The 57046-nt window shown below is 63.5% G+C and carries 54 protein-coding genes, 2 tRNA genes and 4 pseudogenes (1 of these 60 cut by a window edge); 42 read left to right on the top strand and 18 right to left on the bottom strand.

The features are described from left to right. Together KYG_RS25065 and KYG_RS25060 are read right to left on the bottom strand one after the other, a co-directional pair. A protein-coding gene (locus KYG_RS25065) for a chromate transporter (protein WP_237707218.1) crosses the window boundary here: on the bottom strand, positions 1–377 show its 5' end (the start). It extends 439 nt beyond the left edge of the window; only the first 377 of its 816 coding nucleotides appear in the window; the start codon lies at positions 375–377; its stop codon lies off the left edge, out of view. Positions 378–502: 125 nt separating this feature from the next. Continuing rightward, positions 503–826 (bottom strand): annotated as a pseudogene (locus KYG_RS25060) (chromate transporter); the annotation flags it as partial. Here KYG_RS25060 and KYG_RS24290 point away from each other — a divergent pair. Further along, on the top strand, positions 825–1013 hold the full coding sequence (locus tag KYG_RS24290; protein ID WP_139019316.1) for a hypothetical protein: 189 nt from the start codon (positions 825–827) through the stop codon (positions 1011–1013). The pseudogene KYG_RS25060 and the gene KYG_RS24290 overlap by 2 nt on opposite strands. A gap of 39 nt (positions 1014–1052) precedes the next feature. Here KYG_RS24290 and egtB read toward each other — a convergent pair whose 3' ends face one another. Both egtB and egtD read right to left on the bottom strand, forming a co-directional pair. Then, entirely contained in the window at positions 1053–2258 is a 1206-nt protein-coding gene (gene egtB / locus KYG_RS06995) for an ergothioneine biosynthesis protein EgtB (RefSeq protein WP_008904154.1), read from the bottom strand. 22 nt (positions 2259–2280) lie between these two features. After that, positions 2281–3198 (bottom strand): L-histidine N(alpha)-methyltransferase, encoded by a 918-nt coding sequence (gene egtD / locus KYG_RS06990; RefSeq protein ID WP_008904153.1) that lies wholly within the window; start codon positions 3196–3198, stop codon positions 2281–2283. A 222-nt stretch (positions 3199–3420) separates the two neighbouring features. Between egtD and KYG_RS06985 the strand changes: the two genes are divergently transcribed. Together KYG_RS06985 and KYG_RS06980 are read left to right on the top strand one after the other, a co-directional pair. Continuing rightward, a complete protein-coding gene (locus KYG_RS06985) occupies positions 3421–4107 on the top strand; it encodes a protocatechuate 3,4-dioxygenase (RefSeq protein WP_085942520.1) in 687 nt (228 codons plus the stop codon). Positions 4108–4235: 128 nt separating this feature from the next. Next, positions 4236–5240 (top strand): metal-dependent hydrolase, encoded by a 1005-nt coding sequence (locus KYG_RS06980; RefSeq protein WP_008904151.1) that lies wholly within the window; start codon positions 4236–4238, stop codon positions 5238–5240. Between the two features lie 106 nt (positions 5241–5346). Here KYG_RS06980 and KYG_RS06975 read toward each other — a convergent pair whose 3' ends face one another. From KYG_RS06975 to purL, 3 genes are all read right to left on the bottom strand, one after another. Next, on the bottom strand, positions 5347–5937 hold the full coding sequence (locus KYG_RS06975; protein ID WP_008904150.1) for an OmpW family protein: 591 nt from the start codon (positions 5935–5937) through the stop codon (positions 5347–5349). Between the two features lie 128 nt (positions 5938–6065). Next, positions 6066–7055, bottom strand: coding sequence for a DUF808 domain-containing protein (locus tag KYG_RS06970; RefSeq protein ID WP_008904149.1), 990 nt, complete (start codon positions 7053–7055; stop codon positions 6066–6068). 132 nt (positions 7056–7187) lie between these two features. Then, positions 7188–11195 (bottom strand): phosphoribosylformylglycinamidine synthase, encoded by a 4008-nt coding sequence (purL, locus tag KYG_RS06965; RefSeq protein ID WP_008904148.1) that lies wholly within the window; start codon positions 11193–11195, stop codon positions 7188–7190. Positions 11196–11290: 95 nt separating this feature from the next. Between purL and map the strand changes: the two genes are divergently transcribed. Both map and KYG_RS06955 read left to right on the top strand, forming a co-directional pair. Further along, the gene (map, locus tag KYG_RS06960) at positions 11291–12106 is read left to right on the top strand and encodes a type I methionyl aminopeptidase (protein ID WP_008904147.1); all 816 of its coding nucleotides are present in this window, start codon (positions 11291–11293) and stop codon (positions 12104–12106) included. Between the two features lie 96 nt (positions 12107–12202). Then, the gene (locus tag KYG_RS06955; protein ID WP_139019315.1) at positions 12203–14794 is read left to right on the top strand and encodes a [protein-PII] uridylyltransferase; all 2592 of its coding nucleotides are present in this window, start codon (positions 12203–12205) and stop codon (positions 14792–14794) included. A 53-nt stretch (positions 14795–14847) separates the two neighbouring features. Here KYG_RS06955 and def read toward each other — a convergent pair whose 3' ends face one another. Continuing rightward, complete coding sequence (def, locus tag KYG_RS06950; protein WP_008904145.1) at positions 14848–15384, bottom strand: peptide deformylase; 537 nt, start codon at positions 15382–15384, stop codon at positions 14848–14850. A 92-nt stretch (positions 15385–15476) separates the two neighbouring features. Here def and KYG_RS06945 point away from each other — a divergent pair, with 92 nt between their 5' ends. The 6 genes from KYG_RS06945 (at position 15477) to KYG_RS06920 (ending at position 18239) form a co-directional block, all read left to right on the top strand. Beyond that, the gene (locus KYG_RS06945; RefSeq protein ID WP_008904144.1) at positions 15477–15896 is read left to right on the top strand and encodes a YbaN family protein; all 420 of its coding nucleotides are present in this window, start codon (positions 15477–15479) and stop codon (positions 15894–15896) included. Between the two features lie 67 nt (positions 15897–15963). Further along, positions 15964–16039 (top strand) — tRNA-Asn (locus tag KYG_RS06940). 49 nt (positions 16040–16088) lie between these two features. Then, positions 16089–16164: transfer RNA gene (locus KYG_RS06935), tRNA-Asn, on the top strand. Positions 16165–16486: 322 nt separating this feature from the next. Then, positions 16487–16651: an AlpA family transcriptional regulator gene (locus tag KYG_RS23640; protein ID WP_034693553.1), complete on the top strand. Its 165-nt coding sequence runs from the start codon at positions 16487–16489 to the stop codon at positions 16649–16651. A 159-nt stretch (positions 16652–16810) separates the two neighbouring features. After that, positions 16811–17056: a hypothetical protein gene (locus KYG_RS06925; RefSeq protein ID WP_008904141.1), complete on the top strand. Its 246-nt coding sequence runs from the start codon at positions 16811–16813 to the stop codon at positions 17054–17056. Between the two features lie 7 nt (positions 17057–17063). Further along, complete coding sequence (locus tag KYG_RS06920) at positions 17064–18239, top strand: competence protein CoiA family protein (protein ID WP_008904140.1); 1176 nt, start codon at positions 17064–17066, stop codon at positions 18237–18239. Between the two features lie 16 nt (positions 18240–18255). Here the strand turns inward: KYG_RS06920 and KYG_RS06915 are convergent, their stop codons facing one another. After that, the gene (locus tag KYG_RS06915; RefSeq protein ID WP_008904139.1) at positions 18256–18561 is read right to left on the bottom strand and encodes a hypothetical protein; all 306 of its coding nucleotides are present in this window, start codon (positions 18559–18561) and stop codon (positions 18256–18258) included. A 696-nt stretch (positions 18562–19257) separates the two neighbouring features. Between KYG_RS06915 and argP the strand changes: the two genes are divergently transcribed. Then, positions 19258–20316 (top strand): HTH-type transcriptional regulator ArgP, encoded by a 1059-nt coding sequence (argP, locus tag KYG_RS06910; protein WP_008904138.1) that lies wholly within the window; start codon positions 19258–19260, stop codon positions 20314–20316. On the opposite strand, the gene KYG_RS06905 is transcribed toward argP, so the two are convergent. Together KYG_RS06905 and KYG_RS06900 are read right to left on the bottom strand one after the other, a co-directional pair. Beyond that, positions 20218–21486: a hypothetical protein gene (locus KYG_RS06905; protein WP_008904137.1), complete on the bottom strand. Its 1269-nt coding sequence runs from the start codon at positions 21484–21486 to the stop codon at positions 20218–20220. The genes argP and KYG_RS06905 overlap by 99 nt on opposite strands. Beyond that, positions 21483–22430, bottom strand: a complete 948-nt coding sequence (locus tag KYG_RS06900) for a fatty acid desaturase family protein (RefSeq protein WP_008904136.1) — start codon at positions 22428–22430, stop codon at positions 21483–21485. Before KYG_RS06900 ends, KYG_RS06905 begins: the two co-directional genes overlap by 4 nt. 271 nt (positions 22431–22701) lie before the next feature. On the opposite strand from KYG_RS06900, the gene KYG_RS25055 reads away from it, so the two are divergent. The 5 genes and pseudogenes from KYG_RS25055 to KYG_RS23625 form a co-directional block, all read left to right on the top strand. Beyond that, positions 22702–23115, top strand: coding sequence for an ACT domain-containing protein (locus tag KYG_RS25055; RefSeq protein WP_034693545.1), 414 nt, complete (start codon positions 22702–22704; stop codon positions 23113–23115). A 200-nt stretch (positions 23116–23315) separates the two neighbouring features. Next, entirely contained in the window at positions 23316–23753 is a 438-nt protein-coding gene (locus tag KYG_RS06890) for a hypothetical protein (protein ID WP_008904133.1), read from the top strand. Then, positions 23689–24261: pseudogene (locus KYG_RS25460) on the top strand (autoinducer binding domain-containing protein); the annotation flags it as partial. The gene KYG_RS06890 and the pseudogene KYG_RS25460, both read left to right, overlap by 65 nt. 33 nt (positions 24262–24294) lie before the next feature. Next, entirely contained in the window at positions 24295–24510 is a 216-nt protein-coding gene (locus tag KYG_RS25050; RefSeq protein WP_034693539.1) for a LuxR C-terminal-related transcriptional regulator, read from the top strand. 82 nt (positions 24511–24592) lie between these two features. Continuing rightward, positions 24593–24853: pseudogene (locus KYG_RS23625) on the top strand (transposase); the annotation flags it as partial. 6 nt (positions 24854–24859) lie between these two features. Here the strand turns inward: KYG_RS23625 and KYG_RS06880 are convergent. Continuing rightward, the gene (locus KYG_RS06880) at positions 24860–25513 is read right to left on the bottom strand and encodes an SOS response-associated peptidase (RefSeq protein WP_008904130.1); all 654 of its coding nucleotides are present in this window, start codon (positions 25511–25513) and stop codon (positions 24860–24862) included. Positions 25514–25638: 125 nt separating this feature from the next. Here KYG_RS06880 and KYG_RS06875 point away from each other — a divergent pair, with 125 nt between their 5' ends. From KYG_RS06875 to KYG_RS06760, 24 genes and pseudogenes are all read left to right on the top strand, one after another. After that, the gene (locus tag KYG_RS06875; protein ID WP_034693535.1) at positions 25639–26607 is read left to right on the top strand and encodes an IS1595-like element ISAisp8 family transposase; all 969 of its coding nucleotides are present in this window, start codon (positions 25639–25641) and stop codon (positions 26605–26607) included. Positions 26608–26773: 166 nt separating this feature from the next. Further along, on the top strand, positions 26774–27178 hold the full coding sequence (locus KYG_RS06870) for a LexA family transcriptional regulator (RefSeq protein ID WP_008904128.1): 405 nt from the start codon (positions 26774–26776) through the stop codon (positions 27176–27178). A gap of 40 nt (positions 27179–27218) precedes the next feature. Beyond that, positions 27219–28516: pseudogene (locus tag KYG_RS06865) on the top strand (Y-family DNA polymerase). A 686-nt stretch (positions 28517–29202) separates the two neighbouring features. Further along, positions 29203–29412 carry a hypothetical protein gene (locus KYG_RS25045; RefSeq protein ID WP_237707216.1) on the top strand — a complete coding sequence of 70 codons (210 nt, stop codon included), beginning with the start codon at positions 29203–29205 and terminating at the stop codon, positions 29410–29412. A gap of 10 nt (positions 29413–29422) precedes the next feature. After that, positions 29423–29932 carry a lytic transglycosylase domain-containing protein gene (locus KYG_RS06855; protein ID WP_008904126.1) on the top strand — a complete coding sequence of 170 codons (510 nt, stop codon included), beginning with the start codon at positions 29423–29425 and terminating at the stop codon, positions 29930–29932. Then, positions 29929–30219, top strand: a complete 291-nt coding sequence (locus KYG_RS06850; protein ID WP_008904125.1) for a TrbC/VirB2 family protein — start codon at positions 29929–29931, stop codon at positions 30217–30219. Before KYG_RS06855 ends, KYG_RS06850 begins: the two co-directional genes overlap by 4 nt. A gap of 18 nt (positions 30220–30237) precedes the next feature. Next, the gene (locus KYG_RS06845) at positions 30238–30570 is read left to right on the top strand and encodes a type IV secretion system protein VirB3 (protein ID WP_034693592.1); all 333 of its coding nucleotides are present in this window, start codon (positions 30238–30240) and stop codon (positions 30568–30570) included. After that, complete coding sequence (locus KYG_RS06840; protein ID WP_305714364.1) at positions 30563–33064, top strand: VirB4 family type IV secretion/conjugal transfer ATPase; 2502 nt, start codon at positions 30563–30565, stop codon at positions 33062–33064. The genes KYG_RS06845 and KYG_RS06840 overlap by 8 nt, the downstream gene beginning before the upstream one ends. Continuing rightward, the gene (locus KYG_RS06835) at positions 33061–33468 is read left to right on the top strand and encodes a hypothetical protein (protein WP_008904122.1); all 408 of its coding nucleotides are present in this window, start codon (positions 33061–33063) and stop codon (positions 33466–33468) included. The genes KYG_RS06840 and KYG_RS06835 overlap by 4 nt, the downstream gene beginning before the upstream one ends. Positions 33469–33483: 15 nt before the next feature. Continuing rightward, complete coding sequence (locus KYG_RS06830; protein ID WP_008904121.1) at positions 33484–34521, top strand: type IV secretion system protein; 1038 nt, start codon at positions 33484–33486, stop codon at positions 34519–34521. 26 nt (positions 34522–34547) lie between these two features. Next, positions 34548–35243: a type IV secretion system protein gene (locus KYG_RS06825; RefSeq protein ID WP_008904120.1), complete on the top strand. Its 696-nt coding sequence runs from the start codon at positions 34548–34550 to the stop codon at positions 35241–35243. A 44-nt stretch (positions 35244–35287) separates the two neighbouring features. Beyond that, on the top strand, positions 35288–36058 hold the full coding sequence (locus KYG_RS06820; RefSeq protein WP_008904119.1) for a virB8 family protein: 771 nt from the start codon (positions 35288–35290) through the stop codon (positions 36056–36058). Continuing rightward, positions 36055–36969 (top strand): TrbG/VirB9 family P-type conjugative transfer protein, encoded by a 915-nt coding sequence (locus tag KYG_RS06815; protein WP_008904118.1) that lies wholly within the window; start codon positions 36055–36057, stop codon positions 36967–36969. The genes KYG_RS06820 and KYG_RS06815 overlap by 4 nt, the downstream gene beginning before the upstream one ends. After that, entirely contained in the window at positions 36966–38303 is a 1338-nt protein-coding gene (gene virB10, locus KYG_RS06810) for a type IV secretion system protein VirB10 (RefSeq protein WP_008904117.1), read from the top strand. Before KYG_RS06815 ends, virB10 begins: the two co-directional genes overlap by 4 nt. Before the next feature lie 5 nt (positions 38304–38308). Beyond that, on the top strand, positions 38309–39451 hold the full coding sequence (gene virB11, locus KYG_RS06805; RefSeq protein WP_008904116.1) for a P-type DNA transfer ATPase VirB11: 1143 nt from the start codon (positions 38309–38311) through the stop codon (positions 39449–39451). Next, positions 39448–41499, top strand: coding sequence for a type IV secretory system conjugative DNA transfer family protein (locus KYG_RS06800; RefSeq protein WP_008904115.1), 2052 nt, complete (start codon positions 39448–39450; stop codon positions 41497–41499). Before virB11 ends, KYG_RS06800 begins: the two co-directional genes overlap by 4 nt. After that, positions 41496–42143, top strand: coding sequence for an OmpA family protein (locus tag KYG_RS06795; protein ID WP_008904114.1), 648 nt, complete (start codon positions 41496–41498; stop codon positions 42141–42143). Before KYG_RS06800 ends, KYG_RS06795 begins: the two co-directional genes overlap by 4 nt. Before the next feature lie 39 nt (positions 42144–42182). Further along, entirely contained in the window at positions 42183–43352 is a 1170-nt protein-coding gene (locus KYG_RS06790; protein ID WP_008904113.1) for an LPD7 domain-containing protein, read from the top strand. Positions 43353–43361: 9 nt separating this feature from the next. Next, positions 43362–44672, top strand: a complete 1311-nt coding sequence (locus tag KYG_RS06785) for a DUF1173 domain-containing protein (RefSeq protein WP_008904112.1) — start codon at positions 43362–43364, stop codon at positions 44670–44672. Positions 44673–44744: 72 nt separating this feature from the next. Continuing rightward, positions 44745–45905 (top strand): Fic family protein, encoded by a 1161-nt coding sequence (locus KYG_RS06780; RefSeq protein ID WP_008904111.1) that lies wholly within the window; start codon positions 44745–44747, stop codon positions 45903–45905. Positions 45906–46110: 205 nt separating this feature from the next. After that, positions 46111–46974, top strand: a complete 864-nt coding sequence (locus tag KYG_RS06775; protein WP_008904110.1) for a DUF5131 family protein — start codon at positions 46111–46113, stop codon at positions 46972–46974. A 36-nt stretch (positions 46975–47010) separates the two neighbouring features. Then, the gene (locus tag KYG_RS06770; protein ID WP_034693527.1) at positions 47011–48291 is read left to right on the top strand and encodes a three-Cys-motif partner protein TcmP; all 1281 of its coding nucleotides are present in this window, start codon (positions 47011–47013) and stop codon (positions 48289–48291) included. Positions 48292–48386: 95 nt separating this feature from the next. Further along, the gene (locus tag KYG_RS06765; RefSeq protein WP_237707215.1) at positions 48387–49136 is read left to right on the top strand and encodes a three-Cys-motif partner protein TcmP; all 750 of its coding nucleotides are present in this window, start codon (positions 48387–48389) and stop codon (positions 49134–49136) included. Between the two features lie 309 nt (positions 49137–49445). Beyond that, positions 49446–49934 (top strand): toll/interleukin-1 receptor domain-containing protein, encoded by a 489-nt coding sequence (locus KYG_RS06760; protein ID WP_008904106.1) that lies wholly within the window; start codon positions 49446–49448, stop codon positions 49932–49934. Positions 49935–50205: 271 nt separating this feature from the next. On the opposite strand, the gene KYG_RS06755 is transcribed toward KYG_RS06760, so the two are convergent. Beyond that, the gene (locus KYG_RS06755) at positions 50206–51177 is read right to left on the bottom strand and encodes a relaxase/mobilization nuclease domain-containing protein (RefSeq protein WP_008904105.1); all 972 of its coding nucleotides are present in this window, start codon (positions 51175–51177) and stop codon (positions 50206–50208) included. A gap of 16 nt (positions 51178–51193) precedes the next feature. Next, a complete protein-coding gene (locus KYG_RS06750) occupies positions 51194–51769 on the bottom strand; it encodes a hypothetical protein (RefSeq protein ID WP_008904104.1) in 576 nt (191 codons plus the stop codon). Between the two features lie 246 nt (positions 51770–52015). Here KYG_RS06750 and KYG_RS06745 point away from each other — a divergent pair, with 246 nt between their 5' ends. Further along, complete coding sequence (locus tag KYG_RS06745) at positions 52016–52963, top strand: hypothetical protein (RefSeq protein WP_139019313.1); 948 nt, start codon at positions 52016–52018, stop codon at positions 52961–52963. Here KYG_RS06745 and KYG_RS06740 read toward each other — a convergent pair. From KYG_RS06740 to KYG_RS06725, 4 genes are all read right to left on the bottom strand, one after another. After that, positions 52923–53852 (bottom strand): ParB/RepB/Spo0J family partition protein, encoded by a 930-nt coding sequence (locus KYG_RS06740; protein ID WP_008904102.1) that lies wholly within the window; start codon positions 53850–53852, stop codon positions 52923–52925. The genes KYG_RS06745 and KYG_RS06740 overlap by 41 nt on opposite strands. Further along, on the bottom strand, positions 53833–54693 hold the full coding sequence (locus KYG_RS06735) for a ParA family protein (protein ID WP_008904101.1): 861 nt from the start codon (positions 54691–54693) through the stop codon (positions 53833–53835). The genes KYG_RS06740 and KYG_RS06735 overlap by 20 nt, the downstream gene beginning before the upstream one ends. A 224-nt stretch (positions 54694–54917) precedes the next feature. Continuing rightward, a complete protein-coding gene (locus tag KYG_RS06730) occupies positions 54918–55778 on the bottom strand; it encodes a DUF932 domain-containing protein (protein ID WP_008904100.1) in 861 nt (286 codons plus the stop codon). Positions 55779–55847: 69 nt separating this feature from the next. Beyond that, the gene (locus KYG_RS06725) at positions 55848–56300 is read right to left on the bottom strand and encodes a single-stranded DNA-binding protein (protein ID WP_008904099.1); all 453 of its coding nucleotides are present in this window, start codon (positions 56298–56300) and stop codon (positions 55848–55850) included. Positions 56301–57046: the final 746 nt, after the last annotated feature.

Here is a 57046-nt window from a genome sequence, read left to right as displayed (position 1 = left end):
CCCGCCTGCAGCAGGGGCAACACCACATGCCCGCCGCCAAACACCAAAGCCCCGGCCTGGTAGAACACGGCCATGGCCGATGCCACCATCGAGTCGGCCACCGAGGCCCACAGCAACAACGCCGCCAGCAGCAGCGCAAACAGCGCCAGCAGTACCGCCCCAGCGCGGCGGCTGACGCCGTAGCCCCGGTGCTGTGCAGGCGCCAGGGGGCCCACGTTCAACATGCGCCAGCCCACCACGCCCCCAGCGCGATGGCGGCCAGCTGCCCCCAGGTGCCGGGCACGCCCAGCACCAGCAGGGCAGCGGCCACGGCCCAGCCCGGCACGCAGCCTGTCGGGACACAGCGACCTGGCCATGCCCAGCACCGCCTGCGCCACCACCGCCACGGCCGCCACCTTGAGCCCGTGCAGCGCGCCTGAGGCGCCCTGCACCGCCCACTGCGTACCCCCAGCGCAAACAGCACCAGCAGCACCGCAGACGGCAGCGTGAAACCCGCCCACGCCGCCAGCGCCCCGCGCCACCCGGCCCGCAACAGGCCCAGCGCCGCGCCCACCTGGCTGCTGGCCGGGCCGGGCAGAAACTGGCACAGCGCCACGAGGTCGCTGTAGTCCGGGTCGCTCAGCCAGCGCCTGCGCTCTACAAACTCGGTGCGAAAGTACGCCAGGTGCGCCACCGGCCCGCCGAACGACGTCAGCCCGAGCTTGAAGAAGGCGAGCAACACCTCCAGGGCGGACCCTTGCGGCACGGGGGGCACGGCCGCGGTGGGGCCACCGGCAAGGTCCGGCGGCTCGGTGGATGATGGGGGAGGCACAAGGTGGCTGGGCATGGGTGCGGTGACGGCGTCGCTGAAAATGCAGGCCACGCAGGTGAAGCGCACAGGCCCGGCTGCGATGTTAAGCGCCCCGGATGACAGCCGCGAAATCGCCGCAGGCAGGGCGTCTGCCGGCTGCAAACTTCAGGTGTTTTTGGGCTCCAGCGCTTACCAGTCAAGCGCCAGCAGCTATGTTTTTTGATTCACTGCTGCTGATGGGGGCTGTCGTTCAGGCTCCCGCTCACACATCCCTTGCCAGCCGCAGCCCGGTGAACTGCCAGCGCGCCGTGGCCGGAAAGAAGTTGCGGTAGGTCAGGCGTTCATGCCCCGTCGGCGTGGCGCTGGAGCTGCCGCGCAGCACGTACTGGTTGACCATGAACTTGCCGTTGTATTCGCCCACTGCGCCATCGGCCACCCGAAAGCCGGGGTACGGCGCATAGCTCGACTGCGTCCATTGCCAGGCCGCGCCATAGAGCTGGTGCAGTTGCCGGGCGGTATCCTGCGCCGCGGCATGCTCCCATTCCGCTTCGGTGGGCAGTCGCGCACCGGCCCAGCGGGCAAAGGCATCGGCTTCGTAGTAAGACAGGTGCACGGCCGGCGCATGGCCATCCAGGGGCTGCAACCCGGCCAGCGTGAAGGTGCGCCACGCGCCGTCGCACTGCTGCCAGTACAGCGGGTGCGCCAGGGCGTTGGCGGTGCGCCAGTCCCACCCCTCGGCCAGCCACAGCGCCGGGTTGGCATAGCCGCCATCGGCAACAAAGGCGGCCACTTCAGCCTGGGTGACCAGGCGGGAGGCCAGTGTGTAGGGCTGCAGGTACACGCGGTGGCGGGGGCCTTCGTTGTCGAAGGCAAAGCCGCCGCCCGCGTGGCCGATCTCGACCACACCACCTTCATGCCGCAGCCACTCAAGCGCGGGCGCTGCGGCGTGCGCTGTGGCGGCCGTGGATGCAGGTGCCGCCGTGTACGCGGGCCACAGCGGGTTGCACGACAGCAGGTGCAGGATGTCGGTCAGCATGAGCTCCTGGTGCTGCTGCTCGTGCTGCAGGCCCAGCTCGATGAGCGTGCACACGGCGCCGCTGTGCAGCACCGTGGGCAGCAGCCGCGCCATGCGCGCATCCACATCGGCGCGGTAGGCCAGCACCTCATCCAGCGACGGGCGGGTGAGCAGGCCGCGCTGCGGGCGCGGGTGTTTGGCGCCCACGCCGTTGTAGTAGGAATTGAACAGCACACGGAATGCGGGGTGACACGGCGCAAAGCCCGGCTCGTGGGGCTCCAGCACAAAGGTTTCAAAAAACCAGGTGGTGTGGGCCAGGTGCCATTTGGTGGGGCTGGCGTCGGGCATGGACTGCGCGGCGCAGTCCTCGGCCGACAACGGGGCGGCAATAGCGCGCGAGCGGTTGCGCACGCCCGTGTAGCGGGCATGCAGATCGACAGGGTTGGTGGTCATGGCAGATGCTCTGGTCAATCCATCAGGGCCGCGCGTGCACCACGGCAAACCATCCACGCTCGTCGGTCCACGCCTGGGCTTCTTTGAAACCGGCGCGTTCCAGCATGTCTGTGAACACGGGCAGCGGGTATTTGTAGCTGTTTTCGGTGTGGATGCGCTCACCCTGCACAAACGTGCGCCCGCCCCCCGGCCAGCGCACATCGGCATCGGCGATGGCCTCCAGGTGCATCTCGATGCGCGACGCTTCGTGGTTGAAAAACGCACGGTGCTGCCACTGGGCCAGGTCGAAGTCGCTCCCGATGAGCCGGTTCACATGGCGCAGCACGTTGCGGTTGAATTCTGCCGTCACGCCCGCGGCGTCGTCGTAGGCGGCCTCCAGCACGGCCACCTCCTTGGGCAGATCAATGCCGATCAGCAGGCCCCCGTCGTCGTCCACCATGTCGCGCATGTGGGCCAGCAGCTCCAGCGCGTGGGGCGGGTCAAAGTTGCCAATGGACGAACCCGGGTAGAACACCAGCCGTCCGGTTCGCGGAATGTCTGGTGGCAGCTCCACGCCCTGCGTCATGTCGCCGCCCAGTGCGCGCGCGTCCAGCCCCGGAAAATCGTTCTGCAGCCCGGCCACGGCCTCGCTGAGATAGTCCGCCGAAATGTCCACACCCACAAAGCACGCTGGCTGCACCAGCCTGCAAAGCGCCCGGGCCTTCTGGCAGTTGCCGGCGCCCAGCTCGATCAGCGTGCGCCCCGTGCCCACCGCGCGCGCGATGTCGGCTGCGTGCCGTTGCATGAGGGCGTTCTCGGTGCGGGTGGGGTAGTACTCGGGCAGCTCGGTGATGGCCTCGAACAGGCGCGAACCGTGCTGGTCGTAAAAATATTTGGGGGAGATGCGGGCGGGGCGCTGGCGCAGCCCTTGCGTGATGTCGTCGGTAGCTGTCCGTGGCATGGGTGGGTCTCGTCGGCGCGGCGGAGCGCGGGTCCGGCAGGGGCGTTGGCAGCCCTGCCGCCTGTAAACCGTCCATTTTGGGCGCAACGGTGGCCGCTGTATGTAGGCCAAACCTTACTGCGCCGCACCCCTTCAACCCGACCCCGGGCTGACAAAAGACAAGCGCGATGCGGCACTATCGGTGGGCATCACGCTTCCAACACCGCTTTCGAGGAGTGAAGAATGTCCGATTCCGTTCCACCCCTTGGTCCCAGGCCGCATTCATCCGGGCATCAAGCACCCGCTGGGAGCACGCGGCGCGCCCTGCTGCAGCGCAGCGTGTGGGGCGCTGCCTGGGTGGGCGCGCCCGCGCTGGTGCAGACTGCGTGGGCGCAGGCGCCGCTTGCGCCCACGCCCCGCCAGACGGAGGGCCCCTTCTACCCAATCGCGCTGCCGGCCGACAGCGACGCCGACCTGCTGCGCAACGGCCCGCTGCAGTACGCCCAGGGCCAGGCCTTGTGGGTGGAAGGCCGGGTAACCGATACCGCCGGCGTACCGCTGGCCGGCGGCGTGGTGGAGATCTGGCAATGCGACGCTGCCGGGCACTACCACCATCCGGGCGACGGCGGCCGGGCGGCCCCGGACTTCCAGGGTTTTGGTCGCGTCACCCTCGGGCGCGACGGCCGCTACCGGTTCCGCACCATCCGCCCTGCGCCCTATACCGGGCGCACGCCGCACATCCATTTCAAGGTGCGCCTTGGCCAACGCGATCTGCTGACCACCCAGATGTACGTGGAGGGAGAGCCCGGCAACGCGCGGGATTTTCTGTGGAGCCGCCTGAGCCCCGCCGGGCGCGCGGCACTGACCGTGCCGTTCACCCCCTCCAGCGACGGGCCGCGCGCGGAATTTGCGCTGGTGGTACAGGCCTGAGCCCGCGCCCCGCCCTGGAGCGCAGAGCCTGAACCCGCGCTGGGGCGATTGGCCCCGTGCCGCGCGCCGCGCCGCGCCAGCCGGTACAGTGCCGCTCTCCCTCTTTGCACCCAACCTCCCACCCCTGCATGGACTCCGTCAGCCAACTTGTTCTGGGTGCCGCCGTCACCCTCTCCACCATCGGGCGGCGCACCGCCGCCTGGAAAGCCGCCCTGTGGGGTGGCATTGCAGGCACGCTGCCCGACCTGGATGCGTTCATCGACCACGGTGACGCCATCCTGAACATGGTGCTGCACCGCTCGGAAAGCCATTCGCTGTTCTATCTCACGGTGTTCTCGCTCCCCTTCGCATGGGCGGTGTCGCGCCTGAACGGCGAGCCCGCACTGTTCAGGCGCTGGTGGCTGGCGCTGTGGCTTGCGCTCATCACCCACCCTTTGCTGGACTGGTTCACGGTGTACGGCACGCAGCTGCTGCTGCCATTCACCAGCTTTCCCTACGCCGTGGGCAGCCTGTTCATCATCGACCCGCTCTATACCCTGCCGCTGCTGGTGGGTGTGGTGGCCGCGCTCGCCATGCGGCAAGACCGTGGGCTGGCATGGGCACGCGGCGGTCTGGCGCTCAGCACGGCCTACATCGCCTGGAGCGTGGTGGCGCAGCACCAGGCGGTGCAAAACATCATGGCGTCACCGCCCGAGCCGCACCTGGCGCCGGGCCAGGTCCTGGTCACTCCCGCGCCGTTCAACACGCTGCTGTGGCGCGCCGTAGTGGTTACGCCCACGCACTACTACGAAGGCTACAGCTCGCTGCTGGATGGCGGCCGCCCCGTGCGCTGGACGCAGCACCCGCGCGGGGCGCCTCTGTATGCCCAGCATCAGTCCAGCCCGCTGGTGAAGCGCGTGGCGAACTTCAGCCATGGGTTCTTCAAGATGACGGAAGCAGGCGGCAATGTGTACATCACCGACCTGCGCATGGGGAACGAACCCACCTACACCTTCCACTTCAACCTGGGACCGGCCGAGCACATCGCCCAGCGCGGGCATGTCACCACCCAGCAGTGGCAGAGGCCCGACCTGGCCACCGCCCTGCCCTGGCTGTGGCAACGCATGTGGGGCCGCGATGTGAGCCTGCATTGACCGGGCCGCAGCGCCTTTCAACACAGCCGCATACTGCAAAAAAAGGGCCGGTGCCCTCGCAGACACCGGCCCCCTCCCCTTGGAAAACACGCGTTGCTGCGTCGCCTCAGAAGCGCCAGCCCAGACCCACGCCCACCAGCACGGGATCGACCTTGAACGTGCCCAGCTTGGCGCCGCCGGCCTTGACGTCTGTCTTGATGAAAACCTTCTTGACGTCGAAGTTGAGGTACAGGTTCTTCTGCAGCGGGATGTCCACACCCACCTGCAGCGCAGCGCCAAAGCTGTTGCGATCAATGTTGACGCCAGCGGGCAGGTTCACGCTGGAAAAGCGCGTGTAGTTCAGGCCCGCGCCCACATAGGGCTTGAAACCGGGTGCATCGAAGTGGTACTGCAGCAGCAGCGTGGGCGGCAGGTGCTTGAGCGAGCCGATGGCCGTGCCACCGGCGCGCAGCGTGTGCTTTTGCGGTACGGTCAGGATCAGCTCGGCGGCGACGTTCTGGTTGAAGAAGTACGTGATGTCGACTTCGGGAATCGTCTTGTTGTTGACCGTGAGGCCCAGGGGCGTGCTGTCCTTGTTGGCGCTGTCCAGGTGCACCACGCGGGCACGGACCATAAAGGGGCCTTCGGCCTGTTGGGCAAGGGCGGCGCCAGAAGACAGGGCACACAGTACAGCGACAGCCAGCAGGTTCTTTTTCATGTTGATTCTTCGCATCGGTTGGACGGGGACGACCCCCGTGCATGCATTGAACCGCCAAGCCTGCCCGCACCCCTTGCCCTACCTCAAGGACTTGGTGTTAACCCTTAGATCCACATCAACAAAACCCACTATGCCGTTATGGACTTGCGGCGCAGGCGCTGTACCAGCGTGACGGCAGCCAGCACCAGGCCGCCCGCCACGACCCCGACGACTGCGTTGAGCAGATTGGGCACCAGCACCCCCCACAGCGGGCCCACCGGCCATGTGGCCGCGGCGGCGCCGGCCGCCTCGACCGCATGGTGCACCACCGGCACGCCGTGCACCAGGATGCCACCGCCCACCAGAAACATGGCCGCCGTACCCGCCACCGACAGCCCCTTCATCAGCCAGGGCGCCGCCCGCAGAATGCCCGAACCCATGGCGCGCGCCACGCTGCTGGTCTTGTTGTTGAGCCACACGCCCAGGTCATCCAGCTTGACGATGCCGGCCACCAGCCCGTACACCCCCACGGTCATGATGAGCGCAATGCCCGCCAGCACGGCCACCTGCTGCCCAAAGGGTGCCGTGGCCACGGTGCCCAGGGTGATGGCAATGATTTCGGCCGACAGGATGAAGTCGGTGCGCACGGCACCCTTGATCTTGTCCTTCTCGAACGTGACCAGGTCCACCGCCGGATTGGCGTTGGCCAGGGCGTGGCTTTCGTGCTGGGCCGCGTCTTCGTGCGGTGCATGCAGAAATTTGTGGGCCAGCTTTTCAAAGCCCTCAAAACACAGGAAGGCACCGCCCACCATCAACAGCGGCGTGACGGCCCATGGCGCAAAGTGGCCAATCAGCAGCGCCGCAGGCACCAGGATGAGCTTGTTGACAAAGGAGCCCTTGCACACCGCCCACACCACGGGGAGCTCACGCTCGGCCCGCACGCCCGAGACCTGCTGCGCGTTGAGCGCCAGATCGTCGCCCAACACTCCCGCCGTCTTCTGCGCGGCCACCTTGGTCATCACCGACACATCGTCGGCCATGGCCGCGCTCTTCTTGGCCGCGACCTTGGTCATCAGCGCAACGTCATCCAGAACTGCAGCAATATCGTCGAGCAGGGTCAACAGGCTGGCACCGGCCATAAGAGGCTCCGAAAAATGAAGAAGTGCGGATTATGAATAAAAAAAGCTTCCAGCGCTTGCCTATCAAGCGCCAGAAGCTATTATTGTTATAGCGTTTTCAGTGTGCGTGCCGCGCTGCGCCCCGCCAGCCGGTCACCCCACCCACTTGCGCGCGTTGCGCCAGATGCGCATCCAGCCGCTGTACTGGGCCTTGTCCTCGCTGGTCCAGCTCATCTGCACGTTGCGGAACACGCGCTCGGGGTGCGGCATCATGGCAGTGAAGCGGCCGTCTACCGTGGTCACGGCCGTGAGGCCACCCGCGCTGCCGTTGGGGTTGAACGGGTACTGCTCGGTGGGGCGGCCATGGTTGTCCACATAGCGCATCGCAGCAATGGCCTTGTCGGCATTGCCCCGGTACTTGAAGTTGGCATAGCCCTCGCCGTGCGCCACGGCAATCGCCAGGCGGCTGCCCGCCATGCCTTGCAGGAACAGGCTGGGGGATTCGAGCACTTCCACCAGCGACAGGCGGGCCTCGAAGCGCTCGCTCTGGTTGGTGGTGAAGCGCGGCCAGTCTTGTGCGCCGGGGATGATGTCGGCCAGCTCGGCAAACATCTGGCAGCCGTTGCACACGCCCAGGCCAAACGTGTCGGTGCGGCCAAAGAAGCCCTGGAACTGCGCCGCCAGCACGGGGTTGAAGGTGATGCTGCGCGCCCACCCAATGCCCGCGCCCAGCGTGTCGCCATAGCTGAAGCCGCCACAGGCGACCACGCCCTTGAAGTCTTCGAGCTTGACGCGGCCGGTCTGCAGGTCGGTCATGTGCACGTCGTAGGCCTCGAAGCCCGCCTCGGTGAAGGCGTAGGCCATTTCGATGTGCGAGTTCACGCCCTGCTCGCGCAAGATGGCGACCTTGGGTTTGGAAAGCTGAAGGAACGGTGCAGCCACGTTGTCAGCGGCGTCGAACGTGAGGTGCACGTGCAGGCCGGGGTCGGTGGGCTCGCCCGCTGCAGCGTGCTCGGCATCGGCGTTGGCGGGGTTATCGCGCTGCTGGCAGATCTTCCAGCTCACCGCGTCCCACACCTGGTGCAGGTCGGCCAGCGAGGCACTGAACACGGCCTTGGCATCGCGCCAGACCTGCAGCTCGCCCTTGCCCGCATCAATGGACGACGACGCGGGGCGCGTCTTGCCGATGAAGTGGCTGAACCTGGACAGGCCGTGCTCACGCAGGGTCTGCATCACCTCATTGCGCTCGCTGGTCTTGACCTGCAGCACCACGCCCAGTTCTTCGTTGAACAGGGCTTTGAGCGTGAGCTCTTCGCGGCGCGCGCTGACCTGGCCCGACCAGTTCTTGGCATCGCCCACTTCGGCGCGGCTGTCGGTGATGCCGTCGCCCTCGGTCACCAGCAGATCCACATTGAGCGACACACCCACGTGGCCCGCAAAGGCCATTTCAGCCACTGCGGCCAGCAGGCCGCCGTCGCTGCGGTCGTGGTAGGCCAGGATCTGGCCCTTGGCGCGCAGTGCGTTCACGGCGTTGACGAGGTTGACCAGGTCTTGCGGGTCGTCCACATCGGGCACGACGTCGCCGCTTTGCTCCAGCGTCTGGCCGAGGATGCTGCCGCCCATGCGGCTCTGGCCTTTGCCCAGATCGATCAGCACCAGCGTGGTGTCGGCCTCGGTGGCGTCGAGCTGGGGCGTGAACGTGCCGCGCACGTCCGCCAGCGATGCAAACGCGCTCACGATCAGGCTGACGGGCGAGGTGACCTTTTTCTTGTCAGCGCCTTCAGACCACTGCGTGCGCATGGACAGGCTGTCCTTGCCCACAGGGATGCTGATGCCCAACGCGGGGCACAGCTCCATGCCCACGGCTTTCACGGTTTCGTACAGCGCGGCGTCTTCGCCCGGTTCGCCACACGCGGCCATCCAGTTGGCCGACAGCTTCACGCGCGGCAGCTCAATGGGCGCTGCGAGCAGATTGGTCAGCGCTTCGGCCACCGCCATGCGGCCCGAGGCGGGGGCGTTGATGGCGGCGAGCGGCGTACGCTCACCCATGCTCATCGCCTCGCCCGCAAAGCCTTTGTAGTCGGCCAGCGTCACGGCGCAATCGGCCACAGGCACTTGCCAGGGGCCAACCATCTGGTCGCGGTGGCTGAGGCCGCCCACCGTGCGGTCGCCAATGGTGATGAGGAAGCGCTTGGACGCCACCGTGGGGTGGGCCAGCACGTCGATCACGGCCTTTTGCAGCGGTACGCCGGTCAAGTCCATGGGCTTGAATTCACGCGCCACGGTGGTCACGTCGCGGTGCATCTTGGGCGGCTTGCCCAGCAGCACGTTCATGGGCATGTCCACGGGCAGCTTCTGGTCGTCGGCCGTGGCGGCGGGGTCGTGCAGCACCAGCTGGCGCTCTTCGGTGGCCGTGCCGATCACGGCAAACGGGCAGCGCTCGCGCTCGCAGAAGGCCTTGAACTGTTCCAGCGATTCGGGCGCAATCGCCAGCACGTAGCGTTCTTGCGACTCGTTGCTCCAGATTTCCTTCGGGCTCATGCCAGACTCTTCGAGCTGCACGGCGCGCAGGTCAAAGCGTGCGCCCCGGCCTGCGTCGTTGGACAGCTCGGGGAAGGCGTTGGACAAACCGCCCGCGCCCACGTCGTGGATGGCGAGGATGGGGTTGGCCGTGCCCTGTGCCCAGCAGTGGTTGATGACCTCTTGCGCACGGCGCTCGATCTCGGGGTTGCCGCGCTGCACCGAGTCAAAGTCCAGCTCGGCCGCATTGGTGCCGGTGGCCATGGAGCTGGCGGCGCTGCCGCCCATGCCGATGCGCATGCCGGGGCCGCCCAGCTGGATCAGCAGCGAGCCTGCAGGGAATTCGATCTTTTTGGTCAGCTCTGCATCGATCACGCCCACGCCGCCCGCGATCATGATGGGCTTGTGGTAGCCACGCTGCACGCCGCCGACTTCTTGCTCGTACTCACGGAAGTAGCCGTTCAGGTTGGGGCGGCCGAATTCGTTGTTGAACGCCGCGCCGCCCAAGGGGCCTTCGACCATGATCTGCAGCGGGCTGGCAATGTGCTCGGGCTTGCCGACGGTGGAGCCCCATAGCTTGGACACGGTGAAACCCGTGAGGCCCGCCTTGGGCTTGGAGCCCCGGCCCGTGGCGCCTTCGTCGCGGATCTCGCCGCCTGCGCCGGTCGATGCGCCGGGGAAGGGCGAGATGGCCGTGGGGTGGTTGTGGGTTTCCACCTTCATCAGCACATGTTGGGTAACGCTACTCTTTTGATAGCTATTAGCGCTTGATGGATAAGCGACAGAGCCCATTTTGGCTACAAAACGCTCAACCTGATGGCCTTCCATGACGGAGGCGTTGTCCGAGTACGCGATCACCGTGTGCTGGGGCGCCAGCTGGTGGGTGTTGCGGATCATGCCGAACAGCGATTTGTCCTGCGCCACGCCGTCGATGGTGAACTGGGCGTTGAAAATCTTGTGGCGGCAGTGCTCGCTGTTGGCCTGCGCGAACATCATCAGTTCCACATCGGTGGGGTTGCGCGCGAGGCCTGTGAACGCAGTCACAAGGTAGTCGATTTCATCGTCGGCCAGTGCCAGGCCAAAGCGGGTGTTGGCGGCTTCCAGTGCAGCGCGGCCACCGGCCAGCACATCCACATGCTCCATGGGCGCGGGCTGCAGTTCGGTGAACAAGGCAGCAGCGGCGCTGCGGTCGGCCACCACCGATTCGGTCATGCGGTCGTGCAGCAGTGCGGCGATCTGGCCCAGTTGCTCGGCCGTCAGCTCGGGCGTCTTGCCCAGCAGGCCGGATTTGAGGCTGATGCGGTACTCGGTGATGCGCTCCACACGGCGGATGGCGATGCCGCAGTTGCGCGCAATGTCGGTGGCCTTGGAAGCCCAGGGCGACAGCGTGCCCAGCCGCGGCGTGACGATGAGCATGGCGCCGTCTTCGGGGCCGGCGTACGGGTCGCCATAGGTCAGCAGCGCAGCCAGGCGTTCTTGCTCGGTGGGTGTGGGGGCCGCGTCGGTGGCGACCAGGTGCACGAAACGCGCTGCAATACCGCTGATCTTGGGGTGGATCGCCTCCAGGGCGGGTTGAAGTTGCTGGGCGCGGAAGGAGCTGAGGGCGTTGCCGCCCGCCAGCGTGGTCATGTGCAAGGTCACGGTAGCGGCCTGTTGGGGGTGTGAGGGGAACCCGGCATTTTACTGGGCGGCTTGCGCGCCCAGCGGCAACACGGGGCCAATGGGATAATTGCGGCATGAGCATCACCATCAAAAGCGCTGAAGACATTGAGGGCATGCGCCTGGCCTGCCGCCTGGCCTCTGAAGTGCTGGACTACATCACTCCCCACATCAAACCTGGCATCACCACCAAGGAAATCGACCGCCTGGGCGCCGAATGCATGGCGCAGCAGGGCACCGTGTCTGCCACCGTGGGCTACCAGCCACCCGGCTACCCGCCCTACCCCGCGTCACTGTGCACCTCGGTCAACCACGTGGTGTGCCACGGCATCCCCAACGACAAGCCGCTGAAAAAGGGTGACATCGTCAATGTGGACGTCACGGTGATCACGCCAGACGGCTGGTACGGCGACAACAGCCGCATGTTCCTGATCGGCGAATGTTCGATCGCCGCCAAGCGCCTGTCGGCGCTGACCTTTGAAGCCATGTGGCATGGCATCGTGCAGGTCAGGCCCGGCGCGCGGCTGGGGGATATCGGCCACGCGATCCAGAAGTTTGCAGAAGGCAACGGTTTCTCGGTGGTGCGCGAGTTCTGCGGCCATGGCATTGGCAAGAAGTTTCACGAAGAACCCCAGGTGCTGCACTACGGCAAGCCCGGCACGCTCGAAGAACTGGTGCCGGGCATGGTGTTCACCATCGAGCCCATGATCAACGCAGGCCGCCGCGAGGTAAAAGATTTTGGCAACGACGGCTGGACCATCGTGACCAAGGACCACAGCCTGTCGGCCCAGTGGGAGCACACCGTGCTGGTCACGCCCACGGGGTATGAAGTGATGACGCTGTCGGCAGGCTCGCCACCGCCGCCGCCCTTTGTCACCGCCACAGCCACCTGAACCAGCCCGGCGACGGCGCGCGGGGCACCTATCGCACTGGCTCGCACAACTCTTGCATGGCATTTTCATGGCCCATCCACCGCGCACCCAATGACCATGACTGAACTCCATGCCCTGAGAGACGCCTACCGCAGCGACAAGGCGGCCCTGCTGGCCGCGATGCAATCGACTGGCGCCTCCACACGCGGCATCCGCGTGCTGCTGCGCAAGCTCTCCTCGCTCGCAGGCACCTTGCTGCAAACGCTGTGGCAGCGGGCAGGGCTGCCCGCCGACCTGGCCCTGGTTGCAGTGGGCGGCTTTGGGCGGGACCAACTCTTTCCCTACTCGGATGTCGATGTGCTGCTGCTGCTGCCCGATGGCGCTGCCCCCGAGGCAGGCAGCGCGCTGCGCACCCAGCTGGAAGGCTTCATCGGCAGCTGCTGGGACGCGGGCCTGGAGATCGGATCGAGCGTGCGCACCGTGGCCGAATGCCTGGCCGAGAGCGCGGGCGATGTCACCGTGCAGACGTCGCTGCTGGAATCGCGGCTGGTGTGCGGCAACGCTGCGCTGTTTGCCGAATTCCAGCGCCAGTACCGGGCGCAGATGAATCCCCAGGCCTTTCTGGTGGCCAAGACGCTGGAAATGCGCCAGCGCCATACCAAGTACGAGAACACGCCCTACTCGCTGGAGCCCAACTGCAAGGAGTCGCCGGGAGGGCTGCGCGACCTGCAGATGATCCTGTGGGTCTCCCAGGCCGCCGGGTTGGGAAACAACTGGAAGGAGCTGGCCGCAAGCGGCTTGGCCACAGCCTTCGAGGTGCGCCAGATCGAGCGCAACGAGGCGCTGCTGTGTCTCATCCGCGCGCGTTTGCATGCGGCTGCGGGGCGGCATGAAGACCGCCTGGTGTTCGACCTGCAGACCGCCGTGGCGGAGTCGTTCGGCTACCGCTCGCAAGCGCCCGATGGCTCGCGCCTGCCCATGCGCGCCAGTGAGAGCCTGATGCGGCGCTACTACTGGGCGGCCAAGGCCGTGTCGCAGCTCAGCCAGATCCTGCTGCTCAACATCGAAGAGCGCCTGAGCCCCTCGACGCACGAGCCGCGCCCGATCAACGAGCGTTTCTTCGAAAAGGCGGGCCTCATCGAGGTCGCCAGCGACGACCTGTACACCCGCGACCCGCACGCGATTCTGGAGACCTTTTTGCTCTACCAGACCACCGTGGGGCTCAAGGACCTGTCGGCCCGTACCCTGCGCGCGCTGTACAACGCGCGCGGCGTGATGGACAGCGCTTTCCGGCGCGACCCGGTCAACCGCGGTGCCTTCATGCGGATTCTGCAGCAGCCCTCAGGCATCACGCATGCCATGCGGCTGATGAACCAGACCTCGGTGCTGGGGCGCTACCTGTGGCCGTTTCGCCGCATCGTGGGGCAGATGCAGCACGACCTGTTTCACGTGTACACGGTGGACCAGCACATCCTGATGGTGCTGCGCAACATGCGCCGGTTCTTCATGGCCGAGCATGCGCACGAGTACCCGTTCTGCTCGCAGCTGGCGGGCGGCTGGGACAAGCCCTGGATCCTGTACCTGGCCGCGCTGTTTCACGACATTGGAAAGGGGCGCGGAGGCGACCATTCGCAGATCGGCGCCGAAGAAGTGCGACGCTTTTGCCGCCAGCACGGCGTGGACCGCGAAGACGCCCGGCTCATCGAGTTTCTGGTGCGTGAGCACCTGACCATGAGCACGGTGGCGCAAAAGCAGGACCTGAGCGACCCCGACGTGATCGCCGCCTTTGCACGCCGCGTTGGCAACGAGCGCAACCTCACCGCCATGTACCTGCTCACGGTGGCGGACATCCGGGGCACCAGCCCCAAGGTCTGGAACGCCTGGAAGGGCAAGTTGCTGGAAGACCTGTACCGCGCCACGCTGCGCACACTGGGCGGTCGGGCACCGGATGCTGCCGCAGAAATCGAGGCCCGCAAGCGCGAGGCGTTGGTGCTGCTGGCCCTGAGCGCCCTGCCCTTCGAGGCCCACAAGGCCTTGTGGGGGACGCTCGATGTGAGCTACTTCATGCGCCACGAAGCCGCCGATATTGCCTGGCACACCCGCCACCTTTCGCGCCATGTGGGCACTGCCAGGCCGGTGGTGCGCGCGCGCCAGTCCCTGGCGGGCGATGGGTTGCAGGTGATGGTCTACGCCGCGGACCAGCCGGATCTTTTCGCGCGCATCTGCAGCTATTTTGACCGGGCGGGCTTCAGCATCCTGGATGCCCGGGTCCACACTGCGAACAACGGCTACGCGCTGGACACTTTCCAGGTGGTCGCTTCCTCGCAACCAGGGCACTACCGGGAGCTCACGCACATGGTCGAAAGCGATCTGGTGCGCGTGATTGAAGCCGGCGGCCCGTTGCCCGAACCTGCGCGCAAGCGGGTGTCGCGCAGGGTGAAGAGTTTTCCCGTGGCCCCGCGCGTCACGCTGCGACCCGACGAAAAGGCGCAGCGCTGGCTGCTGGCCATCTCAGCCAGCGACCGCGCGGGCCTGCTCTATGTGGTGGCGCGCATCCTGGCGCAGCACCAACTGAGCGTGCAGCTTGCCAAGGTCAGCACGCTGGGCGAACGCGTGGAAGACACGTTCCTGATACAGGGCCCGGAACTGCAGAACAACGCCCGCCAGATCGAGATCGAGACGGAACTGCTGCGCGAGTTGTCTGCGTAACAAGCGCGGCGCTCCAAGGGCGTTGGGTTGACAATTTTCTGGCCGGTACCGGCCTACTCCTCAGCGTCACTGATGTCCGGAAACAGTACCTCTGTGAACCCAAACTGCGTGAAGTCGCGCACGCGCATGGGATAGAGCTTGCCGACGAGGTGGTCGCATTCGTGTTGCACCACCCGCGCATGAAAGCCGTCCACCGTGCGATCAATCGGGTCACCGTGCAGGTCCACCCCGGTGTAGCGAATGCGCGACCAACGCGGTACCTTGCCCCGCAATCCTGGCACGGAAAGGCAGCCCTCCCAGTCTTCTTCCTCCTCGATGCCCAGCGGGGAGATGACCGGGTTGAGCAGGACGGTGGGAGGAACAAGGGGCCGGTCCGGGTAGCGCGGGTTGCGCTCAGCGGAGCCAAAGATCACGAGTTGCAGGTCCTCACCAATTTGCGGCGCAGCCAGCCCCGCGCCGTTGACAGAGCGCATGGTGTCAAACATGTCGCGGACCAGAAAGTGAAGCGCTTCGGTATCGAACGCGGTGACCGGCTGGGCGATGCGCAGCAGGCGCGGATCGCCCATCTTCAAAATGGTGCGGATGGTCATGGGAGGTATGTCCTGGTCAAGAAGAAAAACCGTTGCTCGGCTTGCGGCAGCATAGCGTGAACACGGCGGCTGCCGCATTCACAATACGGGGCATGCCTGCGCATCCGCCCGAGCCCCCCGAAGACGACGCACCGCCCTTGCGCCCGCTGCCGTGGCCCCTGCGCTGGCTGCTCCATGCATTTGCGGTGTGCTGCCTCGCACTGGGCATCATCGGTGTGATTGTCCCGGGGCTGCCCACTACCGTCTTTATCCTGATGGCGGCCTGGGCGGCTGCGCGCAGCTCGCCGCGGCTGTACCGCTGGCTGTGGAACCATCGCCTTTTCGGGCCCTTGCTGCGCAACTGGGCGCAAGGCGGCAGGGTCAGCCGCCGCGCAAAGTGGAGCGCCACACTGCTCATGGCGCTCAGCGGCATCGCGCTGGTAGCCACCGGTGCCCGGCCATGGGTCATCGGTGTCGCCACCACCAGCATGGTGTGCGTGGCGGCATGGCTGTGGCGCAGACCGGAACCCTAGAGCCGGTTCACAAAGCGCCCGTGATTCGTTTTTGGCACCGTTTTTGTGTATATAATCTAAGTCTTGTTCCTCGATAGCTCAGTCGGTAGAGCGCCGGACTGTTAATCCGTAGGTCCCTGGTTCGAGCCCAGGTCGAGGAGCCAGAATTTCAGGCCCTGCATGTGTACGCGGGGCCTTTTACATACCGATCATTCCTCGATAGCTCAGTCGGTAGAGCGCCGGACTGTTAATCCGCAGGTCCCTGGTTCGAGTCCAGGTCGGGGAGCCAAGTAAATCAAGAGTCAGCAGGTTAGCGCCTGCTGACTCTTTTGCTTTCTGGATACGCCGTGTCCGACACGTGTCCGAAATTCTCCGCGGAAACATGCATGTGTCCGGATCGCAACAGACCGGTCTTGCCAAGACGGCATCTAAGACGTCGAGAAGCTCGGTGATACAACTCTATGCGCTAGATTTGTCAGCGAATCCAGCATGACCGAGGCGCCCGCAGCGCCCTACAGTTGCCTACATGCCTCCACCGGGAGATTGCCGTGCAACAGACCTCTGCCCCACCCCCGGAAACACAGGATCAAGTTTCGACCGTGTTTCTGCGCATGCCATCCGTCATACAGATGACGGGCTTGGGTCGATCGACGATATACAGGCTCATCGCCCAACAACAGTTCCCCTGCCCCGTTCGTCTCGGTGTGCGCGCAGTGGCCTGGCGCCGCAGCGAACTGGATCTGTGGAGCCAGTCACGCCCAGCGACATCGCACTGAAACGGACAGGTTCTCCATCGGGACGACTCGGAGAGGATAGTCAGGCATTCGAGTCCTCAAGCTTTTGAAGCTGGATTGCCTGCTCAATGAGTCCGAGCCCCTTCGAGTCGCCGACTTCAGGGTCAAAATGCATTCTTCATAGCCTATCGAGGAGCGCAAGTGCGCCCTCAAGGCCCACAAGAGCGCAGCACCATCCCGGTCGATCGCCAGGACCTCGTGCTCGATATGGTCGATGTGGAGTGCATGAAACACCTTGAACCTACAGGCGTGGAAAACGGAGCCGTGTCCGAGCTGCTGGATCTAGTGGGGTTGTACCAGGGCTTGCCGCTGGACGAGGACTGCAAACGCATGCTTCCTCTGGCATCACTGGTGAAACCTTTGACTCGGTACGCGCGAGAGGACTGAGCAACCCATGTCCAGCATCCAGATCATGGCGATTGATGCCAGCGGAGCCATACGCTTCGTCGGCGAAGTCTTACGAGGGGCTACGTGCGGATGTTTCTGCCCCATGTGCAAGAGCCCGCTGGTGGCCAAACAGGGAGACACCAACGAGTGGCACTTCTCACACGAGGCCTCACAGGAGCGCCCCGAGTGCGAAGCCGGTGCGGAGAACCTCGCCAGAAGCCTGGGCATCGAATTTGCACGCGAGTTGGCCGAGCGTGGGGCGCTCGTGTTGCCCGAATACAGGACCTCGGCAGGCGTTATCTCGGCGTGGCTGGACCGCTCACAGGCCGTAGAGTGGAACGCTCAGATTTCAGGCCCTCTCGCATGGAGAGAGCATCCCCCGAAGTCCAAGGTGGTGGCCACCGGTGCGCTGGACACGGGTGCTGCCTTTGCGCTGTTCGTCCAGGTGGACGACGCGGGCGTCCCTCAGGTCGACGACCAGCCTGAGCACTGCGCGTACGGCTCACTGGTGGTCTCAGCCGCATGGCCATCAGGCACCCGCACGCGCGAGGACGCCATGGCCATTCTCAAGCAGACGGTGAGCTTTCGCTGGAGGTATCACCTCGACACGCTGGGTCTCCGGGCCGCCGCACAAGCCGCCATAGAGGCCGAAGTGAGTGCCGTGCGACAGCGCACCGAGGCATTGCAGCGCGAGCGCGCCAACGCAGCGGGGAGACGATGGGCTGAAATCGGCAAACGTCTGGAGCGACCTTACGATGTCCCCCCTGTACTGCGTGATGTAGGCCAACAGGCATCCCCAGAGCCGAAACCCACTGCAAGCACCCTGCCCAGTGGAACCCGTTTTCCCGCCTATCCAGGCCACGCGCTGGGATGCAACTTCCAGTTCTTCCGGCTGGGGGCAGATGAGGCGTGGGTGTTCTATCCGATGGATGTCGCCTTCATCAACGAGCACGTGAAGATGGCCAACGTCGCACAGCCGCTGCCAACCAAGCTCTGGGCGATTGCGCCAGTGGGCGGCCCACGCGAAGGGTGGGATGAGTGCTTTCCGCCCAGCGTGGGCTCTGCCGATGCCGAACTCGGCATCTACTGGGTGCGTGACCACATCACGGCGGTGACCTTCCTCAGCCCCCGCTCCAAAGGGACCCACACGGCCAACGATCCAGCGGAGTTTTCGAACAGATAGCACAGGAAACCTGGGGTCAAACCGAAACAGCAAGCTTCAGAACCACCCCGATCACGAACAGCGAGGCAGCGATACGACCCCAGCGCCAGGTGGTGAACCAGTAGCGGTGATTGACCCACACCGCGCGATGGATTCGCTCTGCTGAGGCCAGGAGCGCAATCGCAACGACCATGGGGCCGACGATCCCGACGGGTGCATCGATCTGGCCCAGCAGGAATACCCAGAACAGCGGCCAGACCACTGCATCGATGGCCGCGAGCCATCGTCGACCGGTCCAGTGCGGTGCATTTGCCCGGGGTTCACGCGCAACGAGCAGCCACATACCAACCTCCAGTCACTTCATGCTTCACAGATCCAATCCACTGTTCTTCTCGTCCTTTTGGACCACGGGACAGTCCTGAATTGAAAGGCAACCGACAAATGCTCAAAGATTGCCAGATCGCACCCGGTGATTGAATCCACACGGCAAACAACCGTAAAAGATGTTTCATCGATCGCGGCCTCAGGGCCTGCCCAGTGATCCAAAAAAGTCGTGTCGTCTGCGCCCCAAGGAACACTGCCCCAATTTCCGAGGGAGCTGGATTGGGAATCCGTCCCCCGGTCATCGAGTCTGCTCAGGTTTGCACCCTGCCCCGCATTCGTCGGTCGCCGTGCGAAACCCAAAGCGCTGCGTCTAGGCGCGAACGCCTGGGCACCGTGGAATAAATGGAAGGGGCCCACCAGAGTGAAACGGCGGTGGGAAGGCGGCCGTTTATGCCGCGAAAGGCCTTGGCGAATGCGCCAGCAGCGCTATGGTTCGCAAGTCGGCGAGCGGCGAATTTTGAGGAGCGGCACCTTGTGGAGACTATCCGAAGGACCATCCACAAATCGGAAACGCAACTCCATGAGTCTCGGTTCGTGAAACGCCGCGTGCCATAAATTCGTTCCAAGAAGCTCAGACGGACGGAAACGACTGGAAACCATTGAGACGCGCACGATACCCGCGCCATCTAGACAGGATTTCGCAGCTCCCAGCTAAATGGATGCAGACAGCGATCTGCCTTCGCTGGCACTGCCGGAGCCGCCCCATATGCTGGATCGTGATCAGTTGGAAACGTTTGCCACTGTGGTCGAGCAGCAAAGCTTTGATCGCGCGGCCAGCGTGCTCAGCATCACGAGGGGCGCTGTCTCCCAGCGAATCAAGGCGCTGGAAGAATCTTTGTCCACGGTGCTGGTCAAGCGCGAACGGCCGGTGGCGGCTACGCATGCCGGTGAAGTGCTGCTGCGCCATGTGAAGGCGCTGCGCATCCTTGAAGGATCGGCACTCCAAGAACTTGCGCCAACCGCTAAACCACACGCACCCGTCTCCCTGGCCATTGCGGTGAATGCCGATTCCCTGGCCACCTGGTTTCCTGAAGTGCTCAAGGATTTGCTGATGGGGCAGCTGGTGGCCCTGGAGGTGATCGCAGACGATCAGGACCACACCTCCGCCCTGCTGGCTCGTGGCGATGTGATCGGGTGCATATCGACATCTGCCAAACCCGCCGATGGGTTCTTGGCCGAATGCCTGGGCGCCATGGAATACCGCTGCTATGCGACGCCAGCCTTTGCCTCCACGCACTTTCCGAGCGGACTCACGGTCCAAGCAGTGCTCTCAACACCGGCTGTGTTGTTCAACCGCAAGGACTCGCTGCACGACGATTTCCTGAAAAGGCATTTCGGGTTTGCCGTTGAGCGGTACGCCAGACACTACCTCCCCTCGCCCGTCGCCTTGCTAGAAGGGGTTGCCATGGGCGCTGGCTATGGCCTGATTCCCAGCTGGCAGGCGGCTCCCTTGGTGGAAGCTGGACAGCTCGTGGACGTCTGCCCGACTGAACGAGAGATGGTGGACCTGTTTTGGCACCACTGGGACCTCGAACCACCAATGGCCAGCGACATCACTGCCCTGATCGTCAAAGTGGCCAGAAATAGCCTGGAGCCTTCGGTCGGATTCGAGCCATCAACGGCGCAGACTGGACCATCGCCGAGCCCACCTTCCGGCCACAAAGCGGAGCCACAGGGCGGTGCCAGCGGACAAGAAGCATCCGAGCAGCAGTGACACCACGTCGGTGTCTTCACCATACCGTCCCAACCAGCCCGCCAGATGCACGGCGACTGAACCTGCGAAGCCAACCGCCACGATCCACTTCGCGTGCTGCGGCGGCACGACGATGCCCGAGACCATGGTGGCAAAGCAAACGCCGATGCTGGCGATGTAGACCACGTTGACCGACACCATGGTGTCCACAATGCCCTGGTCAAGTGAGGCCAGCAACGCGCTCAAACCCAAGGCAATGAGCGCAAACATCGGGTGACCCGCCGAACGACTGCCAGAAGCGGCGCACGCCAACGCTTCCGTCATGGCGCGCAAGATCGCCGCGCCTGCACCCAACGCTGCCACGGACAGGGCGATGAGCATCAACTTGTCAGCGCCCTGCCCCACCGATCCAGCGACCTGACCCAGCACCCAGGGAACCACCTGCTTGGTGTCCGTCAAGTCGCCCAACATGCCACCGCTCTGCATGGCGACCACCACGGCCGACGGCAGAAAGGCGATCACAAAGAGCAGCAGCCCAGCCAGAACGCAGCCACCCACGGCGGCCAAAGGTGAGCGCGCGGCCAACACAAATTGCTGGTAATCGGCACCGGTACACACCAACAATCCGACGGCCAATGAAATGGCCACCAAGCGGGATGCACTGAACGTGGACAGGTCTTCGGTAAAAGCAGGGATCGCCTGCAGGTAGACGCCCATGCCTTTGGCAACGACCAGCGCGTAGACCAGAACAGCGGCGCTCGCAAGAAGACACATGGCGAACAAGGCCGATGCGAACCGCAGATCCAATCGCGATGCGCCGTAGATCAACAGCAAGATCACCAAGTAGCTGTTTGTCTGTTCAAGGCCCAACAACTCCAGCACCGCGACACCACCCTGAATCTGGGCGGCCAGCACTCCCGACATCCAGATCAATGACAGAAACGCCACAACGCCTTGAAGCTGCTTGCCATAGGCACGGCCAAACAGATCCCAGACCGGAAGTCCAGTTGCCCAGAGCTGCCGTGCGAACGCAGCCAACACCAGCATGCCAAAGCCGGTGGCTACCCCATAGATGCTGCCTGCCATGCCGTGGGAAAGTGCCAGTTCGCCCGAACCGAAAAGGAAACCAATCCCGTAGCTGGCCGAAACCAGAAGTGCAGCAACCTGCAAGCTACCCAGCGCCCTGTTCATGGAACCCGCCCTTGCGTCTGCCAGGCGCCAGTCACTGGATCGGCGCCGGTGAAGTAGGCACAGCAGACCTTGCCGCGATCCCGAAAGACATCTTGCCCTTTGAGTAACCGGTGCGCCTCGGGCAGTCGGTAGTAAGGCACTGCCGGCAGAAGGTGATGGGTGAGGTGGTAGCCGTTGTTGCGCGGGTGGATAAACCAGCGCCAGACACCGTGGCAAGCCATGTCACGCGTAAAGGTGAACACGCCGCCCGGCTGAAGGCCGAAGTGATCGCACATCTCGCGGAAGGTGGTGATCAGATGGAATGCCGTCGCCCTGGCCAGCAGCCATAGCACCAGAAAGGTGACCGTGAAGTCGGGGCCGGCCACAACCCACATCAACGCTACCGCCCCAAGCCACCACCCAACGATGTAGAGCTGACTGGCCGTGCGAACCTGGCGCGACAACAGGTGTCCACCCATCGACGACAGCCATGCATTTAGGGAAAAGACTTGGTCCAGGTAGTTCGAGAACCAGGTCGTCGGCCGACTGCGAGCGAAAAACAGGAGATCGGGGTCACCCCCATCGGTTCCCAGTTCCATGTGGTGTTTGAAGTGCTTTTCGCGGTAGCGGGTCAGGCTGGCGAACAGCAAAGGCGCGATGAACAGGCGCGCCACCAGGTCATTTCGCCGTCGGTCCCGCCACAGATTCCGATGACCCGCGTCGTGGAGGATGTTGCCGAGCGCGCGTTGGCGGTTGGCGATCAGCACAACAGCCAGTGGCGCGAACAGCTCGCTCCACCAAACGACCAGCGCCACCAAGCTGAGGACGATGAGCCAGTCGAAGGCAATGTCCAGCACGGCGCGCCAAGGCGCCACCCGAAACAGTTCACAGTGCGGGTCACCCTGTTGGCGCAGCTCTGATCGAAGCGCGGCCATGTCCGAAAGGACATTCGAAGTCGTTGTCATGGTGGACACTCCTTCTTCACGGCGTGCGGCTGCGGACGGCCTCGCAACGCACGGTAACGTATGTCGGAGCACAAGGCCCAGGCCGCGCCAAAAGGTATCAGGAGATCCCAACTGCGCGCGGTGGTTTAGGAACTTTGGCCGTGCGTCAATTCAGCTAAACCAGTCCCTTCTGCGGTGCACTTGCGCACTTGTCCACACGCCGGGTCAACGCCAGCCGCCCATAATCAACGCCGAAAGCCAACACCATTTCCCTGCGCAGGAGGACATCGGAGTGAGCGGAGAAAAAGACCACGTTCGGCTGCAGCAAATGATGGCCCCTGACCTTCGGCCAGAAACCTACGTCTACTGCACCTTCCAAGACCATCGCCTCCCTGCTGACCTCTCCCCCATCTGCACGTTCAGGGAGACCGAAGGATTGACGGCCATCGTTGAGCGCGCTCAAGCCATTCAGGCCAAGGTGCCCTACATCTTTGAGGCCAAACTCATCACGCTCACCGTGCACTCCTCACTGGAAGCCATCGGCTTTCTGGCCATGATCTCCTCGGCCCTGGCCAAAGCAGGCATCCCTTGCAATGCGGTCGCCGCCTTCCACCACGATCACCTGTTCATTCCGGTTGAGCGAGCCGACGACGCGTTCTCTTTGCTGAACGCTTTGAGCCACAGCAGCGCACCGGCAGCGATTTGACGCGCTTCGTACGCAGGGTCTTCTTCGTTTAGCGCGACTGAACCCGCTGCAGATTTGGGCGCCCTGCCCTGATTTCCTTTGACATCGCGCGACGCGCTTGTCTACCCTACCATCTATCCAGTCTCTTGAGACTTGGTGCTTGGGTCACGCGGTGTCAGCACTGCGTGGCCTGTCGGTCAACCAGACCTGCAGGAGTGGGGATGAACAACCTTCAACTTCCCGAGGTGACGCCGTCAGCATCTGCGGTCGTGACACGCCCATCGGTCAAACGCCGTATCGATCCTATCGACGCACCCGCCCGCCCACTGGGCTCCAAACGTTTGGCGCTGATCGCAAAGCGCACCAACGCTGCCGCATCAATGTCAGACCGCCATTTGGAACGCATCGCTGAGGGCGATACCTTGCTGGCAAACCACGACGGCACCGTGACCTTCCTCCTGCGCGCCACCCGCTACGGTCTGCTGATGGAGCGCACCCAACGCCAAGCTTCGGGCATGCGGCTGGTACAGACGATGGTCTTTCATGACGTGAAGAGCTTCGACCGCTGGTGTGCGGTCGAGCCGTTGCGTTTTGATGATGGCCTGCTGTTCAGCAAACTGGGACGACAGGGTCATGCTGCATTTGCAATCCACCCCTGACCGCATTGAGCCTGCTTCAGGCAGACCTGCGATAGGGGACAACGCGCGCGTTTTTCATATCCTCCCATTGATCACAGATGCGAGGTCCCCGGGCGAAGTGATCTCATTGTTTCGCGAGGCCGTTATGGGTCTGGGAGCTGATGCAGGCTACTTCCTGAGTTGCCTTCGAGACGATGCAACCCGAACCTCATTTCGATCGTTTTGGGCCTGCGATCCAGCATGGCCGGCTGAGTACGCTTCTCAACGATGGTTCGAACATGATCCCTGGTTGCGCTATGCATCGTGCGACGCGGAGCCCACCCGTGCCAGCTACCTCAACTGCTCATCCCCCGAAGAAAGCGCCTTCATCCGCGCAGCTGCCAAGCATGGCTTCGCATCTGCTCTGATCGCACCTGCACCCAGCTCAGTTGGCCTATCAAGGGTAGGGGTCCTGTGCCTGGGATCAGCTGACCCCGAAAGGTTCGAGGGCGAAAGCTACCCGAGGGCCAGGGTACTGGCGCGCGCGCTTGCCATGGAGCTGCATCACTCGATTGCAATATCCATGCGTGAGGAACTGCTCCGGGGCACGAGCCTCACAGAAGCCGACCTGCACCTCTTGCGCTGTGAGGCCGCAGGACACAGCAGCAAAGTGATCGGTGCAGCCATGAATCTTGAGGCCAAAACCATCGACAGCCGATTTCAGCGCGTCAACGCAAAGCTGAACGCGCCGGACAGACGCACAGCTGTGCGCATTGCCCGTCTTTACGGCCTGCTTTAGCAGGCCGTTGAAAAATTCTCCGCCGGTGCCCGAGTCGGCCGCTACGATCTGAAGCCATCCCAGAACGACCCAGCCGAGGAAGATGAGAGGCAACCAAGACTTCCAGAGTGCGATGTTCAGCTACATCAGCCTTGAAGAGAGAGTGCCGCAGGCCCACCCGCTGCGCAAGTTGCGCGCCGTGGTCGATGCGCTGCTGGCGACGATGAGCAACGACTTCGAGGCGGTGTATGCCCGCCGTGGGCGCCCCTCGGTACCGCCGGAGATGCTGCTCAAGGCACTGCTGCTGCAGATCCTGTTCTCCATCCGAAGCGAGCGGCAACTGGTCGAGGCCATCAACTACAGCCATCCTTCAATCTCGCCCACTCCCTACCCTCAACCCCTCCGCCGCAAATGGCACCAGGAACTGTTCACTATGCTCAGCCGTCGCCGTCAGCCACGCTTCATAGGCCGCCTCCGGCAGCACCACTACCATGCGTTTCTCATCGGTCGGCTTGTGGAACTGGTTCATCAGTTGGTGGGTATCTGCGTTGATCGTCCGCATTGTGTAGCTGTGCACCCATTCCCCCTGGGGAGACTTCCAGGCAGACCACAAACCCGCAATCCCCATGGGCCGACCGTCTTCTCGTTCGATGCGCGTGGGAATGGCCTTGCCGCTGCGCCAGTCCGGTTCGTAGATGGCTTGGGCCGGGATGATGCAGTGCTGCGCCCTCTTCCAAGCTTCCCGAAAACTCGGTTTGGTGGCCACCGTCTCGCTGCGGGCGTTGTAGGTACTGCGGCAGATCTTCAGGTCGGTCGCCCAGTGGGGTACCAGGCCAAACAGGCCGGGTAACGCTTCCCGATCTGGTGCTGCGTCATCGCCCGAGTCCTTCTCCCGGGGGCGGCGGATCAGCAGGCCGGGGTATCCCGGCCAGAGATCGGTTTTGCCCAAGTCGGCCGGTGGCTCCACCTGGAACACCTTTCGCAAGACCTGTGCGTCCCGCACGCCTTCGTAGTGACTGCACATGGTTCAATCCTATGCGCGGATTCGCGCCGGTTTTCTGTGAAGCATTCCCAAGGGATGGGCTTGGCTTCTATACTGTTGTTATGTAAGGGGTATCCACTTAGCTCCAGCAGATGCAGAATAACTGGATGGATATCCATACTTTAGCGCCAACGCCCGGAAAAGACTATCCGCAGACTTGGAACGAGTTTCTTGACTGGTTTGCCACCGAAGAGGCGTGCCTTGCCTATCTGGAGCGGCTGCGGTGGTCCCAAGGTTTTGTCTGCCCGCGCTGCGGCTGCGTAGGCGATGCCTATCGTGCGACGCGTACCCGGCTGATGTGCCCGAGTTGCCAACACCAGAGTTCGGTGACCGCCGGCACCATCTTCGAGAAGACCCGAACGCCACTGCGCGTTTGGCTGGCTGCGGCTTGGTACCTGACCAATCAGAAGCAAGGCGTGAGCGCGTTGGGTCTACAGCGCGTGCTGGGACTGGGCAGCTATCAGACCGCTTGGACCATGCTGCATCGGCTTCGTCGTGCCATGGTTCGACCGGGTCGCGAACAGCTCAAAGGGTTGGTCGAAGTTGACGAGACCTATCTGGCCATCACAGACAGGCGAAACCCCATCTCACCCAAAGGGCGCAAGAGCAGCACGAGCAAGGTGCTGGTGGTCATGGCCGTGGAGATGCTGGACCCCAAAGGATTCGGCCGCATCCGCCTGCGCCGCATTGCCAATGACTCCGCTGCTTGTGTGATTCCGTTCGTGGAGGAGGTTATCGAGCCTGGCGCACAGGTGCGTACCGACGGCTCGGCTGCCTACCTGACATTGAAAGACCTGGGCTTCGTCCATCAGCGCACGGTCATGTTGGGCTCCAACGTTCCGGCTCATGTCTCGATGGCTGGCGTGCATCGGGTGGCGGCTCTGGTGCAGCGCTGGATTCTGGGCACACACCATGGCTCGGTGCAGCCCGAACACCTGGATGCCTACCTGGATGAGTTCGTGTTCCGCTTCAATCGCCGCACATCCAACTCACGCGGCATGTTGTTCTATCGGTTGCTGCAACAAGCGGTCGTGACAGCACCGGTGACGTACCGGGACGTGGTGAAAAAGGCTTGACTGTTTGCCTGACTGGCATACCATTCAATACTGGTTATCCATCCAGCATTTACGATGACTGGAGCTAAGTGGATACCCCTTTGTTATGTCCAGTATTGTAGAAGATCACCTGTTATCAGCCCAGTTCCCTGGTGCAGCGTCAGGAAGCTGCAGCCCACCGAGGCCCTTGGTCGAATGCGCCCTTCCCGCCTTCCAACTTGAATCCCGGATTCGAGCGGGTTTTCCGTCGCCGGCGGAGGATTTCCAGGCCAAACGCATCGACGTGCTCGAACACCTGATCAAACATCCACAGGCCACCTACAGCATGACGGTGCGGGGTGAGTCCATGCGTGAGGCGGGCATCTTCGATGGGGATGTGCTGCTGGTGGACCGGGCAATCAAGCCCAGCCACGGCCAGATTGTGGTGGCGGTGGTCGATGGGGACTTCACCTGCAAGCAGCTCTGGCAACGCGGGGGGCGGCTCAAGCTAAAGGCTGCCAACCCAACCTTCGCCGACATCGTGCCCACCGAAGGCCAGACGGTCGAGGTCTGGGGCGTGGTGATCGCGGCGATCAAGCAGTTCAAGCGCTGACGCAGGCGAATCTGGTTGAGCGTGTTTCATGGCTTTTCCGCTGTATGCCCTGGTCGATGGCAACAATTTCTACGTCTCTTGCGAGCGTGTGTTCCGCCCCAGCCTGAACGCCAAACCGGTGGTGGTGCTTTCCAACGACGGTTGTGCGATTGCCCGTTCCAACGAGGCCAAGGCCTTGGGCATTGCCATGGGCGCACCCTGGTTCAAGATCCGGCACATGGCCGAATCCAACGGCTTGGTGGCCCTGTCGGCGAACTTCCCCCTGTATGGCGATCTGAGCGACCGGATGATGAGCCTGGTGGCCGGGCTCGGGCACCGGCAGGAGATCTATTCCATCGACGAGTCGTTTGTGGATCTCTCGGGCATCCGGGGTGACCTGGTCAAACGCAGTCGGGTGATCCGCGAAAGGGTGTTGCAGTGGGTGGGCATCCCCTGCTGTATCGGCATCGGGCAGACCAAGACCCTGGCCAAGCTGGCCAACCACATCGCCAAGACGGCCGAACGCAAACCCGGCAGCTACCCCGTCGAACTGGCTCAAATCTGCAACCTGGCTGCACTGGAACCAACAGCACGGGATGCGGTGCTGGCGGCCACGCCGGTCGAGGAAGTCTGGGGCGTGGGCCGTCGCATTGCGGCGCAGCTCAAAGAGGGTGGCATCCACACGGTGCTCGATCTCGCCCGCATGGACCTGGCCACGGTACGCCAGCGCTGGTCGGTGGTGCTGGAGCGCACGGTGCGTGAGTTGCAGGGGCAGTCCTGTGTGGTTCTGCAAGACACGGCACCAGACAAACAGGAAATCGCCTGCACCCGGTCGTTTGGTCGCCCGGTGACCGCACTGGAAGACCTCAGTGAAGCCGTCAGTGAGTTCGCCAGCCGGGCGGCCGAGAAGTTGCGGCGCCAAGAAGGGCTCGCCAACCAGGTGCTGACCTTTGTGCGGACCAGTCCGTTCCGGCCCGATCCTCAGTACAGCCGGTCCATCGTGGTGCCGACGTCCCCACCGCCGACAGTTCGCTGATCGCCGATGCGGCCCTGAACGGCCTGCGCTGCATTTACAAGCCTGACTTCCTGTACGCCAAGGCTGGGGTGATGCAGATGGAGCTTCAACCGGCTTCGGTGCACCAGGGTGAACTGCTGCTTGACGAGGAGCCTGGTGAGAGACGGGACAAAGGCCGGTTGATGGGCGCCCTGGATGGGCTCAACCGGCGCTATGGCCGGGGCACGGTGCTGCTGGGCAGTACCGGTCTGGAGGGAGATCGCAGGCGCTGGTCGATGAAACAGGAGCGGCGTACGCCGCAGTACACAACGCGATGGGAAGACATGCCCGTGGTGCGGACGTGAAGTACTCCCAATGAGGGGCACTGCTGTGCATCAGGCCGAATTTGTCGTAGGCGTTTCAAGCGACCTGAATCGATAATGGTTCCGAGTCGGCCTGAACAGTCGGCCCTCCTCCCTGAAAAGTCGTGTGACAGCGACTTTGCATTTGCCCGGCCTTCGCGCCGGGTTTCTTTTTTCGGCGTGCCCAGCAGACACCGACTGCGCATGGTGCGAATGTGCTGGAAAACAGCCCAAATCCAGCAGCAGCACAGGGGGTTTCAAGTCCTACATTGACCTCACGGTGTTCAGAGAAACGGCAAGCACTGCCACCTCACGAACAACGTCGAACCGAGGACTTGACCATGAACCATGCACCTCTCGCCAACACCCTGTGCTGGCATTCCACGAAAGCGGCAACCTTGCAGAGAAGCCTGGCGGCAACGCTGGCGAGCGCCGCCGCCAGCTTGTTGCTCACCTTGGGGCTCCTCGCACCATCGGCGGCGCGCGCCGTCGATGGCTGCCTGGTTTTACTGTGCTTTGCGGCACCGAGCTGGAAGTCGGTCCCTCAGTGTGTGCCACCGATCCGAAAGGTGCTTCGGGATCTGGCTCGGGGCAAGGCCTTTCCTACGTGCGGTATGTCTGGCGCAGGTAACTCGGCTCGGCATGTGTGGGCTCGGGCGCCGGGCAACTGCCCACCCCAGTACACCCGGGTGCATGAGTCCGAGAGCGGACCGATCTACACCTGCGACTACACCGGGGCGATCACGGTCACGATCGACGGCAAGCAGTTCACACGCACCTGGTGGGATATGGGTGGCGACACCGTGACGGACTTCAGCCCGGTCGCGAAGTCCCAGCTGGGCACTTGGGACACCCAGTACGACAACGACCACGCCACCTGGCTTCGCTCCCGTCCGTGAGGGCTGCGCCATGGAAGCATCCACCTTCGCGGCACTGGCCTTGGCCTGCGCGCCACAGGTCCACCTGACCACAGCACACGCGCTCGTCGCCGTCGAAAGCGCCTTCAACCCCTGGGCCATTGGCGTCGTAGGCGGTTCGCTGCAACGCCAACCCCGCCACCGCACCGAGGCATTGGCCACCGCGCTGGCTCTGCAGGCCGCTGGCCGCAACTTCAGCGTGGGCCTCGGCCAGATCAACATGGGCAACTTCCAGCGCCTGGGCCTGTCGCTGGAATCGGCCTTCGAACCTTGCTCCAACCTGGCCGCCATGCAGACGGTGTTGAGCGAGTGTTTCGAGCGGGCGCGACGCAAGTCACCCAGCAGATCGGGCGACCAGGTAGCCCTGCGCGCTGCGCTCTCCTGCTACTACAGCGGCAACTTCACCACCGGCTTTCGCCATGGCTACGTGGGCAAGGTGGTCGCCGCAGCCCGCAACCCTCTCCCCATCAGTCAACACACCCCCATTAAGGAGCCGTCATGACCCGCATTCGTCTCTTCGTACCACAGCGCCACCTCGCAACCGCCCTGCTGATGTTGGCTGCAGCCTCAAAGAGCTGGGCACAGGGCTTCGACAAGATCAACACCACGGTCACCAACGTCAACACCATCCTGGTGACGATATCGATTGCGGTGGTGACCATCGCGATCATCTGGGCGGGCTTCAAGATGATCTTCCAAGGCGCTCGCCTGGCCGATGTGGCCAATGTGCTGATTGGTGGCACGCTGGTGGGTGGAGCTGCGGCCTTCGCCAGCTACATCGTCAGCTGAAGGCTGAAGGTGCAGACCATGCAGGCCGAAGCCATCTACAAGGGCGCCACGCGCCCGGCCATGAAGCTGGGCATTCCGCTGGTGCCGCTGGTGATCCTGTTTGGCACCGGCATGTTGCTGATCATGTGGGGCGGCATCCTGGTGAGCTGGTGGCTTGCGCTGGGTGTGGTCCTTTCCATTGCACCGGTGTTGCTCTGGATGCGCTGGTTGACAGCCCGTGATGACCAGCGGTTCCGGCAGATCTTTGTGGTCCTCAAGCTGAAGCTGCACGACCGCAACCGGCGGTTCTGGCGCGCGCGCAGCTACTCGCCTACGCTCTACCGGGGAGGCTCCGATGTTTGGCATGTTTGACCGATCTGTCGGCGCGGGCCCTCGTCGCTCTGGGCGCCCTGCTACAGGTCAGCCACAACCGCGCCATTGGGCACAGGCGCTGAAGGAGAACCCGCTCACGCGGTTTGTGCCTTTCTCCTCACTGGTCAGCGAAAACGACGTCATCACGCGTGGGGGCGACTTCATGCGCGTGTGGCGCCTCGACGGCGTGGCCTTCGAATGCGCTGATGAACACCTGATCGCCGAACGGCATGAGGCCCTGTGCAGCCTGTTGCGCAACCTGGCCGGCGGCCAATGGGCCGTGTGGACTCATCGGCTCCACCGAAAGATCCACGACCAACTGGAAGACCCGCTGCAATCTGGCTTCGCACGGGACCTATCACAGGCCTACCAGGCCAGGCTGGGCAAGCACGCCATGATGAGCAACGAGCTGTACCTGACGCTCGTCTACCGGCCCAATGCCTCACGCCTCAGCCGGGCGCTGCAATCGACCCAGCGTTCAAAGACCGCCATTGCCGCAGCGCATGCCGAAGCCTTGCGCGTGATGGAAGAACGAACGGCTTTCGTGCGCCGGGTGCTGCGCGGCTTTGGCCCTCAACTGCTGGGGGCTCGCATGCAAGGTCCAAGGCGGTACTCCGAACTGGCCGAGTTTCTGGGCTACCTGGTCAACGGCAGCTGGAGGCCAGTGCCCCTTGCGGCAGGGCCGCTGTACCGCACCTTGCCCACCACCCGCCTGTCCTTCGGTGGTGACAAGCTGGAACTTCGACATGGCGAACAGCGCCGTTGCGCGGCCCTGGTGGACATCAAGGAATACGCCGACGCGGTGGAGCCGGGCATCCTGAACTCGCTGCTGTATGAAGACAGCGAATTCATCGAAACTCAGAGCTTCTCGATACTGCCCCGGCGCGAAGCCATGCGTGCGCTGGAGCTGCAACGCGACCAGCTGATCGCCAGCGACGATGTGGTGGCCAGCCAGATCGCCGACATGGACGAAGCGATGAACGAGCTGGGCGACGGTCAGTACTGCATGGGCGAGTACCACTACAGCCTGGTGGTGTTCGGTCAGCCAGGGGAAGACAGCCTGGCCGATGCCGGGCGACGGGCTGCACAGGCGATTGGCGCGGTGGGCGAAGCGTCCAGCCTGCAGATGTCGCCGGTGGATCTGGTGGCCGATGCCGCCTGGTTTGCCCAGATGCCCGGCAACTGGCAGTGGCGCCCGCGCGATGCCAAGCTGTCGTCCCGCGCTTTCGCGGCCCTGGCCAGCGGTCACAACTTTGCCCGGGGCAAGCGCGACGGCAATCCTTGGGGGGAGGCGTTGGCCTTGCTGCGCACCCCATCGGGCCAGCCCTTCTATTTGAACCTGCACAGCAGCCCGGAAGGCGAAGACTCTGCCGACAAGAAGCTGCCCGGCAACACCATCATCATCGGATCCACCGGCGTCGGTAAGACCACGCTGGAGATGTTCCTGCTCACGCTCACCCGCAAGTGGAACCCGGCTCCAAGGCTGGTGCTGTTTGACCTGGACCGGGGTTGCGAGATCGCGATACGGGCCTTGAACGGTCGGTACTTCACCCTTGAAGCGGGCAAGCCCACCCACCTGAACCCGCTGCAGCGCGACCCCACGCCAGCACGCATCCAGTTCTGGGAACAGCTGATCCGGATTTGCATCGCCACGCCCGCCCTGCCTTTGCTGCCGGCCGATGAGCGCGCGATTGCCGACGCCGTCAAGACGGTGGCCACGATGCCAACAGCTCTGCGCCGCTTCTCGACGGTTCGCCAAAACCTGCCGAAGTCGGGTGAAAACAGCCTATACGAGAGGCTCGGGCGCTGGTGTGAAAGTGGCGCCCTGGGCTGGGTGTTCGACCAAGCCAACGACCAGTTGGCGGACCTGGACGCGGCATCGGTGATTGCCTTCGACACCACCGAGTTCCTGGACCTGCCCGAGGTGCGCACGCCGGTCATGCTCTACCTGCTGCAGGTGATGGAAGAGCTGGTCAACGGCGAACGCCTGATCTATGTGATCTCGGAGTTCTGGAAAGCGCTGGGCCACGAGATCTTCAGCGACTTCGCCAAACAGAAGCAGAAGACCATCCGCAAGCAAAACGGCCTGGGCATTTTCGACACCCAGAGCCCGTCCGATGTGCTGCGCCACCCCATCGGGCGAACCATGGTCGAACAAAGCGTGACCAAGATATTCCTGGCCAACCCGGAGGCGATGCGCGAGGAGTATGTCGAAGGCTTTGGGCTCAGCGAGGCCGAATTCAGCATCGTGCGCAGCCTCGGCGCACAAGGCGGGCGCCGATTCCTCGTGAAACAAGGCCACAGCAGCGCCATCTGCGAGCTGGACCTTAGTGGCATGGACGATTTCATCACCGTGCTCTCGGCGACCACCGACAACGTGGCCCTGCTCGACACCGTTCGTGAACGGCACGGTAGCGATCCGTTTCTGTGGCTTCCCGAGCTGCTGCGCGAGGTTCAGGATCGCAAATCCCGTACTTCAAGGAGAACCCCATGAAACCCCACGCTCAATGGTTTGCGCTGATCGCCTTCGCGTTGGCCGCCAGCGCCGCCTCGGCCCAGTTCGTCAAAGGCAATGAGGCGGTCCGTGTCATGACCGATGGCACCCAAAAGGTGGAAGTGCCGCCGCTCCCGTCGGTGGCCTTAGGCTCGCCATGCCCAGCCGCCAAGCCTGGCTGCGCTGGCGGTGGCTGGAAGATGCTGGAGAGCAATTCGGGGCTGGTCGAGTGCACCGAAGTCTTTGCACGGCCCACGACCTGTCGACCCTCGACCTACGGGGTTGAAAAGCGATCACGCACGTGGATCGTGAAGATCAAAGGCCAATGGGTGCAGTGCGCGCAACCCGACATTTCGGGAAACTGCGTCAGCCTGAAAAGCCTCCCTGTCAGCGCTGTTCAATAGCCGAGGAGAAATCCCATGTTTGCCTGGGTCGGCTCACAGTTCGATGCGGTCCTGAGCACTTACGTGCTCGGCGTCGTGGGTTCGCTCATGACCGGGATCGCACCGATCGCACTGACGGCGATGACGATCTGGGTAGCGCTGTATGGATGGGCCGTTCTGCGCAACGAGGTTCCAGAGACGGTGCCCACCTTTCTCTGGAAGGTATTCAAGATCGGCCTGGTGCTGGCATTTGCTCTGCAATCGGCTTTTTACATCGCGAATGTGGCCGACACCGCCAATGCGCTGGCTACGGGGGTGGCCACCACGTTTCTACCGGCAGCCGCAGACCCCACCACGATCTCCTCTCCCTACGCGCTGTTGGACCGGTTCAATGACGGTGCCAGCCAATTGGTACTCGATCTGCTGAAGGACGCGGGAATCATGCGTCTGGACCTGCTCTTCGCTGCCGTGGTCTGCTCCATCGGCAACGTCGTCTTTCTTTGCATCGCCCTCTTCGTCGTCACGCTGGCCAAGCTCTTCCTCACGTTCGTGATCTCCGTAGGTCCACTGTTCGTCTTGTGCCTGGCCTGGCGCCCCACCGCACGCTTTTTCGACAGCTGGTTGTCGATGGTGTTGAACGCCGTCGTACTGACCTGGTTTGCATTTTTCGCCTTGGGTATCAGCGCGTTCATGGGCGATGCGATTGTGCAAACCGTTCAGGTCAACGGTGGATTTCAGGGCTCGACATTCAACGTCGTCGGGGAAAGCCTGAAGTACTGCGTCGTCATGGTCCTCATGGCGATCATCTGCTTTCAGGCGCCCAGTCTGGCCTCGGCCCTCACCGGAGGTGCCGCCATCCAACAGGGCATCCAGATGATCCAGAACGCCATGATGGTTTCGGGCCTGCGTTCTGCGTCATCCGCCCGAAGCGCCAGCGCCGCCGCCGCTAGCGCTGGCGGCGTCATCCGCGCAGGCGCCGGTCTTCCACACACCGCCGCATCCATGGCCCGCCGAGGCGTCGGCGCTGCCCGCTCCGCCGCTTACAAACTCGCCGCCCAACGCGGCCGGTCCTGACCACCCCACCCACCAAGGAGTTCACCATGCACACCCGCCTCAAAGTTGCCGCTGCCGTCCTCATTGCTCTGGGCGCAACCCAGGCCCGAGCCACCGGCATCCCCGTGATCGACGTGGCCAACCTGGTTCAGACCGTCCAGCAGGTCATCAACGACATCACCAAGATCAACAACCAGATTCAACAGATTCGACAACTGCAAACCCAAATCGAGAGCATCAACGGCATCCGGAACCTGGGCGATGTGTTCAACAACCCACTGCTGAAGAACTACATCCCGGCCGAGGCCTTCACCTACCTCAACGCGGTCAACACGTCGGGCTACAGCGGGCTCAACGCCACGGCCAAGGTGCTGCGCGACGTGAGCATGATCTACAACTGCATGGACCTCACCGGCGACGCACGCACCCAATGCCAGGCCGCTCTGGCTCAGCCCTATCAACAAAAAGGGCTGCTGCAAGACGCCATGCAGACCGCGGCGGGCCGACTCACGCAGATCCAGTCGCTGATGTCACAGATCAACGCCACCACCGATCAGAAGTCGGTGCTGGAAATCCAGGCCCGCATCGGCGCTGAAAACGCCCTGCTGGCACACGAGGTGTCGCAAGTACAGATGCTGCAGGGCATGGCCGACAGCGAAGAGCGCATTGCCCGATCTCGCGAGCGCGAACGGCAGCTTCAGATGCTGGGTCGCACCGGCAAGGTGGCTGACTTTCTGCCGTAAACCCGCCTGAGTCCCGCCGCCACCCAGACCCACCGGAGAACCCCATGAGTGCCATCCTGTTGTCAGGTAAAGCCGCCGCATGGCCAAAACGCCCCCCTGAACCTTCCACCGAGGCCGAATCGGCGCCATTCAACGCGAACCGCGACTGGGAAATCGACCGTGCGCTGATGCTCGAACGCTCGGAGCGCAGGGCCTGGCGGGTCGCGGTGGCCGGTTTGATTCTGGGCCTGATCGGCATCGCTGCCGTGTTCGTGCAGGGACCGCTGCGCCGCGTGGTGGAGATTCCCATCGTGGTGGACCGCGTCACCGGCGAAACCACCATCCAGCAGCGGCTGAGCGAAGAAACCATCCCCGCCATGGAGGCGCTGGACAAGCACAACCTGGCCGCCTTCGTGCGTGCACGCGAAAGCTACAGCTGGATGTTCCTGCAGCGCGACTTTGACCAGGTGGCGCGCATGGCCGTGCCGGGCGTGTTCGCCGAATACAACCGGCAGTTCGAGGGCGAAGGCGCGCTGCAGAAGAAGATCGGCGCGGCTGAAGAATGGCGCATCAACATCGTGGGGGTGCGCTTGCGGGCTTCCGGGCGCAGCGGCAACCTGAGCGACGCCACCGTCACCTACGACAAAGTGGTCCGTCTGACCGACCGCAACTTGCCGGACGTCACAACCCGCCACGTGGCCAGCATCGTCTTCCAGTACCAGCCCAAGGTGCTCGCCAAAGAAGCCGACCGGCTGGAGAACCCTTTCGGCTTCGTGGTCACCGCCTACCGGTCAGACCCCGAAATCAACACCCAGGCAGCGGGAGCACGGCCATGAAGCGCACTGTCTTGACGCTGCTGGCAGCCTGCGCCGCGTCTTTGAGCCTGTTCGCTCAAGCGAATCCGAAATCCGCCGACCCGCGCCTGCGCGACGTGGTCTACGACCCAACGGCAGTGGTGACCGTCCCCGTCAAACGGGGCATGGTGACCCTGGTGGTGCTCGCCCAAGACGAAGTGATCACCGAAGTGGCCGCAGGCCAAGGCGGCGATTGCAGTAAGGCCGATGCCGTCTGGTGCGTGGCCGCTCAGCCAGGGGGCCGTAACCTCTTCGTCAAAGCCAAATCCGGTGCGGATGCGCCCAACAACCTGGCCGTGGTCACGGACCGTCGCACGCATGCGCTGCGCTTCGTGGTCCTGCCCGACGGCGATCGGCAACAGCCGGTCTACCGCTTGACCGTCAAGGCGCCGGCACAGCCCAAGCCCGCCTCGGGCCTGTCAGCTAAAGACCTCGCAGCACTCGCCACCCTGCCCCCTTTGCCATACCAGCCGACGCCCCAACAGGTGGTGGCTGAACGACTGCAGGCCAGTCACACGGTGATGAACACCCAGTATTCGCTGGCCGAAGGTGCGGGCTCGCAAGACATCGTGCCAACCCTGATCTACGACGACGGGCGATTCACCTACCTGCGCTTACCGGGCAACCGCGAAGTCCCTGCGGTCTTTCATGTGCTCGGCGATGGCAGTGAAACCCTGGTCAATGCCCGGATGGAAGACGACCTGCTGGTGGTGGACCGCGTCAGCCGGCAACTGATGCTGCGAGCGGGCAACGCGGTCGTGGGCATCTGGAACGAGGCCTTTGATCTGGACGGCGCCCCAGCGGAAGGTGCGACCACCGTTCCGGGCGTGCAGCGGGTGCTTAAGGCTGCCAACGCCTCTCTTGACAACCGCCCCAACGGAGTCAGGCCATGAACGACCAAACCAACGCCCACAACCCGTCGACCGCAGATCCTGCGGACGGCAACACCATCACACCTTTGCCGGGAGAGCCCGGTATACCCCAGGTGACGGCCGCACGCAGTACCAACTGGTCGCGCAAGGGCGCGCTGGGGCTCGGCATGATGGTGTTGACCCTGGTGCTTTTTGCGGGCTTTGCCATCAACCGCTACCTCACCAGCGGACCGGCAACAGACCAAGACGCCAAGCTGGTGCGTGACAAACCCTCGGCCGCCAGCGCCGGTACACGCGCACTGGACATGACGGCACCACCCGCGCCGCGTGTGCCCGCTTTGCTGCCAACCACTGAGGCGGCTGAGCCCATTGGGGTGCGCAGCGGCGGGACTGCTGCGCCCAAAGGCCTCTCGGCCGACGATGCACCGGTGCTGATCGTGTCTTCTCGTCCTGGCGGGCACTCCAGCTCGGCGGGCATGCCCAACGCAACGGTTCCCGGCCAAGCCACGGCCGACACGGACGATCCAGTGGCCAGCACCAGCCGCAACCTGCAGTCCTACCAGAGACAACTGCAGGGCCTGCTCGACAACCTGACCCAGAGCACGGCGATGGCCAGTGGCCAGGGTAGAGATACGGCCGACCTCGGCGCCCTCGGCTCGATGGCAGGTGCCTCATCGGGCGCGGGTCTGCCTGCGTCTTCTGCGGGCCTGTTCGGCGGTCAACTGCAAGGCTCCGCCACACCCAAGGTCGCGGCCAGCACACTGGGCGACCGCAGCCTCACGCTGCCCAAGGGCACGGCCTTCACCTGCGCCCTCAAAACCAGGGTGATCAGTGCCACCTCAGGCCTGGTGGGCTGCCAGGTTCAGCGCAACGTGTACGGCGACAACGGGCGCGTGCTGCTGATCGAACGCGGCTCGCACCTGGACGGCGAGTACCGCATCTCGTCGGTCCGCCCCGGCATGGTCCGCATACCGGTGTTATGGACCCGGGTGCGAACACCCCATGGCGTGACGGTGGACATTGAGTCGCCCGGCACCGGCCAACTCGGCGAGTCCGGCATTGATGGTTACGTGGACAACCGCTGGGGTGAACGCATCGGCGCCGCCATGCTGCTCTCGCTGATCGACGATTCGGTCAAGCTGCTGATCCAGAACCAGACGCAAGACCAGCAGGCCGACACCATCGTCCTGCCATCCACCACCGACAACACCAGCAAGCTGGCCGAGAAGGTGCTGGACAGCACCATCAACATCCCGCCCCTGCTGTACCAGAACCAGGGCGGCATCGTCGGCATCTACGTCGCCCGCGACGTGGACTTTTCCTCGGTCTACGAACTCCAGCCGCGGGAAAGGTGAAAGCGATGAACACCCTGCCCGGCATTGAAGAAGACCCGCTCGACGGCTGGTGCGGCGACGCGACCTCGGTGGTGGAGTTCCTGCGCCCGCTGCGCGAAGAGCTGGACGCCCCAGGCGTGCTGGAGGTCTGCGTGAACCGCCCCGGCGAGCTGCAGGTGGAAACCGTGAACGGTTGGCAAGCGGTCAACGCACCGGCCATGACCCAGGAGCGTTGCCTGTCTCTGGCCACGGCGCTGGCCACCTACTGCGACCAGCAGATCAACCAGGAACGCCCGCTGCTGTCGGCCACTCTGCCCACTGGCGAGCGCATCCAGTTCGCCATACCACCCGCAGTGCCACGCGGCACCGTGTCCATCACCATCCGCAAGCCGTCGAACGTGGTGCTCCGGCTGAGTGACTTCGAGCAAGACGGCTTGTTCGGCCGCGTAGGCGAAAAGGTCGCCGCACCGAATCCGGAGCACAACGACGGCCTGCAGCCCTTTGAGCGCGAACTGCTGGCCTTGAAGGCCGCTGACCGTTACGCCGACTTCATGCGCCTGGCCGTGCGCCACCACCGCACCATCGTGGTCAGCGGCAAAACCGGCTCGGGCAAGACCACGTTCATGAAAGGCCTGGTCGAAGAGGTGCCGAAACACGAGCGCCTGATCACCATCCAGGACACCGCCGAACTCACCTTGCCCAACCACCCCAACGTGGTTCACCTTTTCTACAGCAAGGACGCCCAGGGCACGGCGCGGTTCACCGCCAAGTCTTTGCTCGAAGCCTGCCTGCGCATGAAGCCAGACCGCATCTTCCTGGCCGAGTTGCGCGGTGAAGAGTGTTTCTCGTTCATCCGGCTGGCCGCCTCGGGCCACCCGGGCAGCATCACCAGTGTGCACGCCGGCAGCTGCGATCTGGCGCTGGAACAGATGTCGCTGATGATCCGCGAAAGTGGCGCGGGTGGCGGCCTGCGCATGGACGAGATCAAAGGTCTGCTGCGCATCGTGATCGATGTCATCGTGCAGTTCGACCGTGACGAACGGGGCCGATTCATTGCCGATGTGGCCTACGAACCCCGCCGCAGGTACCACGCCGCCAGCCAAAACCCGCTGCGCGCCAGCACCCCGCAAGAGCCCAGCGCTGTAGCGAGCGAGGGGGCGCGATCATGAGCCAGGCATTGACCTTGCCCTTCACCGCCTGGTCCGTGGGCCGACGGGTTGCCGCTGGCACCTTTGCAGCGGTCGTGGCCACTGCCCTGCTCTGTGCGGCGGTCTATGTCTCGGGGGTGTTGTTTCTGCTGCTCAGCAAGGCCGACCCCAGGCAGGCCCGGTGGAGCAGCATCACCACCTACTGGCAGCTCTATTCCGGAGATGCTGTTTTGCGCCAGCGCCTGTTCACCGCCATGGCCCTGTCTGGCACTGGCTTGCTGGTCATCCTGCCCGGCGCTCTCATCGCAGCGGCCCGGCCACGCCGGGCCTTGCATGGCGACGCGCGTTTCGCCTCGGCTGGCGAAGTGGCCCGCGCTGGGCTTGTTGATTCGGCCCACCACCCTGACACCCCAAGCATCCTCATCGGACGATTCAAAGGCCGGTACCTCGCCCTGCCCGGCCAGCTGTCGGTGATGTTGTCGGCCCCCACCCGCAGCGGCAAAGGTGTGGGCGTGGTGATTCCCAACCTGCTCAACTGGCCCGACTCCGTGGTCGTGCTCGACATCAAGGGCGAAAACCACGCCATCACGGCGGGCTACCGCGCCGCCCATGGCCAGGCGGTCTACGCCTTCTCCCCGTTCGACGAACAGGCCCGCAGCCACCGCTGGAACCCGCTGACGGCGGTTCGCACCAGCCCGCTGCACCGGGTCGGCGATCTGCTGGGCATCGGCCAGGTCTTCTTCCCCAACGACGGCAGCGGCACCTCGTCCGAAACCTTCTTCAACGACCAGGCGCGCAACCTGTTTCTGGGCCTGGGCCTGTTGCTACTTGAAACCCCCGAGCTGCCCCGCACCGTGGGTGAGCTGTTACGCCAGTCTTCTGGCAAAGGCCAGCCGTTGAAAGACCACCTGGGCAGCCAGATCACCCAGCGCCGCGAGCAAGGCAATCCGCTCACCGACGAATGCGTCGATGCGCTGCAGCGCTTGCTGAGCAATTCCGAGAACACGCTGTCCAGCGTGGTCGCCACCTTCCACGCGCCGCTCACCATCTTTGCCGATGCGGTGGTCGATGCCGCCACCAGCGCCGACGACTTCCGGCTCGAAGACCTTCGGCGCCAGCGCATGTCGGTCTATGTGCGCATTCCGCCGCACCGCCTGGCCAATGCCCGCCCCTTGCTGAACCTGTTCTTCTCGCAACTGGTCAGCCTCAACACCCGCCAACTGCCCGAACAAGACCCAAGCCTGAGGTTTCAATGCCTGCTGGTCAACGACGAGTTCACCGCCATGGGCCGCGTGGGCGTCATCACCCACTCTGCCGCCTTCCTGGCTGGCTATAACCTGCGCCTACTCACCGTGGTGCAAGCCATGTCGCAGCTGGACGCGGTCTACGGAGACAAAGAAGCCCGCACCTTCGCCACCAACCACGGCCTGCAAATTCTGTATGCCCCACGCGAACAGCGCGACGCCGACGAGTACAGCGCCATGCTCGGCCATTTCACCGAGCGCGCCACCTCACGCGGGCGCAGCCGTTCTTTCAGCGGACACGGCCACAGCACCGTCAGCCGTAACGAAAGCGAGCAACGTCGCGCCCTGCTGCTGCCGCAGGAGTTCAAGGAATTGGGCCGCGAGCGGCTGGTGGTGATCTTCGAGAACTGCAAACCAATCCTCGGCGAAAAGATCCGTTACTTCCAGGACAAGGCCTTCACGTCGCGCCTGAAGCCTGCGCCAGCAGTGAAGTCGATGGACATGGACCTGCACCTCGCCAAAGTCCAACAGCGCTGGCGCTTAGCTGATGACGAACTTCCTCCGGGACAAACCAGCATGGACATCGGCGTTCTGAATCACGACGTCAAGCTGACCAAAGACCAGATGGAAGGTCCACCTGACAAGCTGGCGGAAACCTGCATCGGCTTCTTTGACGACAGGCTGGAAGCTGTCGGCGAAGGCGGGTTCATCGAGCCGGTCGAAGAGATCGATGAGGTCGAGTCCACCCCAAACACTACTTCCGCACCGTCCGCTACCAGCAACACAGAACCCATCCGACTCGAAACCCTGGAGGAACAGCCATGACCACCCACCTGACCTTGCGCTCTGCGCTGACCCTCTCAAGCCTTGCGCTGCTGGGCGCCTGCAGCTCACCGCCCAAGCCCCCCACCGTGGACGAATCTCAGAAGCGGCCCGCCAATGCGCTGATGGCCGTCGAGCTGCAGATGTGCAGGAACGATCTTCAGAACGCCCGCATCGAGGCCAATGAATCCAACCGCCTCGCAGAAACCACCACCGCCACACTGGCCCACATGGCCGCGCGCCAGCAGTTGATGGCGTCGATTCAGGAGAAAGCGCAAGCCAACAGCGTTCGCATCGTCCACTTCGGTTTCAACAGCACCCGGGTGTCGATACCCGCCGAGGAGGCATTGGCTCTGGTGGAAGAAGCCAAGACCGCACCACTCGTGGTGCTGAGGGGGCGCACCGACGGCACCAGCGACTCTTCCGCCGAAAGCCGTATTGCACAGGCCCGGGCCAACGCTATGCGTGACTACCTGATCGCTGCCGGCGTGCACGCCGCTCGCATCCGCACCACCCACCAACCCAGCGGCGACCACATGGCCGACAACGGCAACCCACGCGGCAGAAATCTCAACCGACGGGTCGAGATCGAGGTTTACCGGGTGCCACCGGTATCCCTACAGTCCTCGACCCCACCCCAACCCTGACACCCCGTCTGCTGGCCTTGACCAACGAAGGAGACCACCATGGATGAAAGACCTGCACCGGCCCGGCGTTTGGACCAACCCACGGCAGACACCAGCGCCACCTTGGGCGGCACAGTGGAACCCGTGGATCGCTCCGCCATCGCCATCCGGACCTTCCAGACACCCGAGCCAGAGCCGGGCGAGCGGTACGAACTGCGCGATCCGTTTGCCGAAATCACCTACCGCACCGACCGCTACCAGGACATGGTGGCCAAAGCCGACCAGCTCGGCGCCAACCGGTTTGTCGTCGTGGATGTGCGCGGGCAAAAGTCCTTCGTCCACAAGATCGACGGGCAATGGCGGCGGGACGAAGCCCGAGATGCCCAGCCCCCCGCGACCGCCACGCAAGCGAAACCGGCAAAGACCGATCCAGCACGCCAGACGGCAGAGTCGAATGTCATCCCCTTACCGGCCAAAGACAAAGGGGTGGAAACACCCGACGCATCCAACCCGCAAACAAGCGCCCGCATGGACGCGCAGGCCGAACGCGAAGCGCTCGTCTCCCGGCTGGAAGCTGCCTTGATGGACCGCTACATCATCAAGCGCACCCCGGTCACGCTGGGCGACGTCAGCCTCGGCCTGACCGAATACCGCTTCCGGGGCGACACCGCGCGCGTGGCCTTCACCGAATCCACCTTCCGACTGGCGACAGACACCAACAGCCCCTCGGTGGCTCGCTCCATGGTCGACGTGGCCGAAGCCCGCAACTGGCGGTCCCTGCGGGTCACGGGCAGCGAAGACTTCCGCCGCCTGGTCTGGCTGGAAGCCGCAGCGCGCGGCGTGAAGACCCTGGGCTACGAACCCAACCCGGCGGACCAGGAACGCCTCAAGGTGGAACGCGAGCTGCGCCAGATCAACCGCATCGAACCACACCGGGACGCCAGCACCCCAACAGCCGCAACCAATGCCGACAAACCATCAGGCCGTGGCAGTGGTGGCCGCAAGACCGTGCTGGCCGCCATCGAAGCCATCCTCGTCGCCAACCGGGTGCCCGAGAAGCGGCGCGAAGCCGTCATGGTCGCAGCCGCCGAGAAGCTGGCCCAGCGCATCCGAGACGGCCAGAACCCCAAGGTGCGGATCTACGACAAGAACGCCCCGTCCCAGCGCCCGGTGGTGGCGACCCAGCAGGACCCGCAGCGCAGTCGCGAACGCGCTGCACCTGCCCGCTGAAGTGTCGCGATGAACACAACTGCGGCCGTGGAAGCGGCCTACGCCATCGGCGATCAACGCTGGGCGAGAGACGCCCCCGGCTTCGCGAATGCCATCGCCACGGCGCACGAGAAACACCTGCGCCCCCGCTGCCTCTGCCAGCCTGGCCAGCCGGGCATCGAGATGTACGTGGCCCGCGTCCTGAACGGTTTCACAGTCAAGCGCATGCCCAACACCGGCAGCCAACACGCCACCACCTGTCCGTCCTACGAACCACCAGCCGAGTTCAGCGGCCTCGGCCCGCTGGTTGGCACGGCCATCGTCGAGAACCCGGCCACCGGCATGACGACGCTCAAGCTCGACTTTCCGATGTCCAAACTGCCCGGCCGGGCCGCGCAGCCCCCATCAGCCAGTTCCAGCAGCAGCGTGGTCGCCCACGGCCACCGGCTAGGCCTGCGCGCCCTGCTGCACTACCTGTGGGACCAGGCCGAACTGACCCACTGGAAACCCGGGTTTGCCGGCCGTCGCACCTGGAGCACCGTGCGCAAACACCTGCTGCAGGCCGCCGAAAACAAGTTCGTCCACGGCCACGCCCTGCTGGGCAGCCTCTACATCCCCGAGGTGTTTTCGGTGGAACAGCTCGACGCCATCCAGTCCCGCCGACAACGGTTGTGGGCGCATGGAGCACCGCGACACGGGCAACCCCAGCCCCTGCTGCTCATGGTGGCCGAAGTCAAGGACATCTCACCCACCCGCTACGGGCACAAGGTGGTCTTCAAACACCTGCCCGACCAAGCCTTCGCGCTGGACGACGCGCTGTACCGGCGCCTGGGCAGAAGCTTTGAACACGAGCTCACTCTCTGGGGCACCGAGCCCGACCTGCACTTGGTCATGATCGCCACCTTCCGCGTGGACGAAGCTGGCACACCGGGCATCGTGGAACTCTCCCTCATGCTCACCACCGCGCAGTGGCTACCGGTGGACGACGGCTGGGACAGGCAACTGGTCGCGGCGCTGCTGCGGCAGGGTCGCAACTTCATCAAAAGTCTCCGGTACAACGTGCCCACCACCCAGGCACTGGTCTGTGCCAGCCTGCTGGACTGCAGCCCTGCGCCCTACCCACTCTTCATCGACCGCGAGCACAACCCGGAAGCATCCCCGGCGATGGCAATCACAGAGCCCGACAGCGACAACCCTGAATGGCGGTGGAACCCAACCCACGGCGACATGCCCGCGCTGCCGCTGCGCCAGCAGACCGACCCGATCCAGCTTCCTCAACCAGCCCCTTCCAGTTCCGATATCAGGAATTTTCCAGATATCCGAATCAAACAAAATATATAAACTTATATCCGAAAAGGATTTTTGGACTTAGAGTCCAGATATCCATCCACCCCATTTCAGATACCAGCCACCATGGTTCAGTTTGTTCACCACCCGCTGCGGCTGCTGAACCCCAGCTTTGACTCGCCGCTGCTGGATGTATTGACAGACCTGGAGCACCTGCGGCGCCTGCAGATTCAGGGCACCACGCCCATGCCGGTGTTCATGCAGCTCAAGCAGGTCTTCCACGTGCTGGAGAGCCTGGCCTCGGCACGCATCGAGGGCAACCACACCACGCTGGCCGACTACGTGGAAGCCAGGGTGATCGACGGCCCGAACCGGTCCGAACAGCTGCAGGAAATCGCCAACATCGAGCGTGCCATGCAGCAGGTGGAAGACAGCGTGGAGCCCGGTGAGCCAGTGACGGAGCACCTGCTGCGCGGCCTGCACGCCACCACGGTGGATGGCCTCAAGCGCGAGGGCGACACCAACCCCGGCGCCTACCGCCAGGGAGCGGTGAAGATCGCCCAGGCCGACCACCAGCCGCCCGAGGCACCCCAGGTGCCGGACTACATGACCGAACTGGTCACGTTCATCAACCGGGCGGACCCGCCCAAGTACGACCTGATGAAGGTCGCGCTGGCGCACCACCGGTTCGCCTGGGTGCACCCGTTTGGCAACGGCAATGGCCGGGTGGTGCGCCTGCTCACCTACGCCATGCTCATCAAGTACGGCTTCCGCGTGAATGCGGTGGTCCGGCTGCTCAACCCGGCGGCCGTGTTCTGCGCCGATCGCAACGCCTACTACGCCCGGCTGGGCGACGCCGATGCAGGCACCGACGAAGCGCTGGAGCGCTGGTGTGTATACGTGCTCAGCGGTGTGCGCGACGAGCTGACCAAGGTGGACCGCCTCGCCGATTACGAACACCTAAAAGCCAAGGTGCTGCTGCCTGCGGTGAACTACGCCCGCGAACGGCAGCTGATCACCCCGCTGGAACAGGCGGTGCTGACCACCACCATCAAAGCTGGCACGGTGAAGGCGGGTGACCTGGAAGCTGCCATGCCCGACCTCAACGCCAACCAGCGCACCTACCAGATACGCAAGCTGGTGGACGGCGGCATGCTGCAGCCCATCAACCCGGGCGCGCGGCAATACAGCATCGGGTTCAGCCACAACATGCTGTTGCGTGGCGTGGTGCGCGCGCTGACGGATGAGGGGTTCATCCCCGCTGCGCTGGTCGCGCCGCCCGTCTGAAAGACTGGACTGCAGCTGTGGCAGACAGTTGGTGTTGCCAGGTGGGCTTTTGCTGATTGCCACGAAGCGGCTGCTCAGTTTGCCGACGCACAATGTCCCGAGTGACGACTGTGCGGGGCCATGCAGTCGTCCTTTGGACATTTGCCTATAGCGGATACACTGTACGAATCCACATATCATCGACCATCATCTGAGAACTCAACTGATGGGAAAAGACACCCGCATTGAATGGACCCATCACACCTTCAACCCGTGGTGGGGTTGTGTTCGCGTGTCCGACGCCTGCGACCATTGCTATGCCGAGACTTGGGCAAAGCGCCTCGGGGAAGACGTCTGGGGGCCGAAATCCGAACGTCGTTTTTTTGGAGACGCACACTGGAAAGAGCCCTTGAAGTGGAACCGTGAAGCATCGGAAAGCAAAACCCGTCGACGGGTGTTTTGCGCCTCCATGGCTGATGTCTTTGAAAACAGAGAAGACTTGATCCCGCATCGGCTTCGCTTGCTGGATCTCATTGCAGCCACGCCACATCTGGACTGGCTACTGCTGACCAAACGCATTCACCTGGTGCGCAAGCAGTTGCCCAAGGGCTATGAATTTCCTTCCAACGTTTGGCTGGGCGCAACGGTCGAGAACCAGAGTGCAGCTGACAAGCGATTGAAGCATTTGCTCCAGTTCAAGACACCAGCAGTCCGGTTCCTGTCGTGTGAGCCACTTTTGGGACCACTGGATTTATCCCGATGGCTTCAAGTTGGGGAACTGGGCACTCGTGTGGACTGGGTCATTGCTGGCGGCGAGTCCGGGCCTGGATCACGACCCATGGACCCAAAATGGCCTGACGATCTACGCCAGCAGTGCAATAGAACCGGGGTGGCTTTTCACTTCAAACAGTGGGGGCACTGGGCGCCCCTGGAGCAGGCGGCACCAGCTGTCACTGGTCGCACGCCGATCTTCATAGTCCGGAACGGCGGCTCCGAGGTCAAGCTCGCTGCTGTTGGGAAAGGAAAAGCCGGTCGTTCCTTGGCGGGGCGTCATTGGGATCAATTCCCAAGCACCGGGGATGGGGTGTAGCGGCGAACGACATCAGTTCTGCAGAAAGGCTTGAGCTTGGCAAAGAGTCACTACGACTGGGAGGACGGACCGGCAGAGATCGATCCGCATAGTGTCACTAAGCATGAAGTTTTGGTCGGCTACCTCGTACGGTATTTCGAGCAACGAACCCTCAATGCGCGAGGGCGGGAGCGACTTCGAATCACGCTCGTTGACGGATTTTGCGGGGGCGGTCTCTACACGCTCAAAGGACAAGCCAAGGAAGTTCTTGGCTCCCCGCTGCGCATGCTGAACGCAGTCGAAGAGGCCCGAGTGCTCATCAATGCCAATAGGACAAAGCCCATCGACCTGGATGTTCAATATGTGTTCATTGACAAGGACCAGCGAGCTTTGTCGCATCTGACGATGGTCCTGCAAAACCGGGGCTTCGGTCACCTGATCGGCAATGCCATACACGTCATTCATGAGGACTTTGTTTCTGCAACGCCGGTGGTCTTCAAGCTGATCCAAGCCCACACGCCGAAAGCACGCACAGCCATCTATTTCCTGGACCAGTATGGATACAGCGAAGTACCAGCACCGTTGATTCGGCAGATATTCGCGAACTCACCTGGCAGCGAGGTGGTGCTGACGTTTCATGTCGCGGCATTTGCCACCTACACCAACGACCAATTCACGGACCAGGTCTCCGAGAAGTTGGCGGTAGATATTCGCGCTGCCTTGGGCGGCAGGACTGTCGAGCAGATCAAGGAAGAGGACTCGGCTGATTGGCGTCGCTTTATACAGGCAGCGTTGTATCAAGCGTTGGTGAAGGGGTGTGGTGCCGAGTACTTCACGCCCTTTTTCATTCGTGGTGAAGGCAGCGGCCAAGGTGAGTACTGGTTGGTTCATCTCTCACAACACCACCGTGCCCAGGACGTGATGAAGCAGGTCCACTGGCAGCATCAGAATCATTCCATCCACTACGGTGGAGCAGGTCTCGACATGTTGGCATCACACATGATGGGGTTTCGGCAGGAGTTCACCGGGGGATTCCAGTTCGACGATGTGGCGTTGAGCCAATCGGCCGAGGCGTTGCCGCAGCAACTGGCAACGCACATTTTTGAACGGCGCCAACCCTTGCAGATCGGCGAGTTGTATGCCTCCACCTGCAATACGTCCCCTGGCACTTCCATCATGTACAAGCAGGCTTTGGAACTTCTATTGGGAGCTCAGGACATCGTGGTTCGATCTGATGAGGGCGTCACCCGGAGGCACGCGAAATACATGCGTGATACGGACTGGGTAGAGCGCAGCCCCCAAGGAGCCCTTTTCAGCTTGCCGCGGGGAGACGCGTGATGAGTTTTCGTCTCATCAACGATGCTGACCCTCTTCCGTACTTGCCCGTAGAGCATGGTCGGAACGGTGAGGGCGTGGGTTCGTGGGTCCCGGACATGAAACACACATTCCTTGCCAAGTACGTGGAGGGAACGCGTAGGGCCAGGGAGAAGTTCAAGCAGCGTGTGTACGTTGACCTGTTCTGTGGACCAGGCCGTATCCAGGTCAAGGGCGAAGCAGCAACGCGTCCTGGCGGAGCTCAAGTGGCCTGGGCGCATTCACTTCGGGACAACGTGGCGTTCACTTCGTGTTTTGTCGGTGACCTGGACGCCGAACGGGCATCCGCCTGTGCGGAACGACTTTGCGCAATGGGTGCACAAGCAACAGCGTTGCCTGGTGCTGCTGAATCAACGGTTGACCAAGTACTTGGAAGGATTCCCAGAAGCGCGCTGTGTCTCGCCTACCTGGATCCATACAACTTGCAGTACCTCTCTTTCAGTGTGATCGAAAAGCTGGCACGGCTGAGTTTCGTTGATTTCGCCGTGCACTTCAGCACGATGGATTTGAGACGCAATGTGCTGATGGAGTACAACCCGGAGAGGGCGCGATTCGACGCTGCGGCACCCGGCTGGCGCGATCATATTGATCCTCTTGCGTTCGTGCGCGGCGATGCTGACGAGGCATTCTTTGACTACTGGTGCGGGCTGGTACGGAACCTCGGATTCTCGATCAGTCATCGCATGCCACTGATTCGGGACGAAGGAAATCGCCCGCTCTACCACCTGGTTTTTTTCAGTCGACATGAGCTCCCGAACAGGATATGGGGGGATGTTGCTCAGGGGCCCAACCGAGAGTTCGATTTCTAACCTCACGAAATTAAGTGGCACCCCAGCCAAGCTTCTGTGCGTACGATGTAACTGTCTCAGCAACCTGGAATTCAAGCAATGACTCAGTGCACAGCACCAGTTCGTGGACACAATTCTGCAGCGGCTGCGGCCGCCTGTCCTGCGTGTCGATACCGCTACGGCCGGGGTTACGGCTATAGCAGCGGGTACAGCAGCCCGTCCTACCCTTCGTATTCGTCGTCCACGTCGAGCGGGAGTTCTAGCGGGAGCAGTGGCAGTCGATCGAGCGGCACTTCCCGACCGCGTTGGTCGCGCACTGGCTCCACCGTCTTGTACACCTCGGCCCAAGTGCAATCCCTCACGCCAGTCCGCGAGGCCGTTGAAAGAGTGGCTGTTCAACAGCCCGATCTGCGCGACTGTTTCCTGTGCCACGCATGGACTGACCGGCAGGGTGCAGCCAAGGACCTTGACGACGCGCTCAAGGCTGCTGGCGTCAAAACATGGTTCAGTGAATTGGACCTTGGCCTCGGCGTGCCGATGATGCGAACCATTGATCGGGGGTTGGCCAATTCGCGCATCGGTCTTGTGCTGGTCACGCCGAATTTCATCAAGGGGCTTCCAAATCAGGGCGTTGCCGATAAGGAACTCTCCGCCTTACTCGCCGGCAATCGTCTCGTGCCCATCGTGCACGAGACAACCTACGACGAATTGCGGAATGTGAGTCCTTTGCTTGCCTCTCGGACCGGCCTCGACACCAAGGAAGACACGATGGCCCAGGTCGCCGACAAGATCGCCGAGTTAGTCAAGATCTGGACTTAGCGCAGCATGGAGGGACGTCAGCCCGTCAAAGGCTGCAGCCAATCTCGGCAACACCGGCATGACCCAATCTGGCATGTCACCTGAACAGGTCGACGCCGTCGTCTCTCTTCGGGAGTGTGACCGGCAGTTCTCCGTCCGGATATGTCGTTCAAGTTGCCACGTGCGTGTGAGCAGAGATAGCTGCCTGTGACCACAGATGGGCCTATTCACGGTTCCATCCAGCCTTGGCCGGCCGGCCTGCAGACGCTTAGTGGCTCGGTAGGCTCTGAAGTCAACGACGAATTTGCGAATCGACAGCCGAACCAGGTCGCTGAAAATCCCTGCCGGCCTCATGTGTTGTCTTCTGCATCGTCCACGATGCGGACGCCTCCTGTATGAAGATCGCAATCGATCCAGCCAGCTTCACGTCCCGCGCATTGGCTGATCCCGCCAGGGCACGCCCTATGTGCAGCCAGCCCTTCAAGGCTTCGGTCCTGCTGGCACGTGCCCTGTCTCCTGAAGTGGTGCTAGATCGAGTCTTCCTCAAACGCCCTGCCTCGTTGGCTTTCAGTTGCCACAGGTCCGGGTAGCTCACGCTCCGACCTCGGGTGGCCTGCCGGGTGGCTTCGGCTTCGACCCCGTAGCCACGCAGCTTTTCTGCAAAGGTCTCTCGCCATCGCTGCAGGTCGGCCTTGCGCGGGTTGAGTCGTCTGCCGCTCATTGACTCAGCCCGCACGCTGATGTGCACGTGCGGGTTGGCTTGGTGGTCGTGCAGCACCATCACGTATTTGTGGCCTGCCAGTTCGGTCTGTGCAAACTCACGCGCCGCCCGCTGGACGATCAACGGGTCGGTACCCCGGGGCATGGACAGCATGATGTTGAAAGCCTCGCGCCGGTAGCCTTCGTCCCCGATCAGGCTGCCGCCGTAGCGCCAGTCTTCGCTCAGCTCGTGCACAGCCGATTTGCCGCGGACCGTGTCGCCTTGTTCGGTCTCGATATCGAGCCGGCCGTTCTTGCCGATGTAGCGGAAATGGGCGGCAATGGCCAGCATGCCCCGCCCTCCCCCGGTGACCTTGACCATGACCTGGGGCGCTCTCTTCACCACGGTGGCTTCGATGCGTTTGCGGATGGCGTCTGCGCGCTGACGCATACCTCCATCGCTCAGCCTGGGCTGCGGCTTGACCTTGACCACACGGTTGCCCGGGTAGAACAGGCGATCACCCCACTGGATGAGCACCCCATCGATGTTCGGCGCTTGGCTCATGGCGTTCTCCTGGTAGTCACCGGATGGTCCGGTGGGTGGTTTCAGCGGATGACACACGCGGGCGCAGATCGGCCATCAGGGCCGCCGCCTGGGTGAGATGGCGATGCACGTCTGCGTCCAACGTGTCGAGCATGTCGCGGTAGACCAGCGCCTTTTGCACGTTGCTCTGGGTCAGCAGACGCGTGAGGGCGTGGATGTTGCGGCTGAGGCTTGAGAGCTGTGCGTTGGATGTGGTGAGCGCAGAGAGCAACTCGGTGCGGCTTGCGCCCGTGGTCAACGCGGGGATGCCTGCGATGAGCCCTGCCAAGTAAGCGCCGCGCGACAACCCTGCTGCGCGCGAACCGGCTGCCAGTCTCTCGGCCTCAGAGGTTGTCAATCTGATTGACAACTTGATCTGGGACTGGCGCAAAGGGGCGATGCTCTCGAAACCTGTGATCGGCGGTGGAAGCGATTCAGCCTGCCCAAGTTCGCGGGCCACAGCCCGACGAACCAGTACCGACACGCTCTCACGCCGAGCCTGAGCATGGGCCACCAGCGCGGCCTTCAAGCCGCGCATATCGACCGTGACGAAGTCAGGGTTGTGGGTGTTCATGGGTCAACCGAAAGGTCCAAACGTGAGCGAAGCGAGTCGTTTGTAAAACCGGCGGCGTGCCGCCTATCCTGCACTCAACCATGCACCTATGCTCTCCGAGAACCGACTGGTTCGATGCGCTGGATTCGGTCGAAAATCCAGCAAGACCATTGGGTGTCCGATGGCGGCCAGGTTGTCAATCAGATTGACAACCGGCCAGGCCGAGGTCGCATGCAGAAACCTTTGAACCACATGGGAGGGAACGATTTGAACGACACGTCACAGCCTCGCGGGCTGGAAAGAACACCTGAGCGAGATGAGGTGCTGCGCCGGATCGGTCGCAATGTGGTGAATTTCCAGATGGTTGAGGCCATGCTCAAGCACCTGAACGCCACTGCTTCTGTGCACGGACCGGCAAGCCAGTTGGCAGAGCGCATGGAGGCGCAGAGAACTGCCGTACACCGGAAGACCATGGGCGAACTGGCAGGCAGGATGGTGACCCATGTCCTGCAAGCACCACCCGAACACCAAACGCCGGACGAGATCACAGAGCCTTGGATTGGCTTTCACTTCTCTGTGGAGACCGACGCACAGTTCATTGACCAGCACGACCAGGAGATGCGCGCCCTGGTGGAGGCGCGCAACGATCTGATTCACCACTTCCTGCCACGCTGGTACTCAGCAGTGGACGGCGATGCAGACGCTGCCCTGGCTTATCTGGATGCCAAGCGTGACGAAACCTTTCGCATGCTGGACAGACTCAGGGGCTGGGTGACCACGATGGATGAAGGGCGGAAACAGCTGGCGGCCTTCTTTGCATCGTCCGAGGGCGCGCGACAGATGGAACTTGGATTCCTGCAGAGCAGTCACCTGGTGGCGATGCTTGGCGAGATCGCTCTGAAGACGGCACGACTTGATGGGTGGGCGTACCTCACCACGGCACTCAACTTGATCCGGAGCAAGGCGCCCGACGAGCTGGAGGACCTGCAGAAGCGCTACGGCCACCAGAACCTCAAAGGCATTCTGCTGGCCGCCGAGTACTTCGATGTGATTGATGAAGCGCTGCCCAACGGGGGGAGTCGCACGGTGTACCGGATCAATGATCGGTACACGCTGCATATTGGGCAAGGTGATGCGGCCGAACAGGTGTCGGCTGCCAAGGCCCTCCCGGTTGTCAATCAGATTGACAACTCGTGTCCCGCGTCAGGCCGATAAGGATCAGTCGACCCGTGTCCACAGCCTCCGGTTGGCCGCCCTTCACAGGGATCACGAAAAGCTGTCTTGCCTTGGGCGGGGCCTGCAGCGTGTTCACCACGACCTCGGCTCCATCCAGAAGAGCAATCAATTTGGGTTGCTGTTGACGTGACTTCCGCGCCCCTGTTCCAGCCTCGCCAGTCCTGAGACCAGCTTCCACGGATTCGAGCAGTGCTGATGTACCACGCCGCACACTGCCTGAACCCTCAGCAAGTTCGGCCCGGAGAGCCATCACAACATCCCGGGTAATGGGACTGCGATCCGAAGTCCAAGCCTCAACGTACTGCGGATGCTCCCCGGCCAGCTTACGCAACTCATGGAGTTCGTTCATACCGCGGCAGCGCCCTTCTCGGTACGCGGCCATCAGCCAGTCCGGTGGATCGATCAGCGCCGTCGCCAGGGTCACGTACTGCCGGCTCTTGCCTATGGCCCGCGCGATGTCGGCCTGAGTCTGACCCTGGTTCAGTGCCCGCTGCACAAACAGCGCGATCTCCAGCGGGCTCAGGCCTTTGCGCTGCTCGTTCTCAATGAACTGGTCCGCGCTGTTGGCGGTCTGATCAACGAAGGCGGGTATCTCGGAAAGTCCGACCCGCTTGCAGGCCCGCAGGCGACGGGCGCCGAAGTTGAGCATCCAGCGCCCGGGCTGGGTGGGGTGTGCGCGCACCGAGACCGGCTGGCGCACGCCCCGCTCCCGGATGGTTTCGGCCAGTTCGTCCAGACTTTGCTCGTCGAACTCCTGGCGAGGTTGATCCGGGTCTTCGTCGATGGTGTCCAGCGGAATCCGCAAGGGAGTTCCGCCCTCTCCCCCAGTGGGTGGCAGCAGGTCCAGACTATCCAGCGACAGCGCCATGGTCCGCTCCGTTGATAGGGGTAGTGATGGTGTTTGCCTGCGCAGGTGACTCCGCCAGAACGGCTTTCGCGATCACTGCCATGGCGACCTCGCTCTCGCGCCAGGCGTCGCGCGCGGCGGTCTTCTTCATCTCCCACAGCACCAGGCCTTCGGCCTGCGCTTCGGCCACGGCGGAGCGGCGTGGCATGGACGCGTACTGCCCCGGCTTGGGACCGTAGGGAATCAGGATGGGGTGGAACTTCTGCACCAGCTGCAGGAAGTTCTCCCGCTGAAACGGGTTGGCCTCCACCATCACCGGGAGCAGCCCGATCAGGTGCAGCTTCGGGTTGAGCATCGACGTGATCTTTCGCACCCCCACCCGAGGGTGGTTGAGCAGGGCGTGCACGCCGTCCAGCGCTTCCTGGTTGAGCTGGATCGGCGAGAGCACGCAGTCGGCGGAAGCCAGTGCCGCAATCATGCGGATGTCCGGGTTGGGGTTGGTGTCGATGAGGCAGACATCGAACCGGTCGTCCATGGCCTTGAGGAAGACCCTTAGGTGGTTCGCGAAATCGTTGTGCAGGCCGGGCTGGCGCTCCAGCCCGGACATGTCCCGGTCAGCGGCGACGAGGACGAAGTCCGCAGCCGGGATGACCGGACTCGCCTGCGTGAGCAAGGCGCTGGCCGGGACTTCGGCCACGGCCACGCGCTGGGACTTGCGCAACGGGTCGGAGAAATTGCCCTGGTGGTCCAGGTCGATGGCCAGCACGCGGCAGCCGAGTTTGCGGAAATAGTGGGCCAGCAAGGTGGCGACGGCGGATTTGCCGACGCCACCCTTCTGGTTGGCGAGCACAAGGGTCTTCATAGGAGTCCTCCAACGCGACCGACAAGGGAGGTCGAGGCGGAGGACGTTTCCCGGGCGCCGCGCTCGATGCGCCGACGGCCGGGATCGCGCGAGCCGGCGCCGGCCGGCGAGCGCGTTTCAGAAGTTCACGCGCACGCACCGTCCGATGATGGGTGCGGAGCGGCGCGTGGCCAGCGCTGGATTCGGGGTTGAATCCAGCGCCGGGTTCGTTCAGGCCTTGTGGATCAGGCCTTGAGCTTGCGCATCTCTTCGGCCAGCACCCACAGCGCGCGGTTCAGGCTCACGCTGCGGTCGATGCTGGCAACCGGGCGGGTGTGAAGGCGCCGCCCCTTTGCACCGCGTCCGGGCTGACCACCACGCAGGGCGTTTTCTTGCACCCGTTGGAAGGTGGTCCACAGGCTGTTGCCGAAGTCCTCCGGCCGGCGGGCTTCGATCAACTGCTCAGCGGTCACCGGGGCCGGTGGTTCGCCCTCCCCTCGTTCACCGTATCGCAGCGCCAGGGCGGCGGTGGCAAAGGCCTGCTGTTCCTCGCGCTGCAGCGGCAGGGCTTTCATGCTGTCGGTGGACGCGTCCACCAACTCGAAGTCGTCCAGCACCCGGAACGCGCCTTCGATCACCTCGTCCTGGATGTTGCCCTTGTGCGGGATGCGGATGTCGTTGGTCACGTCGCCGACCACCAAACCGTTGCAGCAGACAAACCTGAAAACACCCGCGAGCATCTGGTAACTGCTGGCGCCGTCGTGGCTGTTGATCAGGATGATCTCGTTGGCCTCGGGCCGGGTGTTCACCTGGCCAGCGTGGCGCATGCGGATCATGTGCTTGGTGAACTCGGTCTTGCCTTCGATGCGGCTCTTGCTCTGGGCCACCATGAAGGGCTCGAAGCCTTCGTGGCGCAGACCGCGCAGCACGTCGATGGTGGGGATGTAGGTGTAGCGCTCGGAACGGCTGCCGTGCTTGCCTTCGGCAAAGATGGACGGCGCGGCCCGGCGCATCTGGTCTTCGGCCAGCGGGGTCTCGCTGCGGATGACGAAGGTGTTCTCGCCGAAGCGGGCGGCCAGACGCGGGGAATGGGCGGTAGAGATCATGGTGATGCTCCTGGTTCGGAAAATGCGGAAGAAGGGATACCGGGCGGGCGAACCGCCCGGTGTGTGAATTCAGGCGTGTGCCGGTTGGCGCTCGTTGCGGGCCTTGCGGCTGTTGTTGGGTGCGCTGGGGGCTGCTGCAGGGGGATCGCCTGCGCCCTCGCGCGCGCGGCGTGCTTCGCCTTCGGCCTTGCTGTCGAGGTAGTCGATTTCGTCGACGGTGAACGCCAGCCCATAGACCTCCACCCCGTCGTTGTCCTGGTAGTGGTTGTTGCGCACCCGGCCGACGATGTTCACGTGCGAGCCCTTGCCCAGGTACTCGGCGGCGTGTTCGGCCTGCTTGGCCCACAGCGTCCACTGGATCGCGGTGGCTTCCTCGGAGCGTTCTTCGCCGCTGCCCCGGCGGCTGTTGCTGATGGCGGTCAGCACCGCCTTGGCGACCTTGCCTTCGCGACCGTTGACGAATTCGAGCTTGACGGCGGATGCCAGGTGCGCGTGGCGCTGGATGACTTGAACGTTGGCCATGGTGAAACTCCTTGCAAGAACGACCAGCCGGACCCCGATCCGGGCTCCTCAAAACCGATCCTCTCGCTCGGACTCCCTCGCTCCCGCCCACGGGCGGGCGGGGGTGGGCAAGGCCCCTTCCTCGGGAAGGGGTGGGGGATGGGGAAACCTTGCAGCACGAAACAGTGAGCCAGTCACCTGGCCCACCGCTGAAAGATCCCCCCACAAGTCCCCCTCACCTGTGGATGGGGGCGCCGTGGGGGAGTGCGGTGGGCCCCTTGGCGCACGCGCTGCCCCAGCCTCTTCGGGCGACCAGCGAAGCGCAGGCGGCCGGGTGAGCTGAGCAGCGGCGGCTCTGCGGACGGCGTGACACTAAGCGCAGCGACTGGCGCGACGTTCGAGCCGCTGCGATCACTTCAGGGGTTCGCTTTCTCCGGAATTCCCAGCGGCCCGGCTTCGGGTTTGGCGGGTGACCGGGGGGACGATCTGACGGGCGGGACGGGACCACAGCGCAGCGGCGGGAGTGGACCGAATGCCAGTTCGTCCAGCGGGCTCGTTCCCGTGCAGCGGGAAGGAAATCAGACCGCGACCCCGGGCACGGGTACGGGCCGCTATTCCCTGTGCTGCCGGTGCACACCGGCCACGCTCCGCCCTCCCCTGTGACCGCGCACAGCGCGCTGATCAACAACAAAAAAATGGGGCCGAAGGCCCCAGGGGTTACACGAGGCCAAGCTCGGCCATGTATGTTGCGCTCCACATACATGGCC

Origin of the sequence: Acidovorax sp. NO-1, assembly GCF_000238595.1 — a bacterium.
In the GTDB taxonomy this organism is placed as follows: domain Bacteria; phylum Pseudomonadota; class Gammaproteobacteria; order Burkholderiales; family Burkholderiaceae_C; genus Acidovorax.
The sequence above is the reverse complement of the archived record's forward strand: the minus strand, read 5'-3'. Positions and strand labels throughout refer to the sequence as shown.

Coding starts and splice junctions, on each gene's coding strand:
- KYG_RS24290 (WP_139019316.1), top strand. CDS start 825: ATGGGTGCGGTGACGGCGTCGCTGAAAATGCAGGCCACGCAGGTGAAG.
- egtB (WP_008904154.1), bottom strand. CDS start 2,258: ATGACCACCAACCCTGTCGATCTGCATGCCCGCTACACGGGCGTGCGC.
- egtD (WP_008904153.1), bottom strand. CDS start 3,198: ATGCCACGGACAGCTACCGACGACATCACGCAAGGGCTGCGCCAGCGC.
- KYG_RS06985 (WP_085942520.1), top strand. CDS start 3,421: ATGTCCGATTCCGTTCCACCCCTTGGTCCCAGGCCGCATTCATCCGGG.
- KYG_RS06980 (WP_008904151.1), top strand. CDS start 4,236: ATGGACTCCGTCAGCCAACTTGTTCTGGGTGCCGCCGTCACCCTCTCC.
- KYG_RS06975 (WP_008904150.1), bottom strand. CDS start 5,937: ATGAAAAAGAACCTGCTGGCTGTCGCTGTACTGTGTGCCCTGTCTTCT.
- KYG_RS06970 (WP_008904149.1), bottom strand. CDS start 7,055: ATGGCCGGTGCCAGCCTGTTGACCCTGCTCGACGATATTGCTGCAGTT.
- map (WP_008904147.1), top strand. CDS start 11,291: ATGAGCATCACCATCAAAAGCGCTGAAGACATTGAGGGCATGCGCCTG.
- KYG_RS06955 (WP_139019315.1), top strand. CDS start 12,203: ATGACTGAACTCCATGCCCTGAGAGACGCCTACCGCAGCGACAAGGCG.
- def (WP_008904145.1), bottom strand. CDS start 15,384: ATGACCATCCGCACCATTTTGAAGATGGGCGATCCGCGCCTGCTGCGC.
- KYG_RS06945 (WP_008904144.1), top strand. CDS start 15,477: ATGCCTGCGCATCCGCCCGAGCCCCCCGAAGACGACGCACCGCCCTTG.
- KYG_RS23640 (WP_034693553.1), top strand. CDS start 16,487: ATGCCATCCGTCATACAGATGACGGGCTTGGGTCGATCGACGATATAC.
- KYG_RS06920 (WP_008904140.1), top strand. CDS start 17,064: ATGTCCAGCATCCAGATCATGGCGATTGATGCCAGCGGAGCCATACGC.
- KYG_RS06915 (WP_008904139.1), bottom strand. CDS start 18,561: ATGTGGCTGCTCGTTGCGCGTGAACCCCGGGCAAATGCACCGCACTGG.
- argP (WP_008904138.1), top strand. CDS start 19,258: ATGGATGCAGACAGCGATCTGCCTTCGCTGGCACTGCCGGAGCCGCCC.
- KYG_RS06905 (WP_008904137.1), bottom strand. CDS start 21,486: ATGAACAGGGCGCTGGGTAGCTTGCAGGTTGCTGCACTTCTGGTTTCG.
- KYG_RS06900 (WP_008904136.1), bottom strand. CDS start 22,430: ATGACAACGACTTCGAATGTCCTTTCGGACATGGCCGCGCTTCGATCA.
- KYG_RS06890 (WP_008904133.1), top strand. CDS start 23,316: ATGAACAACCTTCAACTTCCCGAGGTGACGCCGTCAGCATCTGCGGTC.
- KYG_RS25050 (WP_034693539.1), top strand. CDS start 24,295: ATGCGTGAGGAACTGCTCCGGGGCACGAGCCTCACAGAAGCCGACCTG.
- KYG_RS06880 (WP_008904130.1), bottom strand. CDS start 25,513: ATGTGCAGTCACTACGAAGGCGTGCGGGACGCACAGGTCTTGCGAAAG.
- KYG_RS06875 (WP_034693535.1), top strand. CDS start 25,639: ATGGATATCCATACTTTAGCGCCAACGCCCGGAAAAGACTATCCGCAG.
- KYG_RS06855 (WP_008904126.1), top strand. CDS start 29,423: ATGGAAGCATCCACCTTCGCGGCACTGGCCTTGGCCTGCGCGCCACAG.
- KYG_RS06850 (WP_008904125.1), top strand. CDS start 29,929: ATGACCCGCATTCGTCTCTTCGTACCACAGCGCCACCTCGCAACCGCC.
- KYG_RS06845 (WP_034693592.1), top strand. CDS start 30,238: ATGCAGGCCGAAGCCATCTACAAGGGCGCCACGCGCCCGGCCATGAAG.
- KYG_RS06840 (WP_305714364.1), top strand. CDS start 30,563: ATGTTTGACCGATCTGTCGGCGCGGGCCCTCGTCGCTCTGGGCGCCCT.
- KYG_RS06835 (WP_008904122.1), top strand. CDS start 33,061: ATGAAACCCCACGCTCAATGGTTTGCGCTGATCGCCTTCGCGTTGGCC.
- KYG_RS06830 (WP_008904121.1), top strand. CDS start 33,484: ATGTTTGCCTGGGTCGGCTCACAGTTCGATGCGGTCCTGAGCACTTAC.
- KYG_RS06825 (WP_008904120.1), top strand. CDS start 34,548: ATGCACACCCGCCTCAAAGTTGCCGCTGCCGTCCTCATTGCTCTGGGC.
- KYG_RS06820 (WP_008904119.1), top strand. CDS start 35,288: ATGAGTGCCATCCTGTTGTCAGGTAAAGCCGCCGCATGGCCAAAACGC.
- KYG_RS06815 (WP_008904118.1), top strand. CDS start 36,055: ATGAAGCGCACTGTCTTGACGCTGCTGGCAGCCTGCGCCGCGTCTTTG.
- virB10 (WP_008904117.1), top strand. CDS start 36,966: ATGAACGACCAAACCAACGCCCACAACCCGTCGACCGCAGATCCTGCG.
- virB11 (WP_008904116.1), top strand. CDS start 38,309: ATGAACACCCTGCCCGGCATTGAAGAAGACCCGCTCGACGGCTGGTGC.
- KYG_RS06800 (WP_008904115.1), top strand. CDS start 39,448: ATGAGCCAGGCATTGACCTTGCCCTTCACCGCCTGGTCCGTGGGCCGA.
- KYG_RS06795 (WP_008904114.1), top strand. CDS start 41,496: ATGACCACCCACCTGACCTTGCGCTCTGCGCTGACCCTCTCAAGCCTT.
- KYG_RS06790 (WP_008904113.1), top strand. CDS start 42,183: ATGGATGAAAGACCTGCACCGGCCCGGCGTTTGGACCAACCCACGGCA.
- KYG_RS06785 (WP_008904112.1), top strand. CDS start 43,362: ATGAACACAACTGCGGCCGTGGAAGCGGCCTACGCCATCGGCGATCAA.
- KYG_RS06780 (WP_008904111.1), top strand. CDS start 44,745: ATGGTTCAGTTTGTTCACCACCCGCTGCGGCTGCTGAACCCCAGCTTT.
- KYG_RS06775 (WP_008904110.1), top strand. CDS start 46,111: ATGGGAAAAGACACCCGCATTGAATGGACCCATCACACCTTCAACCCG.
- KYG_RS06765 (WP_237707215.1), top strand. CDS start 48,387: ATGAAACACACATTCCTTGCCAAGTACGTGGAGGGAACGCGTAGGGCC.
- KYG_RS06755 (WP_008904105.1), bottom strand. CDS start 51,177: ATGAGCCAAGCGCCGAACATCGATGGGGTGCTCATCCAGTGGGGTGAT.
- KYG_RS06750 (WP_008904104.1), bottom strand. CDS start 51,769: ATGAACACCCACAACCCTGACTTCGTCACGGTCGATATGCGCGGCTTG.
- KYG_RS06740 (WP_008904102.1), bottom strand. CDS start 53,852: ATGGCGCTGTCGCTGGATAGTCTGGACCTGCTGCCACCCACTGGGGGA.
- KYG_RS06735 (WP_008904101.1), bottom strand. CDS start 54,693: ATGAAGACCCTTGTGCTCGCCAACCAGAAGGGTGGCGTCGGCAAATCC.
- KYG_RS06730 (WP_008904100.1), bottom strand. CDS start 55,778: ATGATCTCTACCGCCCATTCCCCGCGTCTGGCCGCCCGCTTCGGCGAG.
- KYG_RS06725 (WP_008904099.1), bottom strand. CDS start 56,300: ATGGCCAACGTTCAAGTCATCCAGCGCCACGCGCACCTGGCATCCGCC.